Source organism: Pseudomonas sp. 3MA1, from assembly GCF_029237275.1.
In the GTDB taxonomy this organism is placed as follows: domain Bacteria; phylum Pseudomonadota; class Gammaproteobacteria; order Pseudomonadales; family Pseudomonadaceae; genus Aquipseudomonas; species Aquipseudomonas fluorescens_AP.
Genome location: NZ_JAACFX010000003.1, coordinates 561,194 through 618,466, shown reverse-complemented (window position 1 = coordinate 618,466; position 57,273 = coordinate 561,194). Strand labels below are relative to the sequence as shown.

The following is a 57,273-nucleotide window of genomic DNA, read 5'->3' as shown; positions in this document are numbered from 1 at the left end:
ACCTGCTGGCAGAGTTCGATCATCTGCTCGCGCATCCAGCGGTTGGCCGGGTCCTGGTCGGTGCTTTCGTGCCAGTACAAGTGGGTTTCCACGGGCGGCACATCATTGACCGGCAGATTGAAGGCGTGTAGGTCGTGGCGGCGGGCAAAGCGTTCCGGCACGGTCATCACCATATCGGTCTGTTGCAGCACTTGGGAGGCCATCAGGTAGTGCTGGGAGCGCAGGGCGATCTTGCGCTGGATGCCCATCTTGCCCAGGGCCAGGTCGACATGGCCCAGGCCGCTGCGACGGCTGGAGATATGGATGTGGGTCATGGACAGGTAATCGTCCAGGGTGAATTTTTCCTTGCCCGCCAGGGGGTGGCCCTTGCGCATGGCGCACACGTAGCGGTCTTCCATGAGCTTGACGTGACGCACTTGTGGATCGGTGTTGAGGGGGGCGTCCACGGCAAAGTCCAGGCGCCCGGCCGCCAGTTCCTTGGTGGTTTCCCGGCGCTTGGACAGGAAGCTCTCGATGATCACCGCCGGGGCCAGGCGGCGCAGGCGCTGGAACAGCGGCGGCAGGATCACCGCCTCGGTCAGGTCGGTCATGCTGATGCGGTAGGTCTTGACCGCTTGCAGCGGGTTGAAAATCCGACTTTCCTGGACTGAAACCCGCAGCAGCGACAAGGCGTTGCGCACCGGGCCGATGATGTTCTGCGCCATGGGGGTGGGCACCATGCCCTGGGCGGTCCTGACGAACAGCGGATCGTTGAAGGTCTCGCGCAGACGCGCCAGGGCGTTGGACACCGCCGGCTGGGTGATGCCGACGATCTGCCCGGCGCGGGTCAGGTTGGCTTCGGTGTAGATCGCGTCGAAAACGATGAAGAGGTTGAGGTCGACCTTGCTCAGATTCATGGCGCTGCACTCTTATTGTTAGGGCCTGTGAGGGAGGCTCGGAAGCCTGTCGGATCAGCCGATCATATATCGGTGATGAATGTTAATACACGCCGAGAATAGGCTAGGTAAATTTTCGTAGCTGATCTAGCATCGATTTCAGTCCCCCAACACCCGTTCTTCAAAAAGGTAGAACTGCCCATGGAATTCGCCTATTCCCCCAAGGTTCAGGAACTGCGTGAGCGCGTCACCGCGTTCATGGATGCCTATGTTTATCCGGCTGAAGCGGTCTTCGAGCGTCAGGTTGCCGAAGGCGATCGCTGGCAACCGACCGCCATCATGGAAGAGCTCAAACTCAAGGCCAAGGCTGAAGGTCTGTGGAATTTGTTTCTGCCTGAGTCGGAACTGGGTGCCGGCCTGACCAACCTCGAATACGCGCCACTGGCGGAGATCATGGGCCGTTCGTTGCTGGGGCCCGAGCCGTTCAACTGCTCGGCGCCGGATACCGGCAACATGGAAGTGCTGGTGCGCTATGCCAATCAAGAGCAGAAGCAGCGCTGGCTGGAGCCGCTGCTGCGCGGCGAGATCCGCTCCGCGTTCGCCATGACCGAGCCGGATGTGGCTTCCTCAGACGCCACCAACATGGCCGCCAGCGCGGTGCGCGATGGCGACCAGTGGCTGATCAATGGCAAGAAGTGGTGGACCTCCGGCGCCTGTGATCCGCGCTGCAAGATCCTGATCTTCATGGGCCTGAGCAACCCCGATGCGCCACGTCACCAGCAGCACTCGATGATCCTGGTGCCAGTGGATACCCCCGGGGTGAAGATCGTCCGTCCGCTGCCGGTGTTCGGCTACGACGATGCGCCCCACGGCCACGCCGAGGTGCTGTTCGACAACGTTCGGGTGCCCTACGAAAACGTGCTGCTGGGCGAGGGTCGCGGTTTCGAGATTGCCCAGGGGCGTCTTGGTCCAGGGCGCATCCATCACTGCATGCGTTCGATCGGCATGGCTGAGCGGGCGCTGGAGCTGATGTGCAAGCGCGCGGTGAATCGCACCGCGTTCGGCAAGCCTCTGGCCCGCCTGGGTGGCAACATCGACAAGATCGCCGACTCGCGAATGGAAATCGACATGGCTCGGCTGTTGACCCTGAAGGCCGCGTACATGATGGACACCGTCGGTAACAAGGTGGCCAAGAGCGAGATTGCCCAGATCAAGGTGGTGGCGCCGAACGTAGCCCTGCGGGTGATCGATCGGGCGATCCAGATTCACGGCGGGGCGGGCGTGTCCAATGACTTCCCCCTGGCCTACATGTACGCCATGCAGCGCACCTTGCGCCTGGCCGACGGCCCGGATGAAGTGCACCGCGCGGCCATCGGCAAGTACGAAATCGGCAAGTACGTGCCCAGGGAGCTGTTGCGCAGCGGGCATTGATGAGGTCGCCGCCGGCCGGGCGGGCAAGTGCCCGGCCGGTCGGCGGCGTTGTGTTCAGTACACCCAGACTTCCACTCGCCGGTTCTTGATCCGGCCCTCGTCGGCGTGATTGGTCGCCACCGGCAGCTCGGCGCCAAAACCGCGGATCTCGCGGAACACTACGCCGCTTTTCACCAGTTCCCGACGGACCGCCATGGCTCGCAGCTTGGACAGCAGGGCGGCACGCGCCGGGTCGCTCTTGGCATCGCCGAAGCCGGCCAGGGTGACTTGGCGGTCCAGCTTGCCGTGCTGGCGCAGGTAGTCCAGGACCCGATTCAGGTCCTGGCGCGCCTTGTTGTCCAGATTGGCGCTGCCCTCCTCGAAGCGAAAGTTCACGCTCAGGCGTTGCGCGTCCCGGCTCAGTTGCTGGTAGGCCTCGGGCATCTGTGGGCTGGGCGTTACCCGCATGGCTTGTACGGTCTGGGCGACAAAGCCGTTGGCGGCAACGATGGCCTGGCCCTTGGCGCTCTGGGCAAAACTCACCAAGGCGTCGGCCCAGGGATTGTGGCCATTGGGCGGCAGGTACAGATACAGACGTCGCGACAGCGGGTAGTCCTCGGTGGCGATCAGGCTGTTGAGGGGCGGCATGGGCTGGGATTGGCCATCGACAATCGCCACCGCCTTGGCCTGGCGCACGTAGGGCAGGCCGATGAAACCTATGCCTTGCGGGTCGCGACTGACGGCGTCGGAGAGCTGCTCACTGGACTCGAAACGCTTGGCTGCCGGGTTCAACGTCTTGCCGCGACGGCTGAGGACCAGCTCTTTGAAGGTGTCGTAGGTGCCGGACTGGTCATCCCGGGCATACAGATGGACCGCTCCGCCACTGCTCCCCAACTCTTCCCAGGTCTTGATCTCGCCGCTGAACAGACGGGCCAGTTGCTCGGTGCTCAGTTGGTTCAGCGGGTTGTGCGGATGCAGGATGATCGCCAAGCCATCAATGGCGATGATTTGTTCCGCGCTGGGGCTCTTCAGGTCCCCCAGGCTTTCCAGGTCCACCAGTTCGCTGTCCTTGATGGGGCGGGAAGAGGCCGCCACATCGGCCTGGGCGTTTTTCAGGGCACTGAAGCCGGTGCTCGAGCCATGGGCGGCAACATCCACGCGGACTGTCCGGCCCTGGGGGCTCTGTCCCAGAACCCGCTGCTCATTGTCCTTGCCGCTGGCCTCGATGCGGATGTCGTGCAGGCCCTGTTGCTCCAGCAAGCCCTTGACCAGCGCCGGACCGAGCCGGGCGCCGATGGTGTTGGAGCCCTGGATGCGCAGCACGGCGGCATTGTCGGTCGCCAGGGGCAGGGCGGCGAATACCGACCAGGGCAGGGCGTAGCAGACGAAGCCAATCAGAAACAGGCTGATGGTCCGGCACCAGATATCTCGTTCACTGGCGGTGGAAGCGCGGGGCATGGCGGCACTGGCCTTCTATATAGAGAGGGGGAGTGCTGGCGAGATTAAGTCAGGGAGGTGACAAAGATGTGACCGATGGCGGTTTTCAGCAATAAATGGCGAAAGTCCTACATCGTAAATAGCTGTTTTCTCTAGATTTTTTGAGACTTGTCCTAAAGACCGGCCTCCGAGCGATGCGTAGAGTGGGCAACTTTGTCTGGCGGGGATTGGGGCGACTGCCAACGCGTCATCCCCGCGGATGCCTCGGCAGTGTTGTGCTGCTATTTCGTAGTAAGCAAAGGAGTTACAAATGAGTGCCTGGTTCGAGCTGAAGCAGTATGGCAGTGGTGCATGCAGATTCTTGCTGAAGACAAAGGAGGCGCAGACCATGCTTCAAAGCGAACGATTCCCCTGCCGGGACAGTGCCGAGGCGGCTCTCGGCCTGTTCCGCGCACACTGCGCTTCTCCCGAGCGTTACGTCAAGAAAATTTCATCGGGCGGCAAACCTTATTTCAAGCTCAAGGCCGGCAAGGAAGTGATTCTGGTCAGCCATTTGTACGATTCGGAGCCCACTCTCGAGAGCGCCATCAACGCCATCGCGGCAGCCGGCACCACTGAACGGGTTGAAGTGGTCCACATGTAAGCGGTAGCAAGAAAAGCCCATCGTCAGATGGGCTTTTTTGTGCCTGTCGATCAGCTCAGTTCGAGCCAGATCGGTGCATGGTCCGACGGCTTTTCCATGCCACGCAGTTCATAGTCGACACCGGCGTCCTTGATGCGCGGCAGCAGGCCCTGGGAGGCCATGATCAAGTCGATGCGCAGGCCACGCTTGGGCTCGTCCTCGAAGCCGCGGCTGCGGTAGTCGAACCAGCTGAAGCGATCGTTCACCTCGGGGTTGAGGTGACGGAAGCTGTCCACCAGGCCCCAGTTCTTCAGGCGGGCCATCCACTCGCGCTCTTCCGGCAGGAAGCTGCATTTGCCGGTCTTGAGCCAACGCTTGGCGTTGTCGGCGCCGATGCCGATGTCGCAGTCTTCCGGGGAAATGTTGACGTCGCCCATGACCACCAGCGGCTGGTCATTGCTGAAGCGGCTTTCCAGCAGGTGCTGCAGGTCGCTGTAGAAGCGCTCCTTGGCCGGGAACTTGGTCGGATGGTCGCGGCTTTCGCCCTGGGGAAAGTAGCCGTTCATGATGGTCACCGGCGTGCCATGGGCGTCGGCGAAGGTGCCCCAGATAAAGCGTCGCTGGGCGTCTTCGTCATCGCCTTCGAAGCCTTTGTGCAGGGCCAGTGGCGCCTGGCGCGAGAGCAGGGCGACACCGTAATGGCCTTTCTGGCCGTGGTAGTGCACGTGGTAGCCCAGGGCCTGGACTTCGGCGAGGGGGAACTGCTCGTCGGCAACCTTGGTTTCCTGCAGGCCGATCACGTCCGGCTGGTGTTTGTCGATCAGCGCCGCCAGCTGATGGGGGCGGGCGCGCAGCCCGTTGATGTTGAACGAGACGATCTTCATGGTCGGCGGTCCTGGCAAAACAGCGATGCTAGCTGACAACGCCCGGGTCGACCAGCGTGGCAGCGCCGTGGATGCACTGCTAATGTCCTTGAGCGCGGGGAACGATCAGCGCCGCGCAGGGCTCGTAATAACAAGAGCGCGGCCACTTGAGCCGGGGCCAGGGGAGAGTGACCGTCATGCCTGATACCTCCAACACCATTGCCGATATCCATATGCTCGACAGCGGTTATTCCCGCGAAGCGCGGTCGCTGCTGTACCAGGCCTACCGGCATGAACCGACCTTCGCGTTCATTTTCGAGTCCGAGCGCGCCGGTTACGAACAACGGGTCCGGGCTACGGTGCGCGAACTGGTCAAACAGCATTTTCTTCAGGATCTGCCGGCCATTGGCCTGCTGGTCAACGACCGGCTGATCGGCATTGCCTTGATTGCGCCACCGCAACGGCGCCTGGGGATCACCGAGAGCTGGGCCTGGCGCTTGCGCATGGTGCTGAGCACCGGTTTTCGCTGCACGCGGCGTTACTTGGAGTACCACGAGGCGGTGCAGGCCTGTCTGCCCAGTGACGCGGTCCACGTGTTGCCGCTGCTGGGGGTGCATCCGCAGTTCCAGGGGCAGCATTTTGGCGAGCAGTTGTTTGCCGCGGTGCACAACTGGTGCGCGGTGGACGAGCATTCCCAAGGGGTGGTGCTGGACACCGGCAATCCCCGTTATCTGGAGTTCTACAAGCGCCAGGGCTACGCCGAAGTCGGAGAGGTGGCCGTGGGGCCGGTTCGCGAGCACGTGTTCTTTCACCCCAACCCCCAGCTCTTACAAAGTGCAACAGGCTGATATAGAACTTTCCGTGCGTTTGAGCGCTCTATCGCCCTCCCAAGCTCGTGATAGCATCCGCGCCTATGAAGTTTCCAGGAAGATTTACCAGCGGCTTTTTGCTGTTGTTCACAAGCTGTGCGGCGCTGGCGCAGAGCGAATTGGATGTCAGGGTAAAGCCCGCCAATGACGAGCTGAAGGCCAATGTGGAGGGCTACATTGGCGATGTCGGTGATCGCGATGAGCAAGCCCTGCTGCGGTTCAGCCGGGGGGCCGAGGAGCAGGCGAAGAAAGCCGCCCAGGCTCTGGGCTATTACCAGCCCCATATCGAGAGCGAAGTGCGCGGTGGCGACAAGCCCCGTCTGCTGCTGCGCATCGATCCCGGCGAGCCGGTGCACCTGCGCAATGTCACGATCCGCGTCGAAGGTCCGGCGGCGTCCCTCAAGTCCTTTCGCACCCCCGACAGCGAGCAGCTCAAGCCGGGCGCGGTGCTCAATCATGGCCGTTATGAAGACGCCAAGCGCCTGATCCAGAACCAGGCCTCGCGCTACGGTTTTTTCAGCGGGCGCTTTACGCGCCAGCAACTCTCGGTGGACCCCCAGGCCGGCATCGCCGACATCGAGCTGGTGTATGACAGCGGCCCGCGCTACGCCCTGGGCAAGGTCAGCTTCAGCGGCGATTCGCTTTTCGACGAAGACCTGCTGCGGCGCATGGTGCCCTTCAAGAGCGGTGCCCCCTACGACTCGGAGCTGATCGCCGAACTCAACCAGGCGCTGCAGTCCAGCGGCTACTTCGAAGGCGTGCGGGTGGACGCCGCACCCACGGCCGCCGAGCAGCAAGTGATCCCGGTGGTGGTTCAGCTGGAGACTCGCAAGCCGCGGACCCTGGGACTGGGCTTGGGCTACTCCACCGACGTCGGCCCCCGGGTCAAGGCCAACTGGACCCGGCACTGGGTCAATCCCCAAGGCCACAGTTACGGCTGGGAGGCGGAAGTCTCGGCGCCCCGGCAGAACGTCGGCCTGTGGTACGACATCCCCCTGGATCCGCCGTTGACCGACAAGTTGCGTTTCGCTGGCGGTTACCAAAACGAAGAGATCGCCGGCACCGACACCCTGAGCAAGCTGCTCACCGTGGGCCCCGAGTGGCACAGCAAGCTGCCCAGCGGCTGGCAGCGGGTGGTGTCGCTGAAGTATCAACGTGAGGAGTATCGCCTCGGGGACGACTCAGGGTTGAGCAATCTGCTGATGCCCGGTCTGACGTATTCCTACCTGCGCAGTGACAACCGCATCGATCCACACAACGGCTATCGCATCCAGTTCGACACCAAGCTGGCCAAGGAAGGCGTGGGTTCCGACACCAACCTGTTGTACGGCACGGTGCTGCTCAAGGGCCTGACCACGGCCTGGGACAATCACCGGTTTCTCGGCCGGGTGCAGTTCGGTGGCAGCGCCACCAACGGCTACAAGTCGATTCCGCCGTCCTTGCGCTTCTTCGCCGGTGGCGACCAGAGCGTGCGCGGCTACGACTACCAGACCCTGTCGCCGGAAAACGCCGAAGGCGATCGCATTGGTGGCCGCTACATGGTGGCCGGCAGTGTCGAGTATCAATATTCCATCGCCGAGAAATGGCGGATCGCGACCTTCGTCGATCAGGGCAACTCCTTCAATAAACTGGAACTGCCGAACCTCAAGACCGGGGTTGGCCTGGGCCTGCGCTGGGTCTCGCCGGTGGGGCCGATCCGGGTCGACCTGGCCCACGCGCTGAATGACGACGGCGGTATTCGTTTGCACTTTTCCATGGGGCCAGAGCTTTGAAGCGTGGTTTGAAGATAACGCTGCTGGCGGTCCTTGCGCTGGTGATCCTGATCATCCTGGCCGTGACCATGCTGGTGGGGACCCAGGCCGGCAGTCGCTGGGCCCTGGCGCGGGTGCCGGGGCTGACTCTGGAGCATTTCGATGGCCGCCTCGGTGGCCAATGGAGCGCCGAGCATCTGCTCTGGCAACAGGGCGACAATCGAGTCGAGCTCGCTCGTGTGACGTTCGCCTGGTCTCCCGCCTGCCTGCTGCGCCGCACCCTGTGCATCGAGCAATTGCAGGCCGAGCAGGTCAGCCTGCAGTTCCCGCCCGGTGCCGAAGATGAAACAGATTCAGGTCCCATCAGCCTGCCGGAGCTGAAACTGCCACTGGCCATCGAGCTGGGCCAGGTGCAGATCGGCAGCCTGCTGTTCAACGGCAGCGAACAGCTCAAGGGCTTGCAACTGGCGGCGCACTGGGCCGCGCAAGGCCTGCAGATCGACTCGCTGCAATTGCGGCGTGATGACTTGAGCCTGGAGCTTTCCGGGCTGTTGCAACCTGCTGGCGACTGGCCGCTGACCGCCCAGGGCACCCTCGGTTTGCCCGCTCCCGGTGGCGGCCCCTGGTCCCTGGCGCTGAAGGTGGAAGGCGATTTGCTCAAGACCCTGAAGCTGCATGCCGACAGCAGCGGCTACCTGCAAGGGCAATTGAGCGGCCAACTGCAGCCATTGGTGGAGAACCTGCCGGCGCAGGTGCGGATCACCGCCGATGGCTTCAAGGCCGGCGCCGACTTGCCGGACACCCTGCAACTGGATCAGTTGGAACTGACCGGCAAGGGGGACTTGAAAAACGGCTATCAGCTCAACGGCCAGGCCAGTCTGCCAGCGGAGCAAGGGCCGGTGGCTCTGCTGTTGCAAGGCAAGGTCGACGCCAAGGGCGCACAGATTGCCACGCTGGAGTTGCGCGCCAATGACAAGCAGAGCCTCAATCTCAGCGGTCAGCTTGATTGGAGCCAAGGCTTCTCGGCCGAGACCAAGCTAGCCTGGCTGGATTTCCCCTGGCATCGCCTTTATCCATTGATCGAAGAACCGGCCGTGGCGCTGCGCAGATTCAATGCCGAAGTGGCCTATCGGGATGGCAACTACCTGGGCAATTTCAAGGGTGACCTGGATGGCCCGGCAGGAGCCTTCAGCTTGAGCAGCCCGTTCAGTGGCGACCTGACGAAAATCTACCTGCCACAGTTCAAGCTGGCGGCGGGGCAAGGCAAGGCCGAAGGTCACCTGAACCTGCAATTTGCCGATGGCATTGCCTGGGACACGGCCCTGGACCTGTCGGCGATCAATCCGGCCTATTGGCTGGCGGAGTTGCCCGGGACCCTGGCCGGCCCGTTGCGCAGTCAGGGTGAAATCAAGAATGAACAGCTCAAGCTCACCGCCGACCTCGACCTCAAGGGCCGCCTGCGAGGGCAACCGGCGCTGTTGCAGGCCAAGGCCGACGGCGCGGGGGAGCAGTGGAAACTGAGTGCGCTGGACATCCGCCTCGGCGACAACAGCATCAAGGGCGCGGGCAGCCTGCAGCAGAAGCTCGCCGGGCAACTGGACATCAAGCTGCCGCGCCTGGGCCAGCTCTGGCCGCAACTGCGCGGGCAACTCAATGGCCGGGTAGATCTGGCAGGCACGCTCAAGGCGCCCCAAGGCAAGGTGGATCTTGCGGGGCAGCAATTGGCATTTGCCGAGAACCGCCTGCAAAACCTCAAGCTGGATGCCACGCTCGACGGCGCACAAAAAGCTCGGGTGGACCTCAAGGGCAGTGGGATTCAAGCGGGAGACACTCAGCTTGGCACCCTGACCCTGGCCGGCCAGGGCGATATCAAGAAACAGACACTGCAACTGGACCTGCAAGGCCCCTTGCTGAAACTGGCCCTGGGACTGGACGGCACCCTGGACCAGGGCAACTGGCGCGGGCGCCTGGCCAGTGGCGATGTACAGACCGGCGGCCAGGACTGGGCGTTGCAGAGCCCGGCCAGGCTCGAGCGGCTGGCCAATGGCACCCTCAACTTCGGCGCCCACTGCTGGGTCAGTGGCGATGCCAGCCTGTGCGGCGAAGACCAGCGATTGATGCCCGATCCGAAGCTGCGTTATCAGCTCAAGCGCTTCCCCATCGACAGTCTGGCCCAATGGCTGCCCAAGGATTTCGCCTGGAAAGGCCTGCTCAACGCCCAGGTGCAACTGGATCTGCCGGCCAGTGGTCCCAAGGGGCAGATCGTTCTGGACGCCAGCGACGGCACCCTGCGGGTCAAGGACAAGGATCAGTGGCTGGACTTCCCCTATCAGGCGCTGAAGCTCGATACCCGCCTCAACCCACGGCGCATCGATACCCAGTTGCAGTTCGAAGGCGGCAAGCTGGGGCAACTGATGGTGCAGGCGCAGATCAATCCGCTGGGGAAAAACAAACCCCTGTCCGGGGAATTTCGTCTCAGTGGCCTGGACCTGTCGGTGGCGCGACCCTTCGTGCCCATGGTGGAGAAGTTGGGCGGCAACCTGAATGGCAGTGGTCGCCTGTCGGGCGGGCTGTTGGCGCCTCAGGTCAATGGCAATCTGCAACTCAGTGACGGGCAGGTGTCCGGCTCGGAGCTGCCCACCAGCCTTGAAGACCTGCAACTCAATGCACAGATCATGGGCGAGAGCGTGCGCCTGGACGGCGGCTGGAAAAGCGGCAAGTCCGGACAGGGCAGCCTCACCGGCAACCTGGCCTGGGGCCGGGCGCTGATGGTGGACCTGAGTCTCAAAGGCACGCAGTTGCCGGTGACGGTCGAGCCCTATGCGGCGTTGGAAGTGGCGCCGGATCTGCAGATCTCGCTGCGCGACGACAAGCTGGCGATCGATGGCAAGGTGCTGATTCCCAGGGGGCAGATCACCGTGCGTGAACTGCCGCCGTCCACGGTCAAGGTGTCTGAGGACACGGTCATCGTCGGTCAGCAGACCGAGGAAGGGCAGAAGCCCATGGCTATGGCGATGAACATCGATGTTGAGGTGGGACAGGACAAGCTCAGCTTTGCCGGCTTTGGTCTGACCGCCAACCTGCAGGGCCATGTGCATATTGGCGACAACCTGGACACCCGCGGCGAGCTGTGGCTCAACGACGGCCGTTACCGAGCCTACGGCCAGCGCCTGACGGTGCGCCGCGCGCGCTTGCTGTTCGCCGGCCCGATCGACCAGCCGTACCTGGATATCGAAGCGGTGCGCCAGACCGACAACGTGATCGCCGGCATCCGCCTGAGCGGCAGCGCCGAGCAACCGGCGACGCAGATCTTCTCCGAACCGGCCATGAGCCAGGAGCAGGCCTTGTCCTACCTGGTACTGGGGCGGCCGCTGAGCTCCACCGGCGAGGACAACAATATGCTGGCCCAGGCCGCCCTTGGCCTGGGGCTAATGGGCAGTGCCGATCTCACGGGCGGTATTGCCAAAGAGCTGGGGATTCAGGACTTCCAACTCGATACCCAGGGCAGCGGCAACAGCACCAGCGTGGTGGCCAGCGGCAATATTTCCGAGAAGCTCAGCCTGCGCTACGGCGTTGGGGTGTTCGAGCCGGCCAGCACCATCGCCCTGCGCTACAAACTGAGCAAGAAGGTCTACCTGGAAGCGGCCAGCGGCTTCGCCAGCTCCCTGGACATCTTCTACAAGCGCGACTTCTAGCGCTCGCCGCCGGGAGGCGCAACGCCTCCCGTTCACGTCCTCGTCTTTCCTCGCTCCTGACCCGCGCCGCTTGCAAGGCGGCGCGCTGCGCCGTTCATCAAACAAATAAAAAGCAAGCTAACTATTGCGTTGACATTCGCTGCCTAGGCAGTAATATCTCGACACACACTCTCTGCCTAGGCAGCTAATTGGTGCTCAGATGAAGCATTTCGAACCCGACGACTTTCACAATTGCCATCTCGGCCTGTTGCTTGGGCGTGCCGCCTTGCTCAAGGACCGGATCATCGACACGCACATGGAACCCCACGGCATCACGGCCGCGCAGTTCAAGGTGCTGATCATCATGGCCCAGTTCGGCGTCGATACCCCGGCCGAGTTGTGTCGTCACCTGTCCCTGGACAGCGGTTCGATGACCCGCATGCTCGATCGTCTGCAACAGAAGGATTTCCTGGCCCGCAAACGCTCGGAAGGCGACCGGCGCCAAGTGCGCCTGGTGCTGACCGAGGAGGGGCAGAAGCTTGCCGATCGGCTGCCCTACATCGGCGCCAATGCAATGAACCAACTGGCCGGTGCCATCACGCCCGACGAGTTGCGCACCCTGGAACAGATCCTCAAGAAAATCTTGCTGGCAGCCGGTGACCCGATCACTGTCCTGCGCTTAGGTGAAAAATGAGCAGTAAAACCTTGCGTACACGTGTCAGCCTGGTGCTGTTGGCCATGAGCCTGGCCGGTTGTGCCAATTACAGTGGCCTGGCGACCTCGGGGGTAAACCTTGAGGCGCAGAGCCTGGCAACCGGTCAGTCGCTCAATGGCGTGAAGCTGTCGCCGGCGGCCTGGCCACAAAGCGACTGGTGGAAAAGCCTGGGGGACAGCCAGCTCGATGGCCTGATCCAGGAAGCGTTGCGGGACAGCCCGGACATGCAGATCGCCAGCGCCCGGGCCCATCAGGCCAGCGCCGCGGCCTATGCCGCCGATGCCGAGCGGATGCCGACCCTGGATGCCAGCGCCGGCGTCAGCCGCTCGCGTCTGGCCCGCGACCAGGATCCGCTGGGGCAGGGCGGCGCCTATTCCACGGTGCGCAACATCAGCGCCACCTTCAATTACAACTTCGATCTCTGGGGCGGCCAGCGTGCGGCCTGGGAAGCCGCGCTGGGCCAGGCCCGCGCTGCCGAGATCGACCGCCAGGCGGCCAGCCTGACCCTGGCCGCCGATGTGGCCAGGGCCTACAGCGACCTGGGACGGGCCCATATCGTCCATGACCTGGCCGACGAAGACCTCAAGCGGACCCGGCAGATGCTCGATCTGAGCCGGCGTCGCCTGGATTCCGGGATCGACAGCCAGTACCAGTACCAGCAGACCGAAAGCCTGGAGGCCAGTGCCCAGGCCAGCCTGATCGACGCCGAGAAGCAACTGCAGAGCGCCAAGATCACCCTGGCGGTGCTGTTGGGCAAAGGCCCCGGCCGGGCCGACGACATCGTCCGGCCCAAGGTCCTGCAGGCCAGTGCCGTGGCCCTGCCTTCGACCCTGCCCGCCGAACTGTTGGGACGCCGGCCTGATCTGGTGGCGGCGCGCTGGCGGGTGGAAGCGGCGAGCAAGAACATCGACGCCAGCAAGACCCGCTTCTATCCCAACCTCAACCTGAGGGCCAGCGCCGGTGCCGAGTCGTTGCTGGGGGATGCGATGTTCGGCTCCGCCAGTCGCTTCTTCAGCATTGCGCCGACTGTTTCGCTGCCGATTTTCGACGGCGGGCGCCTGCGCGCCGACCTGGATGCCCGGGACGCCGACTACGACCTGGCGGTGGCGCAATACAACAAGACCCTGGTGACCGCCCTGGGGGATGTCAGCGACAGCATCTCGCAACTGCGGGATATCGGGCGGCAGATCGCCGCTCAGCAACATGCCACGGACATTGCCCGGGACTCCTACAACACCGTGGTTCAGCGCTTCGGTTCCGGTATCGGCAACTACCTGGATGTGCTGAGCATCGAGCAGCAGTTGCTCCAGGCCCAGCGCCAGCTGGCCACGCTCAATGCCCAGCAGATTGATCTGTCGATCCAACTGATGCAGGCGTTGGGGGGCGGCTTTGGCGCCCAGAACCTGGCCTCGGCCAACCCGACCCCAGCCCCGCAGACTAAATAATTCGAGGTATTTGTCATGGCCACTGCCGACACTCAAACAACCGAAAACACCCCGGACGCCGCTCAATCGCGCAAGCGCAAAGTCATGCTGCTGGGGCTCACGGCCCTGGTCATCCTGGGTGGCCTGGGCGTGTTCGCCTGGCATGAGCTCTATGGGCGCTGGAATGAAAGCACCGACGATGCCTACGTGAACGGCAACGTGGTGGAGATCACCCCGCTGGTCACCGGCACCGTGGTCAGCATCGGCGCCGACGACGGCGATCTGGTGCATGAAGGCCAGGTGTTGATCAACTTCGACCCCAACGACGCTCAGGTCGGCCTGCAGAGTGCCGAGGCCAATCTGGCGCGCACGGTGCGCCAGGTGCGTGGGCTGTACAGCAATGTCGATGGCATGCGGGCCCAGGTGGCGGCGCAGAAAGCCGAGGTCCAGAAGGCCCAGGAGAACTTCAGCCGACGCAAGAATCTGGCGGCCAGCGGAGCGATTTCCCAGGAGGAACTGTCCCACGCTCGCGATGACCTGACCTCGGCGCAAAACGCCCTGGCCAACGCCCTGCAGCAACTCAACACCACCAATGCGCTGGTGGATGACACCGTGGTTTCCAACCATCCGGATGTGCAGGCCGCGGCGGCGCAACTGCGTCAGGCTTACCTGAACAATGCCCGCAGTACCCTGATTGCGCCGGTGACCGGCTATGTGGCCAAGCGCACCGTACAGCTGGGGCAGCGGGTCCAGCCGGGCACCGCACTGATGGCGGTGATTCCTCTCGACCAGCTGTGGATCGACGCCAACTTCAAGGAAACCCAACTGCGGGACATGCGCATCGGTCAGGCGGTGGAGATCGAGGCGGACATCTACGGCAGCGATGTGAAATACAGCGGCACCATCGATAGCCTCGGTGCCGGTACCGGCAGCGCCTTCGCCTTGCTGCCGGCGCAGAATGCCACCGGCAACTGGATCAAGATCGTGCAGCGGGTGCCGGTGCGTATTCACGTGAATGCCGAAGAGCTGGCCAAGCATCCGCTGCGGGTTGGCCTGTCGACTCAGGTGAACGTCAACCTGCGGGACCAGAGCGGCCCGGTATTGGCCCAGCAGCCTCCGCAAAAGGCGTCTTTCAGCACCAATGTCTACGACCGTCAGTTGGGTGAGGCCGATACGCTGATTGCCCGTCTGATCCACGACAACAGCGCTGCCATCGGCAAGACCGCCCAGCGCTGATTCGCCAATCCGTCGACCCCGGCCGGCCTTATGGCCGGGGTGCCTGCCCTGTTCCAAAGGATTCGCGATGAGCAATAACGCGTCTTTCAAGCCTCCCAGCCTGCTGCTGAGCACCATCGGCCTGTCCCTGGCGACCTTCATGCAGGTGCTCGATACCACCATCGCCAACGTGGCGTTGCCAACCATCTCCGGCAACCTCGGGGTGAGTTCGGAGCAGGGCACCTGGGTCATCACCTCATTCGCCGTGAGCAACGCCATCGCCTTGCCGCTGACCGGCTGGCTGAGCCGGCGTTTCGGCGAGGTGAAGCTGTTTATCTGGGCCACGCTGCTGTTCGTGCTGGCCTCGTTTCTGTGCGGCATTTCCACCTCGATGCCCGAGCTGGTGGGCTTTCGGGTGCTGCAAGGGGTGGTGGCCGGCCCCCTGTACCCGATGACCCAGACCTTGCTGATTGCCGTCTACCCACCGGCGAAGAGGGGCATGGCCCTGGCGCTTTTGGCGATGGTCACGGTGGTGGCGCCGATTGCCGGGCCGATACTCGGGGGCTGGATCACCGACAGTTACAGTTGGCCGTGGATCTTCTTCATCAACGTGCCGATTGGTCTGTTCGCCGCCTGGGTGGTGCAGCAGCAATTGAAGGCACGGCCGGTGGTCACCAGCCGGCAGCCGATGGACTACATCGGTTTGCTGAGCCTGATCGTCGGAGTGGGGGCCCTGCAGATCGTCCTCGACAAGGGCAACGACCTGGACTGGTTCGAGTCCAACTTCATCATCGTCGGTACGCTGATCTCGGTGATTGCCCTGGCAGTGTTCGTGATCTGGGAAATGACCGATCGTCACCCTGTGGTCAACCTGCGGTTGTTCGCCCATCGCAACTTCCGCATCGGCACCATTGTGCTGGTGGGCGGTTATGCCGGGTTCTTCGGGATCAACCTGATCCTGCCGCAATGGTTGCAGACCCAGATGGGCTATACCGCCACCTGGGCCGGCCTGGCGGTGGCGCCGATCGGCATCCTGCCGGTGCTGATGTCGCCCTTTGTCGGCAAGTACGCCCACAAGTTCGACCTGCGCCTGCTGGCCGGGCTGGCGTTCCTGGCCATTGGCCTGAGCTGCTTCATGCGTGCCGGTTTCACCAATGAGGTGGACTTCCAGCACATCGCCCTGGTGCAGTTGTTCATGGGGATTGGCGTGGCCCTGTTCTTCATGCCGACCTTGAGCATCCTGATGTCCGACCTGCCGCCGCACCAGATCGCCGACGGCGCTGGCCTGGCGACCTTCCTGCGGACCCTGGGGGGCAGTTTTGCCGCATCGCTGACCACCTGGATCTGGATTCGCCGAGCCGATCAGCACCACGCCTACATGAGCGAGAGCATGAGCATCTTCGATCCGGTGACCCGGGACGCGCTGAACAACCTTGGTGGCGCGAGCAGCAAGGCTTACGCGCAACTGGATCAAGTCCTGACCAGCCAGGCGTACATGCTCTCGACCGTGGACTACTTCACCTTGCTGGGCTGGGGCTTCATGGGCCTGATTCTGCTGGTGTGGCTGGCCAAGCCACCCTTTGCCGCCAAGGCCGGCCCTGCTTCGGCGGGGCATTGACGCCCATTGTTGTAGGAGCTGGCTTGCCAGCGAAGGCGTCCGTAAGGGCGATGCCGGGCTTGCTGGCCGCTTCGCCGGCAAGCCGGCTCCTACGGTGGGGCGTTTGTTGCAGGGAGCTGCTTGCCAGAGAAGGCGTCCGTTCAGGGTGAACCGGGCAACGCCAGCTGCGGGGGGACGAAATCGAACGCGGCCAGTTGGAAACCCTGCTCGTCCACCTGCAAGGCCCATCCCTGCCGGTCCCAATCCCCCAGCACAATGCGCTTGGCGGCTTGCTCGCCAATCTGCAACTTGTGAATCGCCGGGCGGTGGGTGTGGCCGTGAATCAGGGTGCCCACTCCATGTTCGCGCATCACCCGCGGTATTTCGTCCGGGGTCACGTCGACAATGTCGTTGGCCTTCATGCGGGTCTGGGTCCGGCTTTCGTTGCGCAGCTTGCGCGCCAGCTTGCGCCGGGTGCCCAGCGGCAAGTGCCGCAGAATCCACAGGCTCAGCGGGTTGCGCAGGTAACGGCGCAGGCGCATGTAGGCTTCGTCGCGGGTGCACAGGCTGTCGCCGTGCATCAGCAATACCGGTTCACCGTAGAAGTCGACGACGCTGGGGTCTTTGAGCAGGGTGGCGCCGGCCGCCTTGCAAAAGGCCTGGCCCAGCATGAAATCGCGATTGCCGTGCATGAGGAAAACCTGCGTACCGCTGTCGCTCAGTTCCCGCAGTGCCTGGCAAATGGAAAGTTGGTAGGGGGTCATGGCATCGTCGCCGATCCATACCTCGAAAAAGTCCCCGAGGATGTACAGCGCCTCGGCGGCGCGGGCGCGCCCACCGAGTAAATCCAGAAACGCCCGGGTAATGTCCGGGCGCTCCTCTTCCAGATGCAGATCTGAAATCAGCAGTATCACTCAATGATCTCGGCTTTCTCGATGATCACGTCTTCTGCGGGTACGTCCTGGTGGCCGGATTTCATGGTGGTGGCCACGCCTTTGATCTTGTCGACCACTTCGGTGCCGGCGATCACTTTACCGAATACCGCGTAGCCCCAGCCCTGCACGGTCTTGCCGCTGTGGTTGAGGAAGCTGTTGTCGGCAACGTTGATGAAGAACTGCGCGGAGGCCGAATGCGGCTCCATGGTACGGGCCATGGCGACGGTGTACTTGTCGTTGGAAAGGCCGTTGTCCGCTTCGTTCTGGATGCTTGGACGCTTGTCTTTCTTTTCTTTCATGCCAGGTTCGAAGCCGCCGCCCTGGATCATGAAGTTACCGATGACGCGGTGAAATACGGTGTTTTCATAGTGACCGGCTTTCACGTATTCGACGAAGTTGGCCACGGTCAACGGGGCTTTCTCGGCGTTCAGTTCCAGCACGATCTCGCCGTGGTTGGTGGTCAGTTTGACTTGGGTCATGGTCGGTACTCTTTATAAGGAAAAGCGTTTTCAAGAAAATCCTGGGTGGCGGGGCACGCATGCGGTCCGCACCGATTTGGCCATCCTGCGGCCAAGGAGCGCAGTTTAGCGTGACAACCGCGAAATTCGAGGCTGTTTTTTCACCGCCGGGCCATTAATCGCCGCAGTTTTAAAGCTGCGCTCTGTCAGGCGCTTGACAGCATCGGCTATGATACCCGTTTTGATTTATCAGGCCGCGTCCGGCCGCGCACTTGTACGTTCAAGGATCCTATGAGCAAGCCCACTGTCGACCCTACCTCGAATTCCAAGACTGGACCGGCCGTGCCGGTCAACTTCCTGCGCCCGATTATCCAGGCGGATCTGGACTCGGGTAAGCACACACAGATCGTGACCCGCTTCCCTCCGGAGCCCAACGGATACCTGCACATTGGTCACGCCAAGTCGATCTGCGTGAACTTCGGTCTGGCCCAGGAATTTGGCGGCGTCACGCACCTGCGTTTCGACGACACCAACCCGGCCAAGGAAGATCAGGAATACATCGACGCCATCGAAAGCGACGTCAAGTGGCTGGGCTTTCAGTGGTCCGGCGAAGTGCGTTATGCCTCGCAGTACTTCGACCAGTTGCACGACTGGGCGGTGGAACTGATCAAGGCAGGCAAGGCCTACGTCTGCGACCTGACGCCTGAGCAAGCCAGGGAATACCGCGGCAGCCTCACCGAACCGGGCAAGAACAGCCCGTTCCGCGAGCGTTCGGTGGAAGAGAACCTCGACTGGTTCGCCCGCATGCGTGCCGGCGAATTCCCAGACGGTGCACGGGTGCTGCGCGCCAAGATCGACATGGCCTCGCCGAACATGAACCTGCGCGACCCGATCATGTACCGCATCCGTCACGCTCATCACCACCAGACCGGTGACAAGTGGTGCATCTACCCCAACTACGATTTCACCCACGGTCAGTCGGATGCCATCGAAGGCATCACCCACTCGATCTGCACCCTGGAATTCGAAAGCCATCGTCCGCTGTATGAGTGGTTCCTCGAGCATCTGCCGGTGCCGGCGCACCCGCGTCAGTACGAATTCAGCCGCCTGAACCTGAACTACACCATCACCAGCAAGCGCAAGCTCAAGCAACTGGTGGACGAGCAGCACGTCAATGGCTGGGACGATCCGCGCATGTCGACCCTGTCGGGCTTCCGTCGTCGTGGCTACACGCCGGCGTCGATCCGCAACTTCTGCGAGATGGTTGGCACCAACCGTTCCGACGGCGTGGTCGACTACGGCATGCTGGAATTCAGCATCCGCCAGGACCTCGACGCGAATGCCCCGCGTGCCATGTGCGTGCTGCGTCCGTTGAAAGTCGTGATCACCAACTACCCGGAAGACCAGGTCGAGAACCTCGAACTGCCGCGTCATCCGCAGAAAGAAGAACTCGGCGTGCGCCAGCTGCCGTTCGCCCGTGAAATCTACATTGACCGTGACGACTTCATGGAAGAGCCGCCGAAGGGCTACAAGCGCCTGGAGCCCAACGGTGAAGTGCGTCTGCGCGGCAGCTACGTGATCCGTGCTGACGAAGCGATCAAGGATGCCGAGGGCAATATCGTCGAGCTGCGTTGCTCCTACGACCCCGACACCCTGGGCAAGAACCCTGAAGGCCGCAAGGTCAAGGGCGTGATTCACTGGGTGCCGGCTGCCGCCAGCGTCGAGTGCGAAGTGCGCCTGTACGATCGTCTGTTCCGTTCTCCGAATCCGGAGAAGGCTGAGGACAGTGCCAGTTTCCTGGACAACATCAACCCTGACTCCCTGCAAGTGCTCACTGGTTGTCGTGCCGAACCCTCGCTGGGCAACGCACAGCCGGAAGACCGTTTCCAGTTCGAGCGCGAAGGCTACTTCTGCGCGGATATCAAGGACTCGAAACCAGGTGCTCCGGTATTCAACCGTACCGTGACCCTGCGCGACTCCTGGGGTCAGTGATTCAGTCAAGGAACTAACGTGCTAACGATCTACAACACGCTCACCAAGAGCAAAGAAGTCTTCAAGCCGCTGGATGGCAACAAGGTGCGCATGTACGTGTGCGGCATGACCGTGTACGACTACTGCCACCTGGGCCACGGCCGCAGCATGGTGGCCTTCGACCTGATTACCCGCTGGCTGCGTTTCAGTGGGTATGACCTGACGTATGTGCGCAACATCACGGATATCGACGACAAGATCATCAATCGCGCCAACGAAAACGGTGAGTCCTTCGAAGCCCTGACCGAGCGCATGATCGCGGCGATGCACGAGGACGAGGCGCGGCTGAATATCCGCAAGCCGGACATGGAGCCGCGGGCCACCGACCATATCCCTGGCATGCACGCGATGATCCAGACCCTGATCGACAAGGGTTATGCCTACGCTCCGGGCAATGGCGACGTGTACTACCGCGTCGGCAAGTTCATGGGCTATGGCAAGCTGTCGCGCAAGAAGATCGAAGACCTGCGCATCGGTGCGCGGATCGAAGTGGATGAGTCGAAGCAGGACCCGCTGGACTTCGTCCTGTGGAAAGCCGCCAAGCCGGGCGAGCCAAGCTGGCCATCGCCTTGGGGTGACGGTCGTCCGGGCTGGCATATCGAATGCTCGGTGATGTCCACCTGCTGCCTGGGCGAGACCTTCGACATTCATGGTGGCGGCAGCGACCTGGAGTTCCCGCACCACGAGAACGAGATTGCCCAGAGCGAGGCGGCGACCGGCAAGACCTACGCCAATGCCTGGATGCACTGCGGCATGATTCGCATCAATGGCGAGAAGATGTCCAAGTCCTTGAACAACTTCTTCACCATTCGCGACGTGCTCGACAAGTACCATCCGGAAGTGGTGCGTTACCTGCTGGTGGCCAGCCACTACCGCAGCGCCATCAACTATTCGGAAGACAACCTCAAGGACGCCAAGGGCGCGCTGGAGCGTTTCTACCATGCGCTCAAGGGGCTGCCGAAAGTGGCGCCGGCCGGTGGCGAAGCCTTCGTCGAACGTTTCACCCAGGTGATGAACGACGACTTCGGTACTCCGGAAGCCTGTGCCGTGCTGTTCGAGATGGTGCGTGAGATCAACCGCCTGCGTGAGAGCGATATCGATGCGGCGGCGGGTCTGGCAGCACGTCTGAAAGAGCTGGCCAGCGTGCTGGGCGTGCTGCAACTGGAAGCCGACGACTTCCTGCAGGCCGGTGCCGAAGGTCGGGTTGATGCAGCAGAAGTCGAGGCGCTGATCCAGGCCCGACTGGCAGCTCGCGCCAACAAGGACTGGGCCGAGTCCGACCGCATCCGTGACCAGATCACCGCCATGGGCGTGATCCTGGAAGACGGCAAGGGCGGCACGACCTGGCGCCTGGCTGACTAAGCTGGCGTTCGCTGCAACAAGAAACCCGCCTGGTGCGGGTTTTTTGTTGCCCTTCGAACAGCGCCGGATCAGGCCAGCGAAGCGAGGCGCTCCACCGTGTCGGGGTAGCGTTCCACCAGGCGGATCAGGGTAGTGGCCTGGGCATTGGGCGTGGCGCGGCCCTGTTCCCAGTTCTCCAGGGTGCGGGTGTTGGTGCGCAGGTACATGGCGAATACCGAGCGCGAGAGGTTGAGTTGCTGGCGGATGTTCATCACCTCGACGGCGGTGATGGGGGGCAGCTTGTCGAGTTTCACTTTATGGCTGCGCAGGGTGATCTTGCCCTGGCGCTCCTGGGTGAGGGCGTCGATGCCCTCTACCAGTTCGGAAAAGATGTCACGTTTGGTCATGTCTTCTGGCCTCGATTTCACGTTCCAGCAGTTGTTTGAGCTGTTGTCGCTGCTGCGGTAGCAGGTCGTCCATCTGCTCCTTGTCGAACAGGGTGAAGAGCCAGAACTGCGCCCCTCCGGACCACCAGTAATAAATCACCCTCAACCCGCCACGCTTGCCCTTGTTGCGTCGCTCATCGACGAAACGCATCTTGCGCAAGCCGCCAGTGCCCTGAATCAGAACACCCGCGTGCGGGTGGCGCAGCAACTCGATCTGCAGTTCGCAGAACAACTCGTCGTCAAGGAAGTCCCTTCGGTATCGTGCAAATGCCGGCAGTTCAATAAACAGAGCATTCATTTCATACGCTTCCTGCGTATAGACTGGATGACGCTACAGCTTTGGTCAAGGCCCGCTGAGCGCCGCGTTTGATCTGGCAACAGTTTATGCACACGGCGTCGGGCTGAATGTCGGACCGGGTCGACGTGACAGGAAGGGCGACTCCGAGTTTCGCTGGGAAGAGGGGAGGGCAGGGGCCAGAAACGCAAAACGGCACCCGAAGGTGCCGTTCTGTTTGTTGCGTTGAAACCTAAGCGATCAACCCGCCAGGCCCGAGTGCTGGACCAGGGTCAGCAGCGGCTGTGGGTACACGCCGAGGAAGAATGCCAGGACCGCGATGGCCAGCAGCATGACGCCACCGGCTTTCTGTTCCCAGTGCAGTTGGGCATCGACGCGGCGCAGGTTCGGCTCGATCAGGTACAGGGTGACCATCACTCGCAGGTAATAGAAGACGCCGATGGCGCTACCCATGACCAGGGAGCCGACCAGCCACCACTGGTGCGCTTCGACACCGGTAGCGATGATGTAGAACTTGCCGATGAAGCCTGCAGTCAGCGGGATACCGGCCAGGGACAACATCATCACGGTGAGCACGGCGGTCAGGTACGGACGACGCCAGAACAGGCCGCGGTACTCGTACAGGGCGTCAGCGTCACGGCCTTTGTACGGCGAGGACATCAGGGTGATCACGCCGAAGGCGCCCAGGCTGGTGATCACGTAGGTGACCAGGTACACGCCGATGGCTTCCATGGCCAGGCCCTTGCTCGCCACCAGGGCGATCAGCAGGTAACCGAAGTGGGCGATGGACGAGTAACCCAGCAGGCGCTTGAGGTTGCTCTGGGTCAGCGCCAGCAGGTTGCCCACCAGGATCGAGGCAATGGCGATCACGGTCAGCACGTTGCTCAGGACGCCGCTGCTGGCCACTGGCGACAGCTGGAACAGACGCACCAGTACCGCGAACACCGCCACCTTGCTGGCGGTGGCCAGGAAGGCCGCCACCGGAGCCGGAGCACCTTCGTAGACGTCCGGGGTCCACAGGTGGAACGGCACCAGCGACAGCTTGAAGGCCAGGCCGATCAGCATCATGCCCAGGCCCAGCTGCGCCAGCGGGCTCGGCAGCCCGGTGGCGGCCAGGGCCTGACCGATGCCGCTGAAGCTCAGGCTGCCGGCTTCGGCATAGAGCAGGGCCATGCCGAACAACAGGAAGCCCGAACCGGCGGCCGACAGCACCATGTACTTGATGCCGGCTTCCAGGGAGCGCTTGTTGAAGAAGGCATAGGCCACCAGGCCATAGACTGGTACCGAGAGCAGCTCCAGGCCGATGAACAGGCCGGCCAGGTTCTGCGCGCTGACCAGTACCAGGCCACCGGCGGCGGCCAGCAGGATCAGCAGGTACAGCTCTTCACGGTTGCCCGGGTAACCGCTGCTGCCGTCGCCCAGGTAGGCGTGGGCCAGGGTGACGCAGGCCAGGGTGGCCACCAGGATCAGGGCCATGTACAGGCAGGCGAACTGGTCGATCTGCAACAGCGGGGTGACCGCCAGCGGTGCCACTTTCAGCACCGGGAAGATCGACAGCAATGCCAGGTTCAGACCGGCCACCGACAGCAGGAAGGTCTGGGCGTGGTTGCGCCGCCAGGCGATCGCCAGCATCACCACCACAAGGGTGGCGCTGGTGATCAGCAGCGGCGCCAGGGCTATAAAGTGTTGAATCGTAAAGTCCATAGCGCTCTTACCGGGCCGAAGCGAGTTGAGTGAAGGCGGTGCTGAGCCATTGCTGCACGCCATGCATGGTGGCGGCAGAGGTATCGAGGAACGGTTGCGGGTAGACGCCGATGTAGATCAGCAGGACCGCCAGTCCCAGCACCATGATCAGTTCGCGAGCATCCATGCCGTGCAGCACCGCGTCCGACTTGGACGGGCCGAAGTAGGCACGGTGGATCATGATCAGCGAGTAGACCGAGCCGAACACCAGACCGGAGGTCGCGATCGCGGTGATCCATGGAGCGCTGACGAAGGTGCCGATCAGGATCAGGAACTCGCCGACGAAGTTGCCGGTGCCCGGCAGGCCCAGGGAGGCGGCTGCGAAGAACAGGCTGATGGCCGGCAGGTAGGCGATACGCGACCACAGGCCGCCCATTTCACGCATGTCGCGGGTATGGGTGCGCTCGTACAGCTGGCCGCTGAGGATAAACAGCGCGGCTGCCGAAACACCGTGGGCCAGCATCTGGATCACCGCGCCCTGCAGGGCCTGCTGGCTGCCGGAGTAGATACCGATCAGCACGAAGCCCATGTGGGAAACGCTGGAGAAGGCGATCAGACGCTTGATGTCGGTCTGGGCGAAGGCCAGGAAGGCACCGTAGAAGATCCCGATCAGACCCAGGGTCATGGCGATCGGGGCGAACTCTGCCGAGGCGTTGGGGAACAGTGGCAGGGCGAAACGCAGCAGGCCGTAGGCCGCCGTCTTCAACAGGATGCCCGCCAGGTCCACGGAACCGGCAGTCGGTGCCTGGGCGTGAGCGTCAGGCAGCCAGGAGTGGAACGGCACCACCGGCAGCTTCACCGCGAAGGCGATGAAGAAGCCGAGCATCAGGATGTACTCGGTGGCGGTGGACATCTTGGTCTTCAGCAACTGGGCGTAATCGAAGGTGATTACCCCGGTGTTGTTGAAGTTGACCAGCACCAGACCCAGGATCGCCACCAGCATGATCAGGCCGGAAGCCTGAGTGAAGATGAAGAACTTGGTTGCTGCGTAAATCCGGGTTTTCTTGCCGTCTGCCGAGCTGTGACCCCAGAGCGCGATGAGGAAGTACATCGGCACCAGCATCATTTCCCAGAAGAAGAAGAACATGAACAGGTCCAGCGCCAGGAACACGCCGACCACACCGCCCAGGATCCACATCAGGTTCAGGTGGAAGAAGCCCACGTGGCGCTGGATCTCTTTCCAGGAGCAGAGTACCGAGAGGATACCCAGCAGGCCGGTCAGAAGCACCATCAACAGCGACAGGCCGTCGAGGGCCAGGTGCACGTTGATGCCGAAGCGCTCGATCCACTGGTGCTTGAACTCGATGGCCCAAGTCGGATCGACGCCAGGCGCCGGAGCATATGAATAGTTACCGTGGGCCCACAGCCAGAGGCCGAGGGCGAGTTCCAGGGTCATGGTCAACAGCGCAATCCAGCGGGGGAGGGTGGCGCCGAAGCGCTCACCCAGCCAGCACAACAGGCCGCCGATGAAGGGGATCAGGATTAGCCAAGGCAGAATCATGACGGGCTCAATTCCTTTCGCAAGTTCGCAAGGTTCATATCAGACCGCTACCAGCACAATGGCGCCGATGACCAGCACGGCACCGGCTGCCATCGAGGCGGCGTACCAACGCAGTTGACCGGTCTCGGTACGGCTCAGGGAGTTGTGACCCCCTTTGGCCATACGCGGGATCAAACCGATGGTCTGATCGAGCGGGTCCTTGCGCAGTACATGGCTGATGGCCAGGTATGGCTTGACGAACAGTTTGTCGTAGATCCAGTCGAAGCCCCAGGCGGCGAACCACCAGGCCGAGAGCAGACGCCCGATGCCACTGTTGGCGATGGCGGTCACAACGCGACGCTTGCCAAGGAACAACAGGGCGGCCAGCAGGATACCGGCCAGGGCGATGGCACCCGAGGCGATTTCCAGGCTGTGCTTGGCTTCGCCACCGGCATGACCGGCGCTCAGCGGCAGCACGCCATGCAGGGGCGGAGTGATCATCGCGCCGATCCCGGTAGACAGCACGATCAGCACCACCAGCGGCAGCCAGTGAGAAATCCCGTGGCCGGCGTGGGCTTCGGTCTTGGCTTCACCGTGGAAGGTGATGAAGATCAGGCGGAAGGTGTACAGCGAGGTCATGAACGCACCCACCAGGCCGGCGTACAGCAGGCCGTGGTTGCCGCTGGCGAAGGCTTCCCAGAGGATTTCGTCCTTGGAGTAGAAGCCCGCGGTCACCAGAGGCAGGGCCGCCAGGGCCGCGCCGCCGACGATGAAGCTGGCGTAGGCCAGAGGCAGTTTCTTCCACAGGCCGCCCATCTTGAAGATGTTCTGCTCGTGGTGGCAGGCAACGATCACCGCGCCGGAGGCCAGGAACAGCAGGGCCTTGAAGAAGGCGTGGGTCATCAGGTGGAAGATCGCGCCGTCCCAGGCGCCAACGCCCAGGGCCAGGAACATGTAGCCGATCTGGCTCATGGTGGAGTAGGCGAGGATCCGCTTGATGTCGGTCTGCACCAGCGCGGCGAAGCCGGCCAAGACCAGGGTCACGCCGCCCACCAGGCCCACCAGGTGCAGGATTTCCGGCGCCAGGGTGAACAGGCCGTGGGTACGGGCGATCAGGTAGACGCCGGCGGTCACCATGGTCGCGGCGTGGATCAGTGCCGAAACCGGGGTCGGACCGGCCATCGCGTCCGCCAGCCAGGTCTGCAGCGGCAGTTGCGCGGATTTACCCACGGCGCCGCCCAGCAGCATCAGGGTCGCCAGGGTGATCCAGAAGTCGCCGGCCTGGAATTTCTGCGGTGCCAGCACCAGCAGTTCCTGGACGTTCAGCGTGCCCACCTGTTGGAACAGGATGAACAGGCCGATGGCCATGAACACGTCGCCGATGCGGGTGACGATAAAGGCCTTGAGTGCGGCGTTACCGTTGTTGCGGTTGCTGTAGTAGAAACCGATCAACAGGTAGGAGCACAGGCCCACGCCTTCCCAACCGAAGTACAGGAACAACAGGTTATCGCCCAGCACCAGGAACAGCATGCTGGCGATAAACAGGTTGGTGTAGGCGAAGAAGCGCGAGTAGCCGGCTTCACCACGCATGTACCAGGACGCGAACAGGTGGATCAAAAAGCCCACGCCCACTACTACACCCAGCATGGTCACGGACAGACCATCCAGGTACAGGGCGAAGTTCGGCGCGAAACCGTCCACCGACATCCACTGCCACAGCACCTGGGTGTAGTGACCACCCGCCGGTGGCGCGACGTTGAATTGCCAGATCACGTAGGCAGCGACGATGGCCGACAGGCCAATGGAGCCGACGCCGATCAGGGCCGAGAGGTTTTCCGAGAGGCGTCCCCGGGAGAACGACAGCAGCAGGAAACCGATCAGGGGGAATACGAAAGTCAGAAAGAGAAGGTTCATCCGCGCATCTCGCTGGCTGCATCGATATCGAGAGTGTGGAAGCGGCGGTACAGCTGCAGCAGGATCGCCAGGCCAATACTGGCCTCGGCGGCTGCCAGGCTGATCACCAGGATGAACATCACTTGTCCATCCGGCTGCGCCCAACGGGCGCCCGCAACGATGAAAGCCAATGCCGAGGCGTTCATCATCACTTCCAGGCTCATCAACACGAAGAGGATGTTACGGCGGACCATCAGGCCGACCAGACCGAGGCAGAACAGGATGCCGGCAACCGCCAGACCATGTTCCATCGGGATAGTACCTAGAGGGATAGTAGGCATCGTATTACTCCTTCGCCTCGTTGCGGCCCAAGTGGAACGCCGTGACGGCTGCGGCGAGCAGCAGCATCGAGGCGAGTTCGACCACCAGCAGGTAAGGACCGAACAGGCTGATGCCCACGGCCTTGGCGCTGACGGTGGTTTGACCGATACCGGCACCGCTCTGGTGGCTGAACAGTACGTACAGCAGTTCAGCCAGCAGCAGCGCGGCGAGGATCACCGGGCCGATCCAGATACCCGGCTTGAGCCAGATGCGCTCTTGCTGAGCCGCGGCTGGGCCGAGGTTCAGCATCATCACCACGAACACGAACAGCACCATGATGGCGCCAGCGTAGGCGATCACTTCCAGGGCGCCGGCGAACGGCGCGCCGAGGCTGAAGAAGGTCATGGCCACGGCGATCAGCGAAATGATCAGGTAGAGCAGGGCGTGCACAGGGTTGGTGTTGGTGACCACGCGCAGCGTGGAAACAACGGCAACACCTGATGCGAAATAGAAAGCGAATTCCATCGTTCTTCCTTAAGGCAGCAAGCTCTTCACGTTGATCGGTTCGGCTTCGTTCTGCGCGGAGCCTTTTGGCTTACCGGCAATGGCCATACCTGCAACACGATAGAAGTTGTAGTCAGGGTTCTTTCCGGGACCGGAGATCAAGAGATCTTCTTTCTCGTAAACCAGGTCCTGACGTTTGAACTCGGCCATCTCGAAATCCGGTGTCAGCTGGATCGCGGTGGTCGGACAGGCTTCCTCGCAGAGACCGCAGAAAATGCAGCGCGAGAAGTTGATGCGGAAGAACTCCGGGTACCAGCGACCGTCTTCCGTTTCAGCTTTCTGCAGCGAGATGCAACCCACAGGGCAGGCCACGGCGCACAGGTTGCAGGCAACGCAACGCTCTTCACCATCGGGGTCGCGAGTCAGGACGATACGGCCACGGTAGCGTGGCGGCAGGTACACCGGCTCTTCGGGGTATTGCAGGGTGTCGCGTTTGCGAAAGCCGTGACCGAACACCATCACCAGGCTGCGCAACTGGGTACCAGTACCCTTAACGATGTCGCCAATATATTTGAACATGGGTCAAATCCTCACTGAACCGCGCCCGCAGGCGTGTTCAACAACACAAGCGCAGCGGTCACCAGCAAATTGATCAGGGTCAGCGGCAGGCAGAATTTCCAGCTGAAGTCCATCACCTGGTCATAGCGCGGGCGCGGGATAGAGGCGCGCAGCAGGATGAACAGCATGATGAAGAACGCGGTCTTCAGGGCGAACCAGACGAAGGACAGTTGCGGCAGGATGCCGAACGGACCGTGCCAGCCACCGAAGAACAGGGTGACCAGCAGCGCCGAGATCAGGATGATGCCGATGTACTCGCCAACGAAGAACATGCCCCATTTCATACCGGCGTATTCAATGTGGTAACCGTCGGCCAGTTCCTGTTCCGCTTCCGGCTGGTCGAAGGGGTGACGGTGAGTCACGGCCACGCCAGCGATGAAGAAAGTACAGAAGCCGAAGAACTGCGGAATGATGAACCACAGGTTCTGCGCCTGGTACTCGACGATGTCGCGCATGTTGAAGGAACCGACCTGAGCCACGATGCCCATCAGCGCCAGGCCCATGAACACTTCGTAGGACACGGTCTGCGCCGAGGCCCGCAAGCTGCCCAGCAGGGCGAACTTGTTGTTACTCGACCAGCCGGCGAACAGCACCGCGTAGACCGAGAGACCGGCCATGGCGAAGAAGAACAACAGGCCGATGTTCAGATCCGCCACGCCCCAGGTCGGGGTGATCGGGATGATCGCGAAGGCGATCAGCAGGGCGGACATGGCGACCACCGGTGCCAGGGTGAAGATCACCTTGTCGGCAAACGGCGGGGTCCAGTCTTCCTTGAAGAACATCTTCAGCATGTCGGCGGCGATCTGGAACATGCCGAATGGGCCAACGCGGTTCGGACCGTAACGGTCCTGCCACCAGCCCAGCAGGCGACGTTCGACAAAGCTCAACAGCGCACCGCAGACCACAACGGCCAGCAGGATCACGACGGCCTTGACGACCGTCAGGATCACGTCGATCACTTCAGGGGTAAACCAACTCATTGCGCCGCCTCCTGCAGACCGTCAACGGATTTGCCAAAGAATGCCGGAGGAATGCCCGCCAGACCGGCAGGCAGGCCCACCAGGCCGGCACCCAGCTCTTCGTTGATGCGCAGCGGCAGACGCAGGGTCTGGCCAGCCAGACTCACGGCGAGCAGGGCGCCGTCGTTGACGCCCAGGCGATCGGCTTCGGACTTGGCCAGGGCCACGTAGGCAGCCGGGATGCGTTCCTGTACCGGAGCGGCCTTCGAAGAGTTCTCTTCGCTGCCGAACAGGTGATAGAACGGCACCGCTTGCCAAGTGCCCTGAGCCGGAGAGAAGGCACGCGGCACGCTGGCGAACCAGCTGAGACGGTCGCCCTGGCTTTCGATCAGGCGTTTACCCGGGTCACCGGCACGCAGGTGGCCGCCGACTTCGTCCTGGAACTTGTTCCAGGCTTGTGGCGAGTTCCAGCCCGGCGACCAGGCGAACGGCACTTGCGAGCGCGGTTCGGCGGAGCCCGAGTAACCTTCCATGGAGTAGGCGAAGGCGGTATCCGGGTCTTGCGGGGTGCGCGGTTCGTGCACGCTCTGGTTGGCGCGCATGGCGGTACGGCCGCTGTAGCGCAGCGGTTCGCGAGCCAGTTTCAGGCCTTTGATACGGAACGCTGCGGAAGGTGCTGCGTCGACGATGGAAGCCAGTTGCGGGGTGCTCGCGGCGCAGGCAGCGGTGACGTGGTCCAGCTGGGTCCAGTCCACCGGCTTGTTCAGCAGGGTGCTGCGCAGGGCATGCAGCCAGCGCCAGCCTTCGTGGACCATGATGCTGGCATCCAGGTAGGTCGGATCGAAGACCTGGAAGAAACGCTGGGCGCGACCTTCCTGGCTGACCAGGGTGCCGTCGCCTTCGGCGAAGCTCGCCGCCGACAGCACCAGGTGCGCGCGCTCGAGGGTAGCGGTTTGTTGATGGTCGGCAACGATCACCACCTTCGCCGCGTTCAGCGCTGCATCCACCTTGGCCGCGTCGGTGCGGGTGTACAGATCGTTTTCCAGCACCACGATGGCGTCGGCTTTACCGTCGATCACCGCTTGCAGAGCTGCGTCCACGGATTCGCCGCCGAGCATGGCCAGGCCGAGGCTGTTGGCCTCTGGCACGATCAGGCTGATGGAGCCGGCTTTCTCGCGCAGCTTCAAGGCCTTGGCGATGTTCGCCGCGGCTTCGATCAGCGCCTTGGAACCCAGCGAAGTGCCGGAAATGATCAGTGGGCGCTTGGCCGCCAGCAGGGCGTCGGCGATGCGCTTGGCCAGTTCCAGGGCTTCGCTGTCCAGGCCTTCGACGGCAGGGGCGCTGGCGTCGATGGCGTGGGCCACGGCGAAACCGATGCGTGCCAGGTCGTCTGGAGCGGCGTGTACACACTCCTCGGCGACGTCGTCGAGCTTGGTTTCAGCCAGGCTGGCGATGAACAGCGGGTTCAACGCGTGCTGGCCGATGTTCTTCACCGCGGCGTCGAGCCAAGGCTGGACGCGCATGGCGTCGGCCATTTCCTCCGCCTTGCCCTTGACCGACTGACGCAGGGCCAGGGCCATGCGAGCGGCGGTTTGGGTCAGGTCTTCGCCAAGGACGAAGATGGCATCGTGGTCTTCGATCTCGCGCAGGTTCGGAACCGGCAGCGGGCTGTCGTTCAGAACCTGCAGAACCAGGCGGATGCGCTCCAGTTCAGAAGCTTCGATACCACTGTAGAAGTGCTCGGCACCGACCAGCTCACGCAGGGCGTAGTTGCTTTCCAGGCTGGCGCGAGGCGAGCCGATACCGACGATGTTGCGACCGCGCAGCAGCTCGGCAGCGTGGTCCAGCGCCTGGTCCAGGGTCAGCTGGGTGCCATCGGCCAGGCGTGGCTGGCGTGGACGATCCTTGCGGTTGACGTAGCCATAGCCGAAGCGGCCACGGTCGCAGAGGAAGTACTGGTTCACCGAGCCGTTGTAGCGGTTCTCGATGCGGCGCAGTTCGCCGTAGCGCTCGCCCGGAGAGATGTTGCAACCGCTGGAGCAGCCATGACAGATGCTCGGCGAGAACTGCATGTCCCATTTGCGGTTGTAGCGCTCGGAGTGAGTCTTGTCGGTGAACACACCGGTCGGGCAGACCTCGGTGAGGTTGCCGGAGAACTCGCTTTCCAGGGTGCCGTCTTCAACGCGACCGAAGTACACGTTGTCGTGGGCGCCGTAGACGCCCAGGTCGGTGCCGCCGGCGTAGTCCTTGTAGAAGCGCACGCAGCGGTAGCAGGCGATGCAGCGGTTCATCTCGTGAGCGATGAACGGGCCGAGGTCCTGGTTCTGGTGGGTGCGCTTGGTAAAGCGATAACGGCGCTCGTTGTGGCCGGTCATCACCGTCATGTCTTGCAGGTGGCAGTGACCACCTTCCTCACAGACCGGGCAGTCGTGCGGGTGGTTGGTCATCAGCCATTCGACAACGCTGGCGCGGAAGGCCTTGGATTCTTCATCGTCGATGGAGATCCAGGTGTTGTCGGTGGCCGGGGTCATGCAGGACATAACGATACGACCACGGGTGTCGTTCTCGTCGGTGTACTGCTTGACCGCGCACTGGCGACAGGCACCGACGCTACCGAGAGCGGGGTGCCAGCAGAAATAAGGGATGTCGAGGCCTAGTGACAGACATGCCTGTAACAGGTTGTCCGCCCCATCGACTTCGAGCGCTTTGCCGTCTACGTGGATAGTGGCCATGGTTCAAAGTTCTTCGTTGGCCCGGTGTCAGCGGGCGTGGCTAATGGAATCTTGTTATGCGTGCGAATCAACACAGCCGTTCACGGCGTCATCGCACGTCGAGCGCAGGGCACGGACCCTGCGCCCTCATCTAAGCGTTACGCGCCGACTACGATCGGTCGGGCCAGAGGCGGGACGGCAGCGCTGGTGGGCGCGATGCCGGCTTCGAACTCTGGACGGAAATACTTGATGGCACTGCCCAAAGGCTCCACGGCACCCGGTGCGTGAGCACAGAAGGTCTTGCCCGGGCCGAGGAAACCCACCAGACCCAGCAGGGTCTCGATGTCGCCTTGCTGGCCCTGGCCTTTTTCCAGGGCCATCAGCAGTTTGACGCTCCATGGCAGGCCATCGCGGCAAGGGGTGCAGAAACCGCAGGATTCACGGGCAAAGAACTGCTCCATGTTGCGCAGCAGCGACACCATGTTGATGCTGTCGTCCACCGCCATGGCCAGGCCGGTACCCATACGGGTGCCCACTTTGGCGATGCCGCCGGCGTACATTTGCGCATCCAGGTGTTCCGGCAGCAGGAAGCCGGTACCGGCGCCGCCTGGCTGCCAGCACTTGAGCTTGTAGCCGTCGCGCATGCCGCCGGCGTAGTCCTCGAACAGCTCGCGCGCGGTCACGCCGAAGGGCAGCTCCCACAGGCCAGGGTTCTTCACTTTGCCGGAGAAGCCCATCAGTTTGGTGCCGTGGTCTTCACTGCCTTCGCGGGCCAGGGATTTGTACCACTCCACGCCGTCGCCGATGATCGCCGGCACGTTGCACAGGGTCTCGACGTTGTTCACGCACGTTGGCTTGCCCCACACGCCCACGGCGGCAGGGAAGGGCGGCTTGGAACGTGGGTTGGCGCGACGGCCTTCCAGGGAGTTGATCAGTGCGGTTTCTTCACCGCAGATGTAGCGCCCGGCGCCGGTGTGGACGAACAGTTCGAAATCGAAACCGCTGCCCAGGATGTTCTTGCCCAAAAGGCCCGCGGCCTTGGCTTCTTCCACGGCGCGCCGCAGGTGCTTGGCGGCGGTGGTGTATTCGCCGCGCAGGAAGATGTAGCCGCGGTAGGTTTTCAGTGCGCGGGCACTGATCAGCATGCCTTCGATCAGCAGATGGGGCAGTTGCTCCATCAGCATGCGGTCCTTCCAGGTGTTGGGTTCCATTTCGTCCGCGTTGCACAGCAGGTAGCGGATGTTCATGGATTCGTCTTTGGGCATCAGGCCCCACTTCACGCCGGTGGGGAAGCCAGCACCGCCGCGACCCTTTAGGCCGGCATCCTTGACGGTCTGGACGATGTCGTCCTGGGACAGGTCGGCGAAGGCCTTGCGCGCCGCGGCGTAACCGTTCTTGGCCTGGTACTCGTCGAACCAGACCGGCTCGCCGTCGTCACGCAGGCGCCAGGTCAGGGGGTGGGTTTCTGCGGTGCGCGCAATGCGGTTCGCAGGGCCGAAAGAGGTCAGGGTCATACGTAGCCCTCCAACAGTTTGGCCACGCCAGCAGGCTGGACGTCGCCGAAAGTGTCGTCGTCGATCATCAGCGCCGGAGCCTTGTCGCAGTTGCCCAGGCAGCACACCGGCAGCAGGGTGAAACGGCCGTCGGCGGTGGTCTGGCCGAGGCCGATGCCCAGCTCGCTCTGGATCTGGCTGACCACGGATTCGTGGCCGCCGATGTAGCAGACCATGCTGTCGCAGACGCGAATGATGTGGCGGCCCACTGGCTGACGGAAGATCTGGCTGTAGAACGTCGCCACGCCTTCAACGTCGCTGGCGGGGATGCCGAGGATCTCGCCGATGGCGTAGACCGCGCCATCAGGCACCCAGCCACGTTCCTTCTGGACGATCTTCAGGGCTTCGATCGACGCCGCGCGCGGGTCTTCGTAGTGATGCATCTCGTGCTCGATGGCCGAGCGCTCGGTTTCGCTCAGGGCGAAACGGTCTGTCTGGATAAGCGTGCTGTTCATGCTTAGCGGTCCACGTCGGCCATAACGAAGTCGATACTACCCAGGTACGCGATCAAGTCCGCGACCATGCTGCCACGGATCACCGAAGGGATCTGCTGCAGGTGGGCGAAGCTTGGGGTACGGATCCGGGTGCGGTAGCTCATGGTGCCGCCATCGCTCGTCAGGTAATAACTGTTGATGCCCTTGGTCGCTTCGATCATCTGGAAGGATTCGTTGGCCGGCATCACCGGGCCCCACGAAACTTGCAGGAAGTGCGTGATCAAGGTTTCGATGTGCTGCAGGGTGCGCTCTTTCGGCGGCGGCGTGGTCAGCGGGTGATCCGCCTTGTACGGGCCTTCCGGCATGTTGCGCAGGCACTGGTCGATGATCTTGATGCTCTGGCGCATCTCCTCGACGCGAACCATGCAGCGGTCGTAGGCGTCACCGTTGGCCGCCAGCGGGACTTCGAACTCGAAGTTCTCGTAGCCGGAGTACGGACGAGCCTTGCGCAGGTCGAAATCGCAACCGGTGGAACGCAGGCCGGCACCGGTGACGCCCCACTCCAGGGCTTCCTTGGTGTTATAGGCGGCGACACCGATGGTCCGGCCTTTGAGGATGCTGTTTTGCAGGGCGGCCTTGGTGTATTCGTCGAGGCGCTTGGGCAGCCATTCAACGAAGTCCTTGACCAGCTTTTCCCAGCCGCGGGGCAGGTCGTGTGCGACGCCGCCGATGCGGTACCAGGCCGGGTGCAGGCGGAAGCCGGTGATGGCTTCGATCACGGTGTAGGCGCGCTGACGGTCGGTGAAGGTGAAGAACACCGGGGTCATGGCGCCAACGTCCTGGATGTAGGTACCCAGGAACAGCAGGTGGCTGGTGATGCGGAAGAACTCGGCCATCATGATGCGGATGACGTCGACCTTCTCCGGCACCTTGATGCCGGCCAGCTTCTCGACCGACAGCACGTACGGCAGGTTGTTCATCACCCCGCCGAGGTAGTCGATACGGTCGGTGTAGGGGATGAAGCTGTGCCAGGACTGACGCTCGGCCATCTTCTCGGCACCACGGTGGTGGTAGCCGATGTCCGGTACGCAGTCGACGATTTCTTCGCCGTCCAGCTGCAGGATGATGCGGAATGCACCGTGGGCAGACGGGTGGTTCGGACCCAGGTTGAGGAACATGTAGTCCTCGTTGGCGCCGGAACGCTTCATGCCCCAGTCTTCCGGACGGAAGCGCGCAGCTTCTTCTTCCAGTTGCTGCTTGGCCAGGTTGAGGCTGAACGGGTCGAACTCGGTGGCGCGGGCCGGGAAGTCCTTGCGCAGCGGGTGACCTTCCCAGGTCGGCGGCATCATGATCCGCGACAGGTGCGGGTGGCCGGCAAAGTCGATGCCGAACATGTCCCAGACTTCACGCTCGTACCAGTTGGCGTTGGGCCAGATACCGGTGACGGTGGGCAGACTGAGGTCGCCTTCGGAGAGCGCCACCTTGATCATCACGTCGCTGTTACGTTCGATCGACAGCAAGTGGTAGAACACGCTGAAGTCGGCGCCCGGCAGCCCCTGGCGCTTGGTGCGCAGGCGCTCGTCCACGCCGTGCAGGTCATAGAGCATGACGTACGGCTTGGGCAGGTTACGCAGGAAGGTCAGGACTTCGACGAGTTTGGAGCGGGTAACCCACAGCACCGGCATGCCGGTGCGGGTGGCCTGGGCGGTGAACGCCTCAGGGCCAAAACGGTTACTGAGTTCGACGACCACATCCTGGTCGTCAGCCTTATAAGGCGGGATGTACAGAGCACTGCCTGTAGTCATGGTTTTTTATCGCTTTCGGTCAACGTAAAGAGTGAAGCCAGTGTCGTTTCTTTGTCAGAACAGATCTGGATCAGACTTCGTCAGGGCTGCGCAGGTTGGTGACCTGAATACGCTGTTCGCGGCGCTGCTCCTTTTGCGACGGCATCTCGGCGCGATACACGCCTTGATCACCGACGACCCAGGACAGTGGGCGACGCTCCTGGCCAATGGATTCTTGCAAGAGCATCAAGCCTTGCAGGAACGCTTCAGGGCGGGGCGGGCAGCCAGGTACGTAGACGTCCACGGGCAGGAACTTGTCCACCCCCTGAACTACGGAGTAGATGTCGTACATGCCGCCGGAGTTGGCGCACGAACCCATGGAGATGACCCACTTGGGCTCGAGCATTTGCTCGTAGAGGCGCTGGATGATCGGCGCCATCTTGATGAAGCAGGTACCGGCGATAACCATGAAGTCCGCCTGACGCGGCGATGCCCGGATAACCTCGGCGCCAAAGCGCGCGATGTCGTGGGGCGCCGTGAAGGCGGTGGTCATTTCCACGTAGCAGCAGGACAGACCGAAGTTGTACGGCCACAGGGAGTTCTTACGCCCCCAGTTGACCGCGCCGCTCAGCACGTCTTCCAGCTTGCCCATGAAGATGTTTTTGTGGACCTGATCCTCTAACGGATCGGAAACGGTTTCACGTTCGCCGATCGGGTACTGATCGTTAGGAGCATCGGGGTCGATCCTGGTGAGATTGTATTGCATCGCCAAAGCCTCATTGTTTTAGCTTCGCCTGCCGCTTACGACGACCTTCCGGAGCCCAGTCAAGAGCCCCCACTCGCCAAAGGTAGACAAGACCTGCCAACAGAATTGCTATGAAAACGAGAGCTTCGACGAATCCGGTCCAGCCGCTTTCGCGGACGGACACAGACCAGGCAAAGAGAAAGAGGGCTTCGATATCGAAGATCACGAAGAGCATCGCGACCAGATAGAATTTGGCTGAGAGCCGCAAGCGGGCGCCACCGGTAGGTAGCATGCCGGACTCGAACGGTTCGTTTTTGCTGCGGCCCCAGGCTTTTGACCCGAGGAGGCTGGAGACGCCGAGCATGAAGGCACAAAGGCCGACAACACCCAGAAGGAAAATGGCAAAGCCCCAGTTGTGGGCCATGAGTCCTGTCGCTTCGGGCATGCTGGTAATCCTTAACAGAGAGCAAGAGTCTCTGAGCTTGATAAAGAAATAAAGCAGTGACGATATGTCGCAGCGCAATCAATCGCGCTGATTTTATGGCTAAACACCGGGCAAGTAAAATTTCTAAAGCGAAATTGTTTATCGCAATAAGGACATAGCTCACCCCTGTAGCCCCGTAAGCCGCAACCTGCGGGCATTAGGGGAGGTTTTGTTAATTATGTTTTGTTGCTGCTGCAACGAAAGTTACAACGCCTAAATGATAATCAATATTGTTTAGGCGTTGTTTTAATCTGCTTTCCTTCGGGGAGTGGGAAAGTTGCTTGTTATATCCCTGTTACTGCAAGTAGCAGGGGCGCACCTTTTAACCTGTTTCACTCTGGGTAACACCGCTCTGGATCAATTTTTTGTCGGCTTTTTCGTCGGTGGCGGCTTGCCGGCGAGTTTTTCGGTCAACGGGGGGGGGCGTGGGGCGGTTCGCCGGCAAGCTGGCTGCTACAGGTTTGGCGGGCAAAAAAACGCCCCGAACCAGTCGGGGCGTCAGCTTTACAGCAATGCAGTTGTTTTTACCGGGTCTGCATTGGCCGCTCGATCAAGGCGCGAGGCCTGGAATCAGTGGAACTGCTCTTCTTCGGTGGAGCCGGTCAGGGCGGTTACCGAGGACGAACCACCCTGGATCACGGTGGTCATGTCGTCGAAGTAGCCGGTGCCCACTTCCTGCTGGTGCGCCACGAAGGTGTAGCCTTTGGCGGCGTCAGCGAATTCCTGCTCTTGCAGTTTCACGTAGGCGGTCATGTCGTTGCGGGCGTAGTCGTGCGCCAGGTTGAACATGCTGTGCCACATGTTGTGGATACCAGCCAGGGTGATGAACTGGTGCTTGTAACCCATGGCGGACAGTTCGCGCTGGAACTTGGCGATGGTCGCGTCGTCCAGGTTTTTCTTCCAGTTGAAGGAAGGCGAGCAGTTGTACGACAGGATCTGGTCCGGGTATTCCTTCTTGATCGCCTCCGCGAAACGACGGGCTTCGTCCAGGTCCGGCTTGGCGGTTTCGCACCAGATCAGGTCGGCGTAAGGCGCGTAAGCCAGGCCGCGGGCAATCGCCTGATCCAGGCCAGCCTTCACTTTGTAGAAGCCTTCCTGGGTGCGAGTACCAGTCACGAACGGCTGGTCGTATGGGTCGCAGTCCGAAGTCAGCAGGTCGGCAGCGTTGGCGTCGGTACGGGCCAGGATGATGGTCGGTACACCGGCAACGTCGGCCGCCAGACGGGCAGCGGTCAGCTTCTGTACGGCTTCCTGGGTTGGAACCAGCACCTTGCCGCCCATGTGGCCGCACTTCTTCACGGAAGCCAGCTGGTCTTCGAAGTGAACGCCGGCGGCGCCTGCCTCGATCATGCTCTTCATCAGCTCGTAGGCGTTCAGCACGCCGCCGAAACCGGCTTCAGCGTCGGCCACGATTGGCGCGAAGTAGTCGATGTAGCCTTCGTCGCCCGGGTTCTTGCCGGCTTTCCACTGGATCTGGTCGGCACGACGGAACGAGTTGTTGATGCGCTTGACCACGGTTGGAACCGAGTCCACCGGGTACAGCGACTGGTCGGGGTACATGGATTCTGCGGAGTTGTTGTCCGCAGCCACTTGCCAGCCCGACAGGTAGATAGCCTGGATACCGGCTTTAACCTGTTGAACAGCCTGGCCGCCGGTCAGGGCGCCCATGCAGTTGACGAAATCTTTATCAGGACGGAAGGACGGCTTGGCACCTTGGGTGACCAGGTTCCAGAGCTTCTCGGCGCCCATGCGTGCCAGGGTGTGCTCGGGTTGAACCGAACCACGCAGACGGACCACGTCGGCAGCGGAGTAGGTGCGAGTCACGCCTTTCCAGCGCGGGTTTTCAGCCCAGTCTTTTTCAAGGGCTGCAATTTGCTGTTCGCGTGTCAGTGCCATGGAGATAAACCTCGTCGCGTCTTGTGTAAAAAGTCGTTCTTGGTTGGAAAATTCCGGCTCCGCCGATCACGCGTCATAACGCTGCGTGGAAGGCTGCTCGCTGACCAGGAAGCTTAGGCGGTCGAGGGTGTATGGCGGGGATGGCGACGGGTGAACGATGGGCTCGAGGGGAAAAGTGAGCAGGTGAAGGCGCGCTGCGGTGCGCATTCGGGCGTCGTGGGCCTGGGTGCGTTCCAACAGTGTGTTGCCGATCGACCTAATTACGCTTCCGTCCCTCGGGACAACTTCGTTCCAGTCGCAATCTCGTCAAACACACCTTGTGGGCAGTACAGACACGAATCGGCTCGGTTGGGTAGATTAGAGCGGCGATCCGAAGGCCCTTGCCAGGGCCCCTGATTAGCGGGAGCGAGGCCATCATGCCCGCGGTTTTTTGGCCCGTCAAATGTTTTGTAGTGCTTTTTTTGCGCCACTACATCTTTGGTCTAATACGACTAATCAGTCAGTTTTTGGTGCTTTAGTCCAACGCATCGACCTTGACCCGCAAGGTCATGTCATCCCGGCCCTGGGTCGAATAGCTGCGGCCCAGAGCCTGCCTGTCGGCCTGGGTCTGGCGATTGACCCCGGCCAGGGTGATCCACTCGCCGAGGCGGCCACTGACGGTTGTGTCGGTACTTTGCACGTTCACTACATCGGGACGTTCCTGGCTCATGCGGTCACGATTGGTGCTGATGCTCAGGTGTACGGTTTCACCGGTGACGCTAGCGGTGACATAGAAGCCCTGGGTGACGTTGCGGTACTGGGTCTGGTTTTGCGGGCGCCCGTAGGGATCGGTCTGGGTGGTGGTCAGGGGCACGCTCTGGCCGACCTGAATCAGCGCCGGCACGCCTTCGCTGGCCTGGACTTGCTGGATGCCGCCATCGCGGCTCTCGGTGCTGCGATTGATAATCCGGGTTTGCGGCGCGCCGTTGACCGAATAACCCTGGTTGTCCTGGAAGTTGTTCTCGTTGGTGTCGACGGTGATCAGCAGGCGCTTGGCCGCCGTATCCAATTGCGCAATAAAAGCCCGCAGTTCGGCGATCTTGCCCGGCTCGGCGTTGACGATCAGTTGGTTGCCATAGGCGCTGACCTTGCCGTCCTTGCCCAGAAAATTCTGCGCCACCGGTAGCAGGTCGGCACTGGTGCGGTTGTTGAGGGGCACGATCTCGGTGGCGGCCATGACCGAGCAGCTGAAGGTCAGCAGCAGCGTCGTGAGCAAGGTGCGTAGGGACATATCCGTTATCTCCGCGAGTAGCTGGGAAAGCCTTGAGTTTGACACTTTGTCGGCTTTGGGTGGGGCAAGTTGAATCCTAGACGGCAAAACGCCCCGGCATCCTGGTCCTGCGCCTGGTGGGCGCAAGGGGATGGCGGGGCGTTCGCTCTGGCCATTGCCGCTGGGGCTGGTCGGTCAGGCGCCGCGAACCATGTCGACGTGGGGGATGCCCGCTTCGAGGAATTCCTCGCTGACAATCGAGAAGCCCAGACGCTCGTAGAACGGCGTGGCCTGGACTTGGGCGCTGAGCATCTGCTGCTTCAGGCCGCGTTTCTCGGCTTCGTCGATCACTGCGCGCATCAGCGCATCCCCGACCTTGAGGCCGCGCCAGTCCTTGAGCACCGACACCCGGCCTACATGGCCGTCGGGCAGCAAGCGCGCGGTCCCGATAGGAAAGTCACCTTCGAAGGCCAGGAAATGCACGGCGCTGTCGTCGTCGGCATCCCATTCCAGCTCGGGCGGAACCGATTGCTCGGCAATGAACACGGCTTCACGGATGCGCCGGATCTCGGCGTTGTCCTTTTGCCAGTCTGCGACACGTACGTGAATCTTATTCATCGGCAAACCCCAGGCTCCCTTGCTTGACCAGCTCACACAACAGGCCGCGCCCATCGTCATCCGCCAGCCAGTGGCCGAGGTTGTCGATATGCAGGGCGTCGGCAGCGCAAATCATTTTCAGCAGTTCGCGCAGTTTACCGGGAAGCAGGCGGCTCTGGCCGCTGGCGAACAGCAGCAGGTCTTCATCCACTTCCGACCAGGCCAGGCGCGCGCTCGGGTTGCGGATCAGGATCGCGCCCTGTTCCAGGCTACCCAGCAGGTCGTCTTCTTCCAGTTCCGGGCCGACCACCAGTTCCGGGTAGCGCGGCTCGGTCATGAACTGGCCGAACCAGGTCAGCAGCAGGCGCTCGTCGTTCATGTGCTCGGCCAGCAGGCTTTTGAGGCGGTCGAGGGCGTCCTGCTGGATCTGGTGCGGATCGCTGACCGGTTGCACGTCGGCGTCGGTGTAGCGCTCTTCGTCCGGCAGGAACTGGCCGAGGAAGTCGGTGAAGTGGGTCAGCACTTCGGCGGCGCTTGGGGCGCGGAAGCCCACCGAATAGGTCATGCAGTCATTCAGCGCAACGCCGTAGTGGGCCAGGCGCGGTGGCAGGTAAAGCATGTCGCCCGGCTCCAGGACCCAGCTTTCGGTCTCTTCGAACTCGGCGAGGATGCGCAGGTCCGCGTGCAGCAGCAGCGGGCTTTCGGAATCGCACATCTGGCCGATCTTCCAGTTGCGCTTACCAAAGCCTTGCAGCAGGAACACATCGTAGTTGTCGAAGTGCGGGCCGACGTTACCGCCCGGTGCGGCGAAGCTGATCATCACGTCATCGATGCGCCAGCTCGGCAGGAAGCGGAAGTGCTCCAGCAGCTCGGCGACTTCCGGTACGAACTGGTCCACGGCCTGCACCAGCAGGGTCCAGTCGCGCTCCGGCAGCTTGCTGAACTCGTCTTCGGCGAAGGGGCCGCGACGCAGTTCCCAGGGGCGTTCGCCGTTCTCGATCACCAGGCGCGATTCGACTTCTTCTTCCAGGGCCAGGCCGGCCAGTTCGTCGGGTTCGATCGGGCTTTCGAAGTCAGGCAGGGCCTGACGGATCAGCAGGGGCTTTTTCTGCCAGTAGTCACGCAGAAATTCCCGTGCAGTGATGCCGCCCAGAAGTTGAAGAGGAATGTCAGGATTCATGTGTAACCTATTGAAAAAGTTTACTTTTCTAGCAGGAATAAAAACGCCCGGCGCGGCCGGGCGTCAAAAGGTCGAGCAGTCGGTCAGATGCGCTTGGCCTGGGCCGCGGCATTACCGATGTAGCTGGCTGGGGTGAGCTGCTTGAGCTCGGCCTTGGCCGCGGCGGGCATGTCCAGCCCGTCGATGAAAGTCTGCAGCGCTTCTGGGCTGATGCCCTTGCCGCGGGTCAGTTCCTTGAGCTTTTCGTAAGGATTTTCGATGTTGTAGCGACGCATCACGGTCTGGATCGGCTCGGCCAGCACTTCCCAGCAAGCGTCCAGGTCTTCAGCGATCTTCGAAGCGTTGAGCTCCAGCTTGCTGATGCCTTTGAGGCTGGCTTCGTAGGCGATCACGCTGTGGGCAAAGCCCACGCCCAGGTTGCGCAGCACGGTGGAGTCGGTCAGGTCACGCTGCCAGCGGGAAATCGGCAGCTTGCTCGCCAGGTGCTGGAACAGGGCGTTGGCGATCCCCAGGTTGCCTTCGGAGTTTTCGAAGTCGATCGGGTTGACCTTGTGCGGCATGGTCGAGGAACCGATTTCGCCGGCAATGGTGCGCTGCTTGAAGTAGCCCAGGGAGATGTAGCCCCAGATATCGCGATCGAAGTCGATCAGGATGGTGTTGAAGCGGGCGATGGCGTCGAACAGCTCGGCGATGTAGTCGTGCGGCTCGATCTGCGTGGTGTAGGGGTTGAAGGCCAGGCCCAGCTCGTCTTCGATGAAGGCGCGGGCGTTGGCTTCCCAGTCGATGTCCGGGTAGGCCGACAGGTGGGCGTTGTAGTTGCCCACGGCGCCGTTGATCTTGCCCAGCAGCGGCACGGCGGCGACCTGGGCGATCTGGCGCTCCAGGCGGTACACCACGTTGGCCAGCTCTTTGCCCAGGGTGGTCGGCGAGGCCGGCTGACCGTGGGTGCGCGACAGCATCGGCACTTCGGCGAAGCGGATCGCCAGTTCGCGGATGGCGTTGGCGGTCTGGCGCATCAGCGGCAGCATCACTTCATCACGGCCTTCGCGCAGCATCAGGGCGTGGGACAGGTTGTTGATGTCCTCGCTGGTGCAGGCGAAGTGGATGAACTCGCTGACGTTGGCCAGCTCAGGCAGCTTGGCGGCTTGTTCCTTGAGCAGGTACTCGATGGCCTTGACGTCGTGGTTGGTGGTGCGCTCGATCTCTTTGACGCGCTCGGCGTGCTCCAGGGAGAAGTTCTCCGCCAGGGCATTGAGGACGGCGTTGGCTTCGGCGGAGAACGCCGGCACTTCGCTGATGGCGCTGTGGGCGGCCAGGCGCTGGAGCCAGCGCACTTCAACGAGGACGCGAGCACGGATCAGGCCGTATTCGCTGAAAATGGGGCGCAGGGCCTGGGTTTTGCCGGCGTAGCGGCCGTCAACAGGGGAAACCGCAGTGAGCGAAGAGAGCTGCATGGGGTGTTCTCGGACAGTCGGGCAACGAAATGGGGCGCGTATGATACATGAAAATATCCGCCGGTCCGTTGCCAACTGACCAGCGTCTTACGCGCAGCTCTTGAAAAATCAGGCGCAGCTCAGCTGCTGCGCATCAATGGATAGAGTTCTTTGAGCAATTTGCGCCGGCTGATTACCAGCTGCCAGCGATGGCCGCCCAGCTGGCGCCACAGCCGCGCCGAGCGGATGCCAGCCAGCAACAGTGCGCGAATCTTCGAGGCATTGCTCGGCTGCTGCAGGTTGCGCATGTCGCCATGCACCTGGATGCGTTGGCGCAGGGTGCTCAGGGTGTCCTGGTACAGCCCGCCGCACGCGGCAATCACGTTTTCGTGGGCCGGGCCGAAGTGTTCGACCTGGGACTGGATCTGCGGCAGGCGCTTGCCGATGGTTTCCAGCAGGTCGTCGCGCTTGGCCAGCTGGCGTTCCAGGCCAAGCATCGACAAGGCGTAGCGCAGTGGCTCGCGTTGCAGGGTGCTGGGGTCGCGTTCCAGGGCGCCGATCAGAGCGCGATAGCCTTCGCGCAGGTTGATGTCGTCGCCGCCATAGACTTCCAGGGTGTCCTTCGGATCACGGATCAGCAGGCTGCCGAGCATGCAGCTCAGGGCCGCTTCGCTGACCTGGCCGGTCTTGGCGATGCGGTCCACCAGCACCGCTGCGAGGAATACACCGCCCAGCGCCGTCAGTTGCTCCTGAATCGGGCTCATGGGCGAACGTCCTTGCTGCTCCAGGGTTCGGCCACTTCGATCACGCCACCGCCAAGGCAGATGTCACCGTCGTAGAACACCACGGACTGGCCGGGAGTGACGGCGCGCTGCGGGTCATCGAAGGTAGCGCGGTAGCCGTCAGCAGTTTTTTCCAGGGTGCAGGGCTGGTCGCTCTGGCGGTAGCGCACCTTGGCGGTCAGGCGCCGTGGCTGGCTCAGGTCGATGGGGTTGACCCAATAGATGTCGGAAGCCAGCAGGGCGCGGGAGAACAGCCACGGATGGTCGTTGCCCTGGCCCACGATCAGCTCGTTGTGCTCCAGGTCCTTGATCAGCACGTACCACGGCTCTTCGCCGGCGTCTTTCAGGCCGCCGATGCCCAGGCCCTGGCGCTGGCCAATGGTGTGGTACATCAGGCCGTGGTGGCGGCCGATGACTTCACCTTCGGTGGTCTTGATCTCGCCGGGCTGGGCCGGCAGGTACTGCTTGAGGAAGTCGCTGAAACGCCGCTCACCGATAAAGCAGATGCCGGTGGAGTCTTTCTTCTTCGCCGTGGCCAGGTCGTGTTTCTCGGCAATGGCGCGCACTTCGGGTTTTTCCAGCTCGCCTACCGGGAACAGGGTCTTGGCGATCTGTTCGCCGCCGACGGCATGCAGGAAGTAGCTCTGGTCCTTGTTCGGGTCCAGGCCCTTGAGCAGTTCGGTGCGGCCGTCGATGTCGCGACGGCGTACATAGTGGCCGGTGGCGATCAGGTCGGCGCCGAGCATCATGGCGTAGTCGAGGAAGGCCTTGAACTTGATTTCGCGGTTGCACAGGATGTCCGGGTTCGGCGTGCGACCGGCCTTGTATTCGGCCAGGAAGTGTTCGAACACGTTGTCCCAGTACTCGGCGGCGAAGTTGGCGGTGTGCAGCTTGATGCCCAGCTTGTCGCACACGGCCTGGGCGTCGGCCAGGTCATCCATGGCGGTGCAGTATTCGGTGCCGTCGTCTTCCTCCCAGTTCTTCATGAACAGGCCTTCTACCTGGTATCCCTGTTCCATCAGCAGGAGGGCGGAAACGGAAGAATCCACGCCGCCGGACATGCCGACAATGACGCGTTTCTTTTGGGTGTCAGAAGAGGCTGGATCACGCATAGGAATTCAACGGGTGTCTTGAAAAAGGACGCGATTCTAACAGGCTGAGGCCTGCAAGGCTAAAACTGCGGTTAAAGCATGGGTCGGATCAGCGCCAGGCTGTGCAACTGGCCGTCCAGGTAATCGTCCAGGCACTGCAGGATCAGCTCGCTGCGCCAATTGGCTCGCTGTTCCAGCAACTCGTCGCGGGTCAGCCAGCGCGGGCCGATGATGCCATCGTCCAGCTGATAGTCCAGACGGTGGTGCAGCGGCTTGGCGGCAAAGCACACGCGTTGGTAGGTCACACCATTGCTGGGGGCGGTATAGAGGTAGATGCCGACCACGCCGGTCAGCTCCACGTCCCAGCCGGTTTCCTCCAGGGTTTCGCGGATGGCCGCCTGGAGCAGGCTCTCATTGGCATCCAGGTGTCCGGCAGGCTGGTTGAGCACGGCTTGTTCGCCCGAGTACTCCTCGACGAACAGAAAGCGCCCCTGATCCTCGACGATGGTGGCGACAGTGATATGAGGTTGCCATTCCATAAAGGCACTCCTTTATAAGGGGGCAGCATTGTAGGAGCCGGCTTGCCGGCGAAGCGAGTACCGCCTGTTTGGCGTGGGTGCATTTCGCCGGCCAGCCGGCTCCTGCGCCATCCAGAAGCACAAACCCCGGCGCGGGGCCGGGGTTTGTGTGTTCGCTCGTGCTTACACCAGCGCAGCAATGGCCGCGTTGAGGGTGGCGCTCGGGCGCATGGCCTGGCTCACCAGCTCAGGGTTGGCGCTGTAGTAGCCACCGATGTCCACGGGCTTGCCCTGTACGGCGTTGAGCTCGGCGACGATGGTCGCTTCGTTCTCGGTCAGGGTCTTGGCCAGAGGGCTGAACTGCGCTTGCAGGGCAGCGTCCTCGGTCTGGGCGGCCAGGGCTTGTGCCCAGTACAGCGCCAGGTAGAAGTGGCTGCCGCGGTTGTCGATGTTGCCGACCTTGCGCGATGGCGACTTGTTGTTGTCGAGGAACTGACCGGTAGCCTGGTCCAGGGTCTTGGCCAGTACCAGGGCTTTCGGGTTGTTGTAGGTGTTGCCCAGATGCTCCAGGGAAGCGGCCAGGGCCAGGAACTCACCCAGGGAGTCCCAACGCAGGAAGTTCTCTTCCAGCAGCTGTTGCACGTGCTTCGGAGCCGAACCGCCGGCGCCGGTTTCGAACAGGCCGCCACCGTTCATCAGCGGCACGATCGACAGCATCTTGGCGCTGGTGCCCAGTTCCATGATCGGGAACAGGTCGGTCAGGTAATCGCGCAGGACGTTGCCGGTCACCGAGATGGTGTCCTTGCCGTCGCGGGTGCGGGCCAGGGTGAACTTCATGGCTTCGACCGGGGACATGATGCGGATGTCCAGGTCGCTGGTGTCGTGATCCTTCAGGTAGGCCTGAACTTTCTCGATCATCACGCCGTCGTGGGCACGCATTGGGTCCAGCCAGAAGATCGCTGGGGTGCTGCTGGCGCGGGCACGGTTGACGGCCAGCTTGACCCAGTCCTGGATCGGCGCGTCCTTGGTCTGGCACATGCGGAAGATGTCGCCGGCTTCGACTTTCTGCTCCAGCAGCAGGCTGCCTTTGCTGTCGGTCACGCGAACCACGCCGTCAGCCTTGATTTCGAAGGTTTTGTCGTGGGAGCCGTACTCTTCGGCTTTTTTCGCCATCAGGCCAACGTTCGGCACGCTGCCCATGGTGGTTGGATCGAACGCGCCGTTGGCTTTGCAGTCTTCGATCACGGCCTGGTAGATGGTGGCGTAGCAACGGTCCGGGATCACGGCCTTGGTGTCGTGCAGCTGGCCGTCGGTGCCCCACATCTTGCCGGAGTCACGGATCATGGCCGGCATCGAGGCGTCGACGATCACGTCGCTCGGCACGTGCAGGTTGGTGATGCCTTTGTCGGAGTTGACCATGGCCAGGGCAGGGCGGGCAGCGTAGACGGCCTGGATGTCGGCCTCGATCGCAGCTTGCTGCTCGGCTGGCAGGGCCTTGATGCGGGCGTACAGGTCGCCGATACCGTTGTTCAGGTTGAAACCGATTTCTTGCAGGACGGCGGCGTGCTTGCTCAGGGCGTCCTGATAGAACTCGGCAACGATCTGGCCGAACATGATCGGGTCGGAGACTTTCATCATGGTGGCTTTGAGGTGCACCGACAGCAGTACGCCTTGCTTCTTGGCGTCTTCGATTTCAGCGGCGACGAAGGCGCGCAGGGCCTTTTTGCTCATCACGGCGCAGTCGAGGATCTCACCGGCTTGCACGGTGGTCTTTTCCTTCAGGACGGTGGCAGTGCCGTCCTGGGCGATCAGCTCGATCTTGACGCTGTCTGCGGCTTCGATCAGGGCGGCTTTTTCGCTGCCGTAGAAGTCGCCGTTGCTCATGTGGGCAACGTGGGACTTGGAGTCTTTGGCCCAGGCGCCCATCTTGTGCGGGTGCTTGCGCGCGTAGTTCTTCACCGACAGCGGAGCGCGGCGGTCGGAGTTGCCTTCACGCAGAACCGGGTTCACGGCGCTGCCCTTGACCTTGTCGTAACGCGCCTTGGCGTCTTTGTCGGCGTCGCAGGTCACGGTTTCCGGGTAGTCCGGCAGGGCGTAGCCCTGGGCCTGCAGTTCCTTGATCGCGGCCTGCAGCTGCGGTACCGAGGCGCTGATGTTCGGCAGCTTGATGATGTTGGCTTCCGGGGTGACCGCCAGTTCGCCCAGTTCGGCGAGGTGGTCCGGTACCGCTTTGGCACCCAACTGCTCAGGGAAGCTGGCGAGGATGCGGCCGGCCAGGGAGATGTCGCGGGTTTCCACGGCGATATCAGCCGAAGCGGTGAAGGCTTCTACGATAGGCAGCAGGGAATAGGTGGCGAGGGCCGGGGCTTCGTCGGTGAAGGTGTAGATGATCTTCGAGCGGGTGGGCATATTCGGATTAACTCTCTTCTTTGCTAAAGCGTGCGCAGAAACTCGAGGTGCGCCGGGTAAGCGCTTTCGTTCAAAGGTCATCCATGAGCCGAATGTCGAGGTTTCTTCGCGGTGATGTTGGGTGCATCAGTCGAGCGTCAAGCGGGTGGGCTGCGGTAACAACCCGGCTTTGGGCGGCCAGTCTCGGCTTGTTTTCTTCGGTAGCAGAGCGTTCGGCCGTCGTGACTCTGTGGTCAGCGGCGGCATTATACATAGGTAGCTAGCAAAGCGCCGGTGCTTCATAGGTACCGGTGCTCGTCCATTGGTCTAAAGGTCGCAGGTGGGGTGCAGGCGTAGAGTCGCTGGCTGTGCTCGAGTTTGGCACTTTTCCCTTTGCATTCAGGCTTGTAGGCCGCGAACCGTAAAGCTTTCACGGCAGATGGGTGGAACATGAGGTTCCCGTCCAGATTCAACTGGGTTACGCTCGAACGCAGCCAGATGTTCAATCCACACAACGGAGTTCAGCATGGGATACAAGAAGATTCAGGTTCCAGCAGTCGGCGACAAAATCACCGTCAACGCAGACCATTCTCTCAATGTTCCTAACAACCCGATTATTCCTTTCATCGAAGGCGACGGTATTGGTGTTGATATCAGCCCGGTCATGATCAAGGTTGTCGATGCTGCGGTTAAGAAGGCTTACGGCGGCGAACGCAAGATTTCCTGGATGGAAGTGTATGCCGGGGAAAAAGCGACTCAAGTGTACGACCAGGACACCTGGCTTCCTCAGGAAACCCTGGACGCGGTGAAGGATTACGTGGTTTCCATCAAGGGCCCGCTGACCACTCCGGTTGGCGGCGGCATCCGTTCCCTGAACGTGGCCCTGCGTCAACAGTTGGACCTGTATGTGTGCCTGCGCCCGGTGCGTTGGTTCGAAGGCGTGCCCAGCCCGGTGAAAAAACCAGGCGATGTGGACATGACCATCTTCCGTGAAAACTCCGAAGACATTTATGCCGGCATCGAGTGGAAGGCCGGTTCGGCAGAAGCCACCAAGGTCATCAAGTTCCTTAAAGAAGAAATGGGCGTTACCAAGATCCGTTTCGACGAAAACTGCGGCATCGGCGTCAAGCCGGTTTCCCTGCAGGGCACCAAGCGTCTGGCGCGCAAGGCGCTGCAATATGTAGTGGATAACGACCGCGACTCGCTGACCATCGTCCACAAGGGCAACATCATGAAGTTCACCGAAGGTGCCTTCAAGGAATGGGCCTATGAAGTGGCGGCCGAAGAGTTCGGCGCAACACTGCTGGATGGCGGCCCTTGGATGCAGTTCAAGAACCCGAAAACCGGCAAGAACGTCATCGTCAAGGACGCCATCGCCGACGCCATGCTCCAGCAGATCCTGTTGCGCCCGGCTGAATACGATGTGATCGCCACCCTCAACCTCAACGGCGACTACCTGTCCGACGCCTTGGCGGCGGAAGTGGGCGGTATCGGTATCGCTCCAGGTGCCAACCTGTCCGACACCGTGGCCATGTTCGAGGCAACCCACGGTACCGCGCCCAAGTATGCCGGCAAGGACCAGGTCAACCCGGGCTCGCTGATTCTCTCTGCGGAGATGATGCTGCGTCACATGGGCTGGACCGAGGCGGCTGACCTGATCATCAAGGGCACCAACGGCGCGATCTCGGCCAAGACTGTGACCTATGACTTCGAGCGTCTGATGGAGGGTGCAACCCTGCTGTCCTCCTCGGCATTCGGTGATGCGTTGATCTCGCACATGTAAGCGCAGCCGCGCACAAAGCAAACCGGCCGACTCAATCCCTTGAGTCGGCCGGTTTTTTCATGACTGGATGTTGGGTATATCAGCTCAAGGCGCTTTCAGGTTGTGCCTCGGCGGGGATGATTTCACCGGGCACCTTCAAGGCGCTGATTTTGACCGCATGCAGGCCCTTGGGGCCCTGGATGATCTCGAAGCTCACCGCCTGTCCGGCTTTCAAGGTCTTGTAGCCATCCATCTCGATGGCCGAGTAATGGGCAAACAGATCATCCGTCTTGCCCTCCTCATTAATAAAGCCATAACCCTTGGCATTGTTGAACCACTTGACCTTACCGCTAGCCATACTCATATCCCTCTGCAACAGACTCCATCACTGGAGTATCATCCAGTTCATCCGCCGCCAAGCTTGGTAAAAAGGTTGACGCCGCGGACGTTTATTACCCAATGTGGGCCCTATTGGTTGTAACACCGTTTTGCCGATAGTCAAGGTGACCCGGCGGTCGGAGTTGAATTCCATCCAGAGCGCCCCCACCACTGTATTTGCACAACTGACGAACCTTTCTTTCCATGCATGCAATCAGCCAGATTCGACTAACATTCAATCAGGATCGCCCGGACTTGCACGACGACGATTCCGCTGGCTTGGCTGTACAGGAAGCTAAGCCTGCATTACAGGCGCCGCCGATGTACAAGGTGGTTTTGTTCAACGATGACTACACCCCGATGGATTTCGTCGTCGAAGTGCTCGAGATGTTTTTTAACCTGAATCGCGAGCTGGCGACCAAGGTCATGCTGGCCGTCCATACAGAAGGGCGGGCAGTGTGTGGATTGTTTACCCGCGACATCGCCGAGACAAAGGCCATGCAGGTCAACCAGTACGCCCGGGAAAGCCAGCATCCGCTACTCTGTGAAATCGAGAAGGACGGTTAACGCCGACCACTTGGGTATGAGGTGAAGCTATGTTAAACCGCGAGCTCGAAGTCACCCTCAATCTCGCCTTCAAGGAGGCCCGTTCGAAGCGTCATGAATTCATGACCGTCGAGCACCTTCTGTTGGCTCTTTTGGATAATGAGGCCGCCGCCACCGTTTTACGTGCCTGCGGAGCAAACCTCGACAAACTCAAGCACGACCTGCAGGAGTTCATCGACTCCACCACGCCGCTGATCCCGGTACATGACGAGGATCGCGAGACTCAGCCGACTCTGGGTTTCCAGCGTGTGCTGCAACGTGCTGTCTTTCACGTACAGAGCTCGGGCAAGCGTGAAGTCACTGGCGCCAATGTGCTGGTAGCTATCTTCAGTGAGCAAGAGAGTCAGGCGGTGTTCCTGCTCAAGCAGCAGAGTGTCGCCCGTATCGATGTGGTCAATTACATTGCTCACGGTATCTCCAAGGTGCCCGGGCATGGCGATCATTCTGAAGGTGAACAGGATATGCAGGATGAAGAGGGTGGTGAGTCGTCTTCTTCGAGCAATCCTCTGGATGCCTATGCCAGCAATCTCAATGAGCTGGCCCGTCAGGGGCGCATTGATCCGCTGGTAGGGCGTGAGCAGGAGGTGGAGCGTGTAGCCCAGATCCTGGCTCGTCGGCGCAAGAACAACCCGTTGCTGGTGGGTGAGGCGGGCGTGGGCAAGACGGCGATTGCCGAAGGCCTGGCCAAGCGTATCGTCGACAATCAAGTGCCGGACCTGCTGACCAACAGCGTGGTCTACTCCCTGGATCTGGGGGCATTGCTGGCCGGTACCAAATACCGCGGCGACTTCGAGAAGCGCTTCAAGGCGCTGCTGAGCGAGTTGAAAAAACGTCCTCAGGCGATCCTGTTCATCGATGAAATCCATACCATCATCGGCGCTGGTGCGGCGTCCGGTGGCGTGATGGATGCCTCGAACCTGCTCAAGCCGCTGCTGTCCTCGGGCGACATCCGCTGCATTGGTTCGACCACGTTCCAGGAGTTTCGTGGAATTTTCGAGAAGGATCGCGCCCTGGCGCGGCGCTTCCAGAAAGTCGATGTGTCCGAGCCTTCGGTTGAAGACACCATCGGTATCCTGCGCGGTCTCAAGGGGCGTTTCGAGCAGCATCACAGTATCGAATACAGTGATGAGGCGCTGCGTGCCGCTGCGGAACTGGCCTCGCGCTACATCAATGACCGGCATATGCCTGACAAGGCCATCGATGTAATCGATGAGGCGGGTGCCTATCAGCGTCTGCAGCCAGTCGACAGACGTGTGAAGCGCATCGAAGTGGCCCAGGTTGAAGATATCGTGGCGAAAATTGCCCGTATTCCACCAAAGCATGTCACCAGCTCCGATAAGGAGCTGCTGCGCAACCTTGAGCGCGATCTCAAGTTGACGGTGTTCGGTCAGGATGCGGCGATTGATTCGCTGTCGACGGCGATCAAGCTGTCCCGTGCCGGCCTGAAATCGCCGGACAAGCCAGTCGGTTCCTTCCTGTTCGCCGGTCCTACCGGTGTCGGCAAGACCGAGGCGGCCCGGCAACTGGCCAAGGCCATGGGTATCGAGCTGGTGCGCTTCGACATGTCCGAGTACATGGAGCGGCACACTGTTTCGCGCCTGATTGGTGCGCCTCCCGGCTATGTCGGTTTCGACCAGGGTGGCTTGCTGACCGAGGCAATCACCAAGCAGCCACATTGCGTGTTGCTGCTCGATGAAATCGAGAAGGCTCATCCGGAAGTCTTCAACCTGCTGCTGCAGGTGATGGATCACGGCACCCTGACCGACAACAACGGGCGCAAGGCGGATTTCCGCAATGTCATCCTCATCATGACCACCAACGCCGGTGCTGAAACCGCGGCGCGAGCCTCCATAGGTTTCACTCATCAGGATCACTCTTCCGATGCCATGGAAGTGATCAAGAAGAGCTTCACGCCGGAGTTCCGCAACCGTCTGGACACCATTATCCAGTTCGGTCGCCTGAGTCATGAAGTGATCAAGAGCGTGGTGGACAAGTTCCTTACCGAGCTTCAAGCGCAACTGGAAGACAAGCGCGTGCAGCTGGAAGTGACCGATGCCGCTCGCAGCTGGCTGGCTGCCGGTGGTTACGACGTGACGATGGGCGCGCGGCCGATGGCGCGTTTGATCCAGGACAAGATCAAGCGTCCCCTGGCCGAGGAGATCCTGTTTGGCGAATTGTCCGACCATGGCGGTGTGGTGCACATCGACATCAAGGATGGCGAGTTGACCTTCGATTTCGAAACCACGGCGGAAATGGCTTGATAGCCGCATAACGCAGCAGTACCGCCAAAGGCACCGGAGGGTGCCTTTGTGCTATCTGGAGTTTGAAAAGTTTTTTGCAGACGAACAAAAACGCCCGGCATAACCGGGCGTCTTGTATTGACTTGTTTAGCGAGCGCGGTAAGTGATCCGACCTTTGCTCAAGTCATAGGGCGTCAGCTCGACGCGCACTTTGTCACCGGTAAGAATACGAATGTAGTTCTTGCGCATCTTGCCGGAAATATGCGCGGTTACGACGTGCCCATTTTCCAACTCCACACGAAACATGGTGTTGGGCAGGGTGTCGACGACAGTGCCTTCCATTTCGAAGCTGTCTTCTTTCGACATGCAGTAAAGCCCTCGGTATCCAATGAATGGCCCGGTGCAACTGCGCCAGGCAAAAGCGGCGTGCATTGTGCCCGAAAAGTGGGGTTTAAGCCAAGACCTTCTAGTTGAGGATCACCCATCTCTGGTTAACCAGTAGCTCTATGGGGCGGTATTGGGTCTTGTAGCTCATTTTTTTGCAGTTTTTGATCCAGTACCCGAGATAGACCGCATCCAGGCCCTGGCGCAGGGTTTCGCCGATTTGCCAGAGAATCGCATAACGCCCCAGGCTGCGGTGTTCTTCGTCGGGTTCATAAAAGGTGTAGACCGCAGAAAGGCCATTGGGCAGCAGATCGGTAACCGCTACTGCCAGCAGGCGACCCTCCAGGCGGAACTCATAGAAACGTGAGAAGGGCAGATCCCGTACCAGAAAGGTCGAGAACTGGTCGCGGCTGGGGGGGAACATGTCGCCATCGGCGTGGCGTTGCTCGATATAGCGTTGATACAGCTCGAAATATTCTTCGCTGAACGCCGGTTTGCTCGCTTGTACCTTCAGGTCGCTGTTGCGTTTGAGGATGCGTCTTTGTTGGCGGTTGGGCAGGAACTGGGCCACGGGGATGCGCGCCGGCACACAAGCGTTGCAATTTTGGCAATGAGGCCGGTACAGGTGATCACCACTGCGGCGAAAGCCCATTTCCGACAGATCCGCATAAACATGCACGTCCATGGGCTGGCTGGGATCGAGGAACAAGGTAGTGGCCTGTTCGTCGGGCAGGTAGCTGCAAGAATGGGGTTGAGTGGCATAAAACTTCAGGCGCGCCAACTCGGTCATGAGTCAACCCTCGGAATAAGCTTTGAAATTAAGTGTAAGCCACTGCCGTCAAACCCGCCTAGGAAACCCATATGGCGCGGCTAGGCTGATCCAGGTGCTGCTTGAGGTAGTCGGCAAATTCCGCTCGGGTGATGGATCTAGCCCCCAGGCTGTGCAGATGCTCGGTGGGCATCTGGCAGTCGATCAGCACAAAGCCCCACGCCTTCAGATGCTGCACCAGGATCGCGAAACCGAATTTTGAAGCGTTGTCGGCGCGGCTGAACATCGACTCGCCAAAAAACAGTTGGCCCATGGCCAAGCCATAAAGGCCGCCTACCAACTCACCCTCATCCCAGACTTCCACCGAATGAGCGTGGCCGCGTTGGTGCAATTGCAGATAGGCCTGCTGCATGGCCTCGCTGATCCAGGTGCCGTCGGCGTAAGCGCGTGGGGCTGCGCAGGCGCTGATCACGGCAGCGAAATCCTGGTCGAAGGTCACTTCATAGCGCTGTTTGCGCAGCAGCTTGCCCAGGCTGCGGGATATGTGCAGCTCATCGGGGAAGAGTACGGTGCGCGGATCGGGAGACCACCAGAGGATGGGCTGGCCTTCAGAGAACCAGGGGAAGCAGCCATGGCGATAGGCCTGGACCAGGCGGTCGGGCGATAGATCACCCCCCGCAGCCAGCAGTCCGTTGGGCTCGCGCATGGCTTTTTCCAGTGGGGGGAAGGCAAGGTTGTTGCGTTGTAACCAGGTCAGCATGGCATCCAGACTTGTGGCAGGGGAGGGCGGTGGCGGGTCAGTGCTGACCCGCCACAAGCGTAGGGCGAGGGGTTAGTGGTCGTCGAGGAATTTTTCCGCATCCAGGGCTGCCATGCAGCCAGCTCCCGCAGAAGTAATGGCTTGGCGGTAGACGTGATCGGCCACATCGCCGGCGGCGAATACTCCCTGGATGCCAGTAGCGGTGGCGTCGCCTTCGCTGCCGCCCTTGACCAGCAGGTAGCCGTCACGCATCTCCAGTTGCCCCTGGAACAGGTCGGTATTGGGCTTGTGGCCGATGGCGATAAACACCCCGGCCAACGCCAGGTCCTTGGTGGCTCCGCTGTGGCTGTCCTGCAGGCGGGCACCGGTCACGCCGCTGGCATCCCCCAGCACTTCTTGCAGATGCTGGTTCCAGTGCAGGCGAATATTGCCGTTGGCGGCCTTGTCGAACAGTTTGTCCTGAAGGATCTTCTCCGCGCGAAGCTTGTCGCGGCGGTGCACCAGGTGCACTTCCTTGGCGATGTTGGACAGGTACAGGGCCTCTTCCACGGCGGTATTGCCGCCACCCACCACTGCCACCACTTGATTGCGATAGAAGAAGTCGTCGCAGGTGGCGCAGGCGGAAACCCCTTTGCCGGCAAACGCTTCTTCCGATGGCAGGCCCAAGTACTGCGCCGACGCGCCGGTGGCGATGATCAGTGCGTCGCAACTGTAGGTGCCACTGTCGCCGATGAGGATAAAGGGGCGCTGCTGCAACTGAGCGGTATGAATGTGGTCATAGACGATCTGGGTGTCGAAGCGTTCGGCGTGCCGCTGCATGCGCTCCATCAATACCGGCCCGGTCAGGCCCTCGACATCGCCGGGCCAGTTGTCCACTTCGGTGGTGGTGGTCAGTTGCCCGCCGGCTTGCAGTCCGGTGATGACCGTGGGTTTGAGGTTGGCACGGGCGGCGTAGACCGCGGCGCTGTAACCGGCAGGGCCGGAGCCCAGAATGATCAGGCGTGAATGCTTCGCTTGGTTCATAAAAACACCTCATAAGCCTTTGTCACAAAAGAGAATGCATGCTCCAATTGAACAGTGCGTATTACGCAATTGGCTATGCTTAACAGACTGTTCTGACGTGGCATGGTGTGAACAAACCCGTACAATACGACGATGTACCAGGCTTATTCAGAATTGCACCGTTTCAGAAGCAAGGGGCAGAGTGTTAAAAGTAGCCCCAGTTACGCCGGTCAACTTTATTTACCTGCTCGGATTGAGCAGTATCTTGCTAGTCAATCACCCGTTGGACGCGCCTATGGCGCAGGAAAAGACGCGTTTTGAAGAAATCCACCGCAGCACCTAAACCTGTTGTTCCGCTCTGGCGTCAGCAATTGCACTACCGGCTCAAGGAAGGTGCATTGATCGCCATTGGAGCCCTGTGCCTGTTCTTGATGATGGCACTTCTGACCTATGGGAAAGATGATCCGGGCTGGAGTCATAACAGCAAGATCGAAGATGTGCAGAACTTCGGCGGTCCCGCCGGTTCTTACAGCGCCGATATCCTGTTTATGGTGTTGGGTTACTTCGCTTATATCTTCCCGCTGTTGTTGGCGATCAAGACCTATCAGATCTTCCGTCAACGCCATGAACCCTGGCAGTGGAGCGGCTGGCTGTTTTCCTGGCGGCTGATCGGCCTGGTGTTCCTGGTGCTGTCCGGCGCAGCGCTGGCCCATATCCATTTTCATGCGCCCACCGGCCTGCCGGCCGGTGCCGGTGGTGCCCTGGGCGAAAGCCTGGGTGACCTGGCCAAGAATGCCCTGAACGTGCAGGGCAGTACCCTGATGTTCATTGCCCTGTTCCTGTTCGGCCTGACGGTGTTCACCGACCTGTCCTGGTTCAAGGTCATGGACGTCACCGGCAAGATCACTCTTGATCTGTTCGAGCTGTTCCAGGGCGCGGCCAATCGCTGGTGGGATGCCCGCGTGGAGCGCAAGCAACTGGTGGCGCAACTGCGCGAGGTGGATGCGCGGGTCGATGAAGTCGTGACACCGAATATTGCCGACAAACGCGA

At 61.5% G+C, this 57,273-nt stretch carries 49 protein-coding genes (2 of these 49 only partly in view); 15 read left to right on the top strand and 34 right to left on the bottom strand.

Features of this window, described 5'->3' with window-relative positions; genetic code table 11:
* Window positions 1-896: the 5' portion of a LysR family transcriptional regulator gene (locus GWQ44_RS11790; protein WP_179600738.1), read on the bottom strand. It extends 40 nt beyond the left edge of the window; only the first 896 of its 936 coding nucleotides appear in the window; the start codon lies at window positions 894-896; the stop codon falls past the left edge of the window.
* 180 nt (window positions 897-1,076) lie between these two features.
* On the opposite strand from GWQ44_RS11790, the gene GWQ44_RS11785 reads away from it, so the two are divergent.
* Entirely contained in the window at window positions 1,077-2,306 is a 1,230-nt protein-coding gene (locus GWQ44_RS11785; RefSeq protein WP_275927393.1) for an acyl-CoA dehydrogenase, read from the top strand.
* A 54-nt stretch (window positions 2,307-2,360) separates the two neighbouring features.
* Here the strand turns inward: GWQ44_RS11785 and GWQ44_RS11780 are convergent, their stop codons facing one another.
* Complete coding sequence (locus tag GWQ44_RS11780) at window positions 2,361-3,743, bottom strand: substrate-binding domain-containing protein (protein WP_275927392.1); 1,383 nt, start codon at window positions 3,741-3,743, stop codon at window positions 2,361-2,363.
* Between the two features lie 289 nt (window positions 3,744-4,032).
* Here GWQ44_RS11780 and GWQ44_RS11775 point away from each other — a divergent pair, with 289 nt between their 5' ends.
* Window positions 4,033-4,365 carry a YegP family protein gene (locus GWQ44_RS11775; protein ID WP_016965736.1) on the top strand — a complete coding sequence of 111 codons (333 nt, stop codon included), beginning with the start codon at window positions 4,033-4,035 and terminating at the stop codon, window positions 4,363-4,365.
* A gap of 50 nt (window positions 4,366-4,415) precedes the next feature.
* Here GWQ44_RS11775 and xthA read toward each other — a convergent pair whose 3' ends face one another.
* Window positions 4,416-5,228 (bottom strand): exodeoxyribonuclease III, encoded by an 813-nt coding sequence (xthA, locus tag GWQ44_RS11770; protein WP_016965735.1) that lies wholly within the window; start codon window positions 5,226-5,228, stop codon window positions 4,416-4,418.
* 176 nt (window positions 5,229-5,404) lie between these two features.
* Here xthA and GWQ44_RS11765 point away from each other — a divergent pair, with 176 nt between their 5' ends.
* From GWQ44_RS11765 to GWQ44_RS11735, 7 genes are all read left to right on the top strand, one after another.
* Window positions 5,405-6,055: a GNAT family N-acetyltransferase gene (locus tag GWQ44_RS11765; protein WP_275927391.1), complete on the top strand. Its 651-nt coding sequence runs from the start codon at window positions 5,405-5,407 to the stop codon at window positions 6,053-6,055.
* A gap of 65 nt (window positions 6,056-6,120) precedes the next feature.
* Window positions 6,121-7,848 (top strand): autotransporter assembly complex family protein, encoded by a 1,728-nt coding sequence (locus GWQ44_RS11760; protein WP_275927390.1) that lies wholly within the window; start codon window positions 6,121-6,123, stop codon window positions 7,846-7,848.
* Window positions 7,845-11,522 (top strand): translocation/assembly module TamB domain-containing protein, encoded by a 3,678-nt coding sequence (locus tag GWQ44_RS11755; RefSeq protein ID WP_275927389.1) that lies wholly within the window; start codon window positions 7,845-7,847, stop codon window positions 11,520-11,522. The genes GWQ44_RS11760 and GWQ44_RS11755 overlap by 4 nt, the downstream gene beginning before the upstream one ends.
* 199 nt (window positions 11,523-11,721) lie before the next feature.
* A complete protein-coding gene (locus GWQ44_RS11750) occupies window positions 11,722-12,195 on the top strand; it encodes a MarR family transcriptional regulator (RefSeq protein WP_016965731.1) in 474 nt (157 codons plus the stop codon).
* Window positions 12,192-13,661 (top strand): efflux transporter outer membrane subunit, encoded by a 1,470-nt coding sequence (locus GWQ44_RS11745; RefSeq protein WP_103741650.1) that lies wholly within the window; start codon window positions 12,192-12,194, stop codon window positions 13,659-13,661. Before GWQ44_RS11750 ends, GWQ44_RS11745 begins: the two co-directional genes overlap by 4 nt.
* Before the next feature lie 15 nt (window positions 13,662-13,676).
* The gene (locus GWQ44_RS11740; RefSeq protein WP_275927388.1) at window positions 13,677-14,876 is read left to right on the top strand and encodes an HlyD family efflux transporter periplasmic adaptor subunit; all 1,200 of its coding nucleotides are present in this window, start codon (window positions 13,677-13,679) and stop codon (window positions 14,874-14,876) included.
* Window positions 14,877-14,943: 67 nt separating this feature from the next.
* A complete protein-coding gene (locus tag GWQ44_RS11735) occupies window positions 14,944-16,473 on the top strand; it encodes a DHA2 family efflux MFS transporter permease subunit (protein WP_047305323.1) in 1,530 nt (509 codons plus the stop codon).
* 140 nt (window positions 16,474-16,613) lie between these two features.
* Here GWQ44_RS11735 and lpxH read toward each other — a convergent pair whose 3' ends face one another.
* Complete coding sequence (lpxH, locus tag GWQ44_RS11730) at window positions 16,614-17,366, bottom strand: UDP-2,3-diacylglucosamine diphosphatase (protein WP_275927387.1); 753 nt, start codon at window positions 17,364-17,366, stop codon at window positions 16,614-16,616.
* Window positions 17,363-17,866 (bottom strand): peptidylprolyl isomerase, encoded by a 504-nt coding sequence (locus tag GWQ44_RS11725; protein WP_016965727.1) that lies wholly within the window; start codon window positions 17,864-17,866, stop codon window positions 17,363-17,365. Before GWQ44_RS11725 ends, lpxH begins: the two co-directional genes overlap by 4 nt.
* 270 nt (window positions 17,867-18,136) lie before the next feature.
* Between GWQ44_RS11725 and GWQ44_RS11720 the strand changes: the two genes are divergently transcribed.
* Together GWQ44_RS11720 and cysS are read left to right on the top strand one after the other, a co-directional pair.
* Window positions 18,137-19,837, top strand: coding sequence for a glutamine--tRNA ligase/YqeY domain fusion protein (locus GWQ44_RS11720; RefSeq protein WP_016965726.1), 1,701 nt, complete (start codon window positions 18,137-18,139; stop codon window positions 19,835-19,837).
* An 18-nt stretch (window positions 19,838-19,855) separates the two neighbouring features.
* Entirely contained in the window at window positions 19,856-21,238 is a 1,383-nt protein-coding gene (gene cysS / locus GWQ44_RS11715) for a cysteine--tRNA ligase (RefSeq protein WP_016965725.1), read from the top strand.
* Between the two features lie 68 nt (window positions 21,239-21,306).
* Here the strand turns inward: cysS and GWQ44_RS11710 are convergent, their stop codons facing one another.
* The 24 genes from GWQ44_RS11710 to GWQ44_RS11595 all read right to left on the bottom strand — a co-directional run bounded on the left by GWQ44_RS11710 (window position 21,307) and on the right by GWQ44_RS11595 (window position 48,342).
* Complete coding sequence (locus tag GWQ44_RS11710; protein WP_275927386.1) at window positions 21,307-21,624, bottom strand: transcriptional regulator; 318 nt, start codon at window positions 21,622-21,624, stop codon at window positions 21,307-21,309.
* Window positions 21,611-21,961: a hypothetical protein gene (locus tag GWQ44_RS11705; protein WP_016965723.1), complete on the bottom strand. Its 351-nt coding sequence runs from the start codon at window positions 21,959-21,961 to the stop codon at window positions 21,611-21,613. The genes GWQ44_RS11710 and GWQ44_RS11705 overlap by 14 nt, the downstream gene beginning before the upstream one ends.
* 237 nt (window positions 21,962-22,198) lie before the next feature.
* The gene (gene nuoN, locus GWQ44_RS11700; RefSeq protein ID WP_015636299.1) at window positions 22,199-23,662 is read right to left on the bottom strand and encodes an NADH-quinone oxidoreductase subunit NuoN; all 1,464 of its coding nucleotides are present in this window, start codon (window positions 23,660-23,662) and stop codon (window positions 22,199-22,201) included.
* Between the two features lie 7 nt (window positions 23,663-23,669).
* Window positions 23,670-25,202, bottom strand: coding sequence for an NADH-quinone oxidoreductase subunit M (nuoM, locus tag GWQ44_RS11695; RefSeq protein ID WP_016965722.1), 1,533 nt, complete (start codon window positions 25,200-25,202; stop codon window positions 23,670-23,672).
* A gap of 39 nt (window positions 25,203-25,241) precedes the next feature.
* Window positions 25,242-27,095, bottom strand: a complete 1,854-nt coding sequence (nuoL, locus tag GWQ44_RS11690; protein ID WP_047305320.1) for an NADH-quinone oxidoreductase subunit L — start codon at window positions 27,093-27,095, stop codon at window positions 25,242-25,244.
* On the bottom strand, window positions 27,092-27,415 hold the full coding sequence (gene nuoK / locus GWQ44_RS11685) for an NADH-quinone oxidoreductase subunit NuoK (RefSeq protein ID WP_016964784.1): 324 nt from the start codon (window positions 27,413-27,415) through the stop codon (window positions 27,092-27,094). The genes nuoL and nuoK overlap by 4 nt, the downstream gene beginning before the upstream one ends.
* Before the next feature lie 4 nt (window positions 27,416-27,419).
* Window positions 27,420-27,920 carry an NADH-quinone oxidoreductase subunit J gene (nuoJ, locus tag GWQ44_RS11680; protein WP_016964783.1) on the bottom strand — a complete coding sequence of 167 codons (501 nt, stop codon included), beginning with the start codon at window positions 27,918-27,920 and terminating at the stop codon, window positions 27,420-27,422.
* A gap of 9 nt (window positions 27,921-27,929) precedes the next feature.
* Entirely contained in the window at window positions 27,930-28,478 is a 549-nt protein-coding gene (gene nuoI, locus GWQ44_RS11675; protein WP_016964782.1) for an NADH-quinone oxidoreductase subunit NuoI, read from the bottom strand.
* Between the two features lie 11 nt (window positions 28,479-28,489).
* A complete protein-coding gene (nuoH, locus tag GWQ44_RS11670) occupies window positions 28,490-29,497 on the bottom strand; it encodes an NADH-quinone oxidoreductase subunit NuoH (RefSeq protein ID WP_016964781.1) in 1,008 nt (335 codons plus the stop codon).
* Window positions 29,494-32,208: an NADH-quinone oxidoreductase subunit NuoG gene (nuoG, locus tag GWQ44_RS11665; protein ID WP_275927385.1), complete on the bottom strand. Its 2,715-nt coding sequence runs from the start codon at window positions 32,206-32,208 to the stop codon at window positions 29,494-29,496. Before nuoG ends, nuoH begins: the two co-directional genes overlap by 4 nt.
* 137 nt (window positions 32,209-32,345) lie before the next feature.
* Window positions 32,346-33,701, bottom strand: coding sequence for an NADH-quinone oxidoreductase subunit NuoF (gene nuoF / locus GWQ44_RS11660; protein ID WP_016964779.1), 1,356 nt, complete (start codon window positions 33,699-33,701; stop codon window positions 32,346-32,348).
* Window positions 33,698-34,195, bottom strand: a complete 498-nt coding sequence (nuoE, locus tag GWQ44_RS11655) for an NADH-quinone oxidoreductase subunit NuoE (RefSeq protein ID WP_011062188.1) — start codon at window positions 34,193-34,195, stop codon at window positions 33,698-33,700. The genes nuoF and nuoE overlap by 4 nt, the downstream gene beginning before the upstream one ends.
* A gap of 2 nt (window positions 34,196-34,197) precedes the next feature.
* Window positions 34,198-35,979 carry an NADH-quinone oxidoreductase subunit C/D gene (nuoC, locus tag GWQ44_RS11650; protein WP_275927384.1) on the bottom strand — a complete coding sequence of 594 codons (1,782 nt, stop codon included), beginning with the start codon at window positions 35,977-35,979 and terminating at the stop codon, window positions 34,198-34,200.
* 70 nt (window positions 35,980-36,049) lie between these two features.
* On the bottom strand, window positions 36,050-36,724 hold the full coding sequence (locus GWQ44_RS11645; RefSeq protein ID WP_011062186.1) for an NADH-quinone oxidoreductase subunit B: 675 nt from the start codon (window positions 36,722-36,724) through the stop codon (window positions 36,050-36,052).
* A gap of 10 nt (window positions 36,725-36,734) precedes the next feature.
* Window positions 36,735-37,148, bottom strand: coding sequence for an NADH-quinone oxidoreductase subunit A (locus tag GWQ44_RS11640; RefSeq protein ID WP_011062185.1), 414 nt, complete (start codon window positions 37,146-37,148; stop codon window positions 36,735-36,737).
* 609 nt (window positions 37,149-37,757) lie between these two features.
* Window positions 37,758-39,083: an isocitrate lyase gene (gene aceA, locus GWQ44_RS11635; protein ID WP_016964777.1), complete on the bottom strand. Its 1,326-nt coding sequence runs from the start codon at window positions 39,081-39,083 to the stop codon at window positions 37,758-37,760.
* Window positions 39,084-39,597: 514 nt separating this feature from the next.
* The gene (locus GWQ44_RS11630; RefSeq protein WP_275927383.1) at window positions 39,598-40,353 is read right to left on the bottom strand and encodes a secretin N-terminal domain-containing protein; all 756 of its coding nucleotides are present in this window, start codon (window positions 40,351-40,353) and stop codon (window positions 39,598-39,600) included.
* 174 nt (window positions 40,354-40,527) lie between these two features.
* Complete coding sequence (locus GWQ44_RS11625) at window positions 40,528-40,950, bottom strand: GNAT family N-acetyltransferase (RefSeq protein ID WP_016964775.1); 423 nt, start codon at window positions 40,948-40,950, stop codon at window positions 40,528-40,530.
* Complete coding sequence (locus tag GWQ44_RS11620; RefSeq protein ID WP_275927382.1) at window positions 40,943-42,109, bottom strand: cupin domain-containing protein; 1,167 nt, start codon at window positions 42,107-42,109, stop codon at window positions 40,943-40,945. The genes GWQ44_RS11625 and GWQ44_RS11620 overlap by 8 nt, the downstream gene beginning before the upstream one ends.
* 83 nt (window positions 42,110-42,192) lie before the next feature.
* Window positions 42,193-43,563: an adenylosuccinate lyase gene (purB, locus tag GWQ44_RS11615; RefSeq protein WP_016964773.1), complete on the bottom strand. Its 1,371-nt coding sequence runs from the start codon at window positions 43,561-43,563 to the stop codon at window positions 42,193-42,195.
* A 119-nt stretch (window positions 43,564-43,682) separates the two neighbouring features.
* Entirely contained in the window at window positions 43,683-44,306 is a 624-nt protein-coding gene (hflD, locus tag GWQ44_RS11610; protein ID WP_011062179.1) for a high frequency lysogenization protein HflD, read from the bottom strand.
* Window positions 44,303-45,436 carry a tRNA 2-thiouridine(34) synthase MnmA gene (mnmA, locus tag GWQ44_RS11605; RefSeq protein WP_275927381.1) on the bottom strand — a complete coding sequence of 378 codons (1,134 nt, stop codon included), beginning with the start codon at window positions 45,434-45,436 and terminating at the stop codon, window positions 44,303-44,305. The genes hflD and mnmA overlap by 4 nt, the downstream gene beginning before the upstream one ends.
* 71 nt (window positions 45,437-45,507) lie before the next feature.
* A complete protein-coding gene (locus tag GWQ44_RS11600) occupies window positions 45,508-45,954 on the bottom strand; it encodes an NUDIX hydrolase (RefSeq protein ID WP_047305314.1) in 447 nt (148 codons plus the stop codon).
* A 162-nt stretch (window positions 45,955-46,116) separates the two neighbouring features.
* Window positions 46,117-48,342, bottom strand: coding sequence for an NADP-dependent isocitrate dehydrogenase (locus GWQ44_RS11595; RefSeq protein WP_275927380.1), 2,226 nt, complete (start codon window positions 48,340-48,342; stop codon window positions 46,117-46,119).
* Between the two features lie 505 nt (window positions 48,343-48,847).
* Between GWQ44_RS11595 and icd the strand changes: the two genes are divergently transcribed.
* Window positions 48,848-50,104 (top strand): NADP-dependent isocitrate dehydrogenase, encoded by a 1,257-nt coding sequence (gene icd / locus GWQ44_RS11590; RefSeq protein WP_016964815.1) that lies wholly within the window; start codon window positions 48,848-48,850, stop codon window positions 50,102-50,104.
* A gap of 79 nt (window positions 50,105-50,183) precedes the next feature.
* Here the strand turns inward: icd and cspD are convergent, their stop codons facing one another.
* Entirely contained in the window at window positions 50,184-50,441 is a 258-nt protein-coding gene (cspD, locus tag GWQ44_RS11585) for a cold shock domain-containing protein CspD (RefSeq protein WP_016964814.1), read from the bottom strand.
* A 224-nt stretch (window positions 50,442-50,665) separates the two neighbouring features.
* Here cspD and clpS point away from each other — a divergent pair, with 224 nt between their 5' ends.
* On the top strand, window positions 50,666-51,028 hold the full coding sequence (gene clpS, locus GWQ44_RS11580; RefSeq protein WP_011062173.1) for an ATP-dependent Clp protease adapter ClpS: 363 nt from the start codon (window positions 50,666-50,668) through the stop codon (window positions 51,026-51,028).
* Between the two features lie 29 nt (window positions 51,029-51,057).
* Window positions 51,058-53,328 carry an ATP-dependent Clp protease ATP-binding subunit ClpA gene (clpA, locus tag GWQ44_RS11575; RefSeq protein ID WP_016964813.1) on the top strand — a complete coding sequence of 757 codons (2,271 nt, stop codon included), beginning with the start codon at window positions 51,058-51,060 and terminating at the stop codon, window positions 53,326-53,328.
* Window positions 53,329-53,454: 126 nt separating this feature from the next.
* Here clpA and infA read toward each other — a convergent pair whose 3' ends face one another.
* From infA to trxB, 4 genes are all read right to left on the bottom strand, one after another.
* Entirely contained in the window at window positions 53,455-53,673 is a 219-nt protein-coding gene (infA, locus tag GWQ44_RS11570; protein ID WP_002553999.1) for a translation initiation factor IF-1, read from the bottom strand.
* Between the two features lie 100 nt (window positions 53,674-53,773).
* Complete coding sequence (locus GWQ44_RS11565) at window positions 53,774-54,481, bottom strand: arginyltransferase (RefSeq protein WP_016964812.1); 708 nt, start codon at window positions 54,479-54,481, stop codon at window positions 53,774-53,776.
* A 58-nt stretch (window positions 54,482-54,539) separates the two neighbouring features.
* Window positions 54,540-55,220 carry a leucyl/phenylalanyl-tRNA--protein transferase gene (gene aat / locus GWQ44_RS11560; RefSeq protein ID WP_253164787.1) on the bottom strand — a complete coding sequence of 227 codons (681 nt, stop codon included), beginning with the start codon at window positions 55,218-55,220 and terminating at the stop codon, window positions 54,540-54,542.
* Between the two features lie 72 nt (window positions 55,221-55,292).
* Window positions 55,293-56,243 (bottom strand): thioredoxin-disulfide reductase, encoded by a 951-nt coding sequence (gene trxB / locus GWQ44_RS11555; protein WP_275927379.1) that lies wholly within the window; start codon window positions 56,241-56,243, stop codon window positions 55,293-55,295.
* A 296-nt stretch (window positions 56,244-56,539) separates the two neighbouring features.
* Between trxB and GWQ44_RS11550 the strand changes: the two genes are divergently transcribed.
* Window positions 56,540-57,273: the start of a DNA translocase FtsK gene (locus GWQ44_RS11550; protein ID WP_060840121.1), read on the top strand. Its footprint extends 1,675 nt past the window's final position; the window shows 734 of its 2,409 coding nt (coding positions 1-734); it begins with the start codon at window positions 56,540-56,542; its stop codon lies beyond the right edge, outside the window.

What these genes read in the sequence shown, in the direction of transcription:
- GWQ44_RS11785 (WP_275927393.1), top strand. Translation starts at nt 1,077, where the DNA reads ATGGAATTCGCCTATTCCCCCAAGGTTCAGGAACTGCGTGAGCGCGTC.
- GWQ44_RS11780 (WP_275927392.1), bottom strand. Translation starts at nt 3,743, where the DNA reads ATGCCCCGCGCTTCCACCGCCAGTGAACGAGATATCTGGTGCCGGACC.
- GWQ44_RS11775 (WP_016965736.1), top strand. Translation starts at nt 4,033, where the DNA reads ATGAGTGCCTGGTTCGAGCTGAAGCAGTATGGCAGTGGTGCATGCAGA.
- xthA (WP_016965735.1), bottom strand. Translation starts at nt 5,228, where the DNA reads ATGAAGATCGTCTCGTTCAACATCAACGGGCTGCGCGCCCGCCCCCAT.
- GWQ44_RS11765 (WP_275927391.1), top strand. Translation starts at nt 5,405, where the DNA reads ATGCCTGATACCTCCAACACCATTGCCGATATCCATATGCTCGACAGC.
- GWQ44_RS11760 (WP_275927390.1), top strand. Translation starts at nt 6,121, where the DNA reads ATGAAGTTTCCAGGAAGATTTACCAGCGGCTTTTTGCTGTTGTTCACA.
- GWQ44_RS11750 (WP_016965731.1), top strand. Translation starts at nt 11,722, where the DNA reads ATGAAGCATTTCGAACCCGACGACTTTCACAATTGCCATCTCGGCCTG.
- GWQ44_RS11745 (WP_103741650.1), top strand. Translation starts at nt 12,192, where the DNA reads ATGAGCAGTAAAACCTTGCGTACACGTGTCAGCCTGGTGCTGTTGGCC.
- GWQ44_RS11740 (WP_275927388.1), top strand. Translation starts at nt 13,677, where the DNA reads ATGGCCACTGCCGACACTCAAACAACCGAAAACACCCCGGACGCCGCT.
- GWQ44_RS11735 (WP_047305323.1), top strand. Translation starts at nt 14,944, where the DNA reads ATGAGCAATAACGCGTCTTTCAAGCCTCCCAGCCTGCTGCTGAGCACC.
- GWQ44_RS11725 (WP_016965727.1), bottom strand. Translation starts at nt 17,866, where the DNA reads ATGACCCAAGTCAAACTGACCACCAACCACGGCGAGATCGTGCTGGAA.
- GWQ44_RS11720 (WP_016965726.1), top strand. Translation starts at nt 18,137, where the DNA reads ATGAGCAAGCCCACTGTCGACCCTACCTCGAATTCCAAGACTGGACCG.
- GWQ44_RS11710 (WP_275927386.1), bottom strand. Translation starts at nt 21,624, where the DNA reads ATGACCAAACGTGACATCTTTTCCGAACTGGTAGAGGGCATCGACGCC.
- GWQ44_RS11705 (WP_016965723.1), bottom strand. Translation starts at nt 21,961, where the DNA reads ATGAATGCTCTGTTTATTGAACTGCCGGCATTTGCACGATACCGAAGG.
- nuoN (WP_015636299.1), bottom strand. Translation starts at nt 23,662, where the DNA reads ATGGACTTTACGATTCAACACTTTATAGCCCTGGCGCCGCTGCTGATC.
- nuoM (WP_016965722.1), bottom strand. Translation starts at nt 25,202, where the DNA reads ATGATTCTGCCTTGGCTAATCCTGATCCCCTTCATCGGCGGCCTGTTG.
- nuoL (WP_047305320.1), bottom strand. Translation starts at nt 27,095, where the DNA reads ATGAACCTTCTCTTTCTGACTTTCGTATTCCCCCTGATCGGTTTCCTG.
- nuoK (WP_016964784.1), bottom strand. Translation starts at nt 27,415, where the DNA reads ATGCCTACTATCCCTCTAGGTACTATCCCGATGGAACATGGTCTGGCG.
- nuoJ (WP_016964783.1), bottom strand. Translation starts at nt 27,920, where the DNA reads ATGGAATTCGCTTTCTATTTCGCATCAGGTGTTGCCGTTGTTTCCACG.
- nuoI (WP_016964782.1), bottom strand. Translation starts at nt 28,478, where the DNA reads ATGTTCAAATATATTGGCGACATCGTTAAGGGTACTGGTACCCAGTTG.
- nuoH (WP_016964781.1), bottom strand. Translation starts at nt 29,497, where the DNA reads ATGAGTTGGTTTACCCCTGAAGTGATCGACGTGATCCTGACGGTCGTC.
- nuoG (WP_275927385.1), bottom strand. Translation starts at nt 32,208, where the DNA reads ATGGCCACTATCCACGTAGACGGCAAAGCGCTCGAAGTCGATGGGGCG.
- nuoF (WP_016964779.1), bottom strand. Translation starts at nt 33,701, where the DNA reads ATGACCCTGACCTCTTTCGGCCCTGCGAACCGCATTGCGCGCACCGCA.
- nuoE (WP_011062188.1), bottom strand. Translation starts at nt 34,195, where the DNA reads ATGAACAGCACGCTTATCCAGACAGACCGTTTCGCCCTGAGCGAAACC.
- nuoC (WP_275927384.1), bottom strand. Translation starts at nt 35,979, where the DNA reads ATGACTACAGGCAGTGCTCTGTACATCCCGCCTTATAAGGCTGACGAC.
- GWQ44_RS11645 (WP_011062186.1), bottom strand. Translation starts at nt 36,724, where the DNA reads ATGCAATACAATCTCACCAGGATCGACCCCGATGCTCCTAACGATCAG.
- GWQ44_RS11640 (WP_011062185.1), bottom strand. Translation starts at nt 37,148, where the DNA reads ATGCCCGAAGCGACAGGACTCATGGCCCACAACTGGGGCTTTGCCATT.
- aceA (WP_016964777.1), bottom strand. Translation starts at nt 39,083, where the DNA reads ATGGCACTGACACGCGAACAGCAAATTGCAGCCCTTGAAAAAGACTGG.
- GWQ44_RS11630 (WP_275927383.1), bottom strand. Translation starts at nt 40,353, where the DNA reads ATGTCCCTACGCACCTTGCTCACGACGCTGCTGCTGACCTTCAGCTGC.
- GWQ44_RS11625 (WP_016964775.1), bottom strand. Translation starts at nt 40,950, where the DNA reads ATGAATAAGATTCACGTACGTGTCGCAGACTGGCAAAAGGACAACGCC.
- GWQ44_RS11620 (WP_275927382.1), bottom strand. Translation starts at nt 42,109, where the DNA reads ATGAATCCTGACATTCCTCTTCAACTTCTGGGCGGCATCACTGCACGG.
- purB (WP_016964773.1), bottom strand. Translation starts at nt 43,563, where the DNA reads ATGCAGCTCTCTTCGCTCACTGCGGTTTCCCCTGTTGACGGCCGCTAC.
- hflD (WP_011062179.1), bottom strand. Translation starts at nt 44,306, where the DNA reads ATGAGCCCGATTCAGGAGCAACTGACGGCGCTGGGCGGTGTATTCCTC.
- mnmA (WP_275927381.1), bottom strand. Translation starts at nt 45,436, where the DNA reads ATGCGTGATCCAGCCTCTTCTGACACCCAAAAGAAACGCGTCATTGTC.
- GWQ44_RS11600 (WP_047305314.1), bottom strand. Translation starts at nt 45,954, where the DNA reads ATGGAATGGCAACCTCATATCACTGTCGCCACCATCGTCGAGGATCAG.
- GWQ44_RS11595 (WP_275927380.1), bottom strand. Translation starts at nt 48,342, where the DNA reads ATGCCCACCCGCTCGAAGATCATCTACACCTTCACCGACGAAGCCCCG.
- icd (WP_016964815.1), top strand. Translation starts at nt 48,848, where the DNA reads ATGGGATACAAGAAGATTCAGGTTCCAGCAGTCGGCGACAAAATCACC.
- cspD (WP_016964814.1), bottom strand. Translation starts at nt 50,441, where the DNA reads ATGGCTAGCGGTAAGGTCAAGTGGTTCAACAATGCCAAGGGTTATGGC.
- clpS (WP_011062173.1), top strand. Translation starts at nt 50,666, where the DNA reads ATGCATGCAATCAGCCAGATTCGACTAACATTCAATCAGGATCGCCCG.
- clpA (WP_016964813.1), top strand. Translation starts at nt 51,058, where the DNA reads ATGTTAAACCGCGAGCTCGAAGTCACCCTCAATCTCGCCTTCAAGGAG.
- infA (WP_002553999.1), bottom strand. Translation starts at nt 53,673, where the DNA reads ATGTCGAAAGAAGACAGCTTCGAAATGGAAGGCACTGTCGTCGACACC.
- GWQ44_RS11565 (WP_016964812.1), bottom strand. Translation starts at nt 54,481, where the DNA reads ATGACCGAGTTGGCGCGCCTGAAGTTTTATGCCACTCAACCCCATTCT.
- aat (WP_253164787.1), bottom strand. Translation starts at nt 55,220, where the DNA reads ATGCTGACCTGGTTACAACGCAACAACCTTGCCTTCCCCCCACTGGAA.
- trxB (WP_275927379.1), bottom strand. Translation starts at nt 56,243, where the DNA reads ATGAACCAAGCGAAGCATTCACGCCTGATCATTCTGGGCTCCGGCCCT.